This is a genomic window from Pelagibaculum spongiae, from assembly GCF_003097315.1.
GTDB classification, from domain to species: Bacteria; Pseudomonadota; Gammaproteobacteria; order Enterobacterales; family Pelagibaculaceae; genus Pelagibaculum; species Pelagibaculum spongiae.
The window spans coordinates 1-57,671 of the sequence record NZ_QDDL01000004.1 but is presented as its reverse complement, the minus strand read 5'-3'; the positions used below and the strand labels follow the sequence as shown (position 1 = coordinate 57,671).

Here is a 57,671-nt window from a genome sequence, read left to right as displayed (position 1 = left end):
CTCGGTTGCCTGTTGCTGACCGCTAGCTAATAGCACTGACACTTTTTTACCGCCAGAGAGGGTTAACAAACAAACGGCAACACCAGAATATTGTTTAGCTTGATCAAATGTCAGTGGTTGTTGATCGCAGGTTAAACCACCCTTTTCTAATGAATCGTTAACTCCAGCAACATCGATCCCTTTTTCTAAGGTGGCATCACTGCACAGTGAAGATAAAATAGCTTGTGGCGATAAGGGGCGCCCAAGAAGTCGAGTTGCTTCAGAAACAATCTCTACAAACTGTAAGGCAGCTGTATTGGCTGATTCGCTTGCTGAAGCTGGCGGTATACTGTTCTGCTCTTTAATACTGCTTGCCATCTAGTGGAATCCAAATACTGCAACAGGCGGCATATTCAAAATATGCCGCCTGTTATTTTTATTGTGGCGAATTTTCCTGCGCTCGGTTATTCAGCAGAAGCGTGACTTTCTAGCTCTGTCAGTAGCGTTGAACCACTGCTCAAGAACACTTGAAGAGAATCATTGACTACTGGTTGTAGCTGATCGCCACTCATAGTTTCAGCCTGATTCGCCATAGCTTGCAGATTACCAGTAGACTGGGTCATCAAAACAGACAGATTCGACTCAACTGCATTTGTAGCAGATAAAAGCTGATCTAAGCTTTCAGATTGTGGCTGAAGCATGTCGACTAGCAGTGGGGTATTTGCATCCAAAGCATTCGATGCACTATCAATTACTAAATTATCAATTACCAAACTGTCCAACTGATCCAATAGCAAGAAAGCAGATACACTATCAACAACATTGACATTTTCAGCGGTTGATGGTTCTACAACGTCAGTTTCGTTGGTTGGCAATTGATTAGCTTGCGCGTCTCTCGATTGCTCTTGATTAGTCTGGCCATCATCCGCTTGAACATTATTTAACAGCTCTGGAAATTCAGATTCTGCAATTGAAGTTGTCGCATCTACTGGCTGGTCATCAATCACCACATTATTTAATGAGACAACAATATCACCCTGGCCATTCGCAGTTATTGGAATTAAATAAACAATACCACTATCGCTAATTTCAGATAATTCTGGCTCACCGGCAACACCATTTTCTACTCTAATATTATCAAGTGAAAAGTCATCTGGCATTTGATGGAAAGTAACGGCTAACTGATTATTACTATCTATTTCTTTTAACTCAAAAACAACTTCATTAACAAGCCCATCAGCGTCAGTTTCGAAAGCCTCATCGGGCCATTGCTTCTTTTGATAATCTACTGTAAATGTTGCTGAATTTCGCTCTAAAACCTCTGGCGGTTGATAACCCTCAGGAAGAGAATCAATGGTAGTTGAAATCGTCTGCTCTAGGTTGGTATTACCTGAAGTATCTTCAACTGCACCTTCCTTCAGGGTTACTGTGATATCACCTGTAGCCAGTGGATCGAAATGAATAATATAAACATTTTGGTTGTATGGGCTTTGCTGAAAGCTAGTAACTACCGCATTAGTGATTTGCAAGTCATCTAGCGTAAAATCCTTTACAGCTTCATTAAATACCACTGTTAATAAATCAACATAATCACTTGTTTCTGTTTGATTGAAATAAAAATCAGTGATTTCTGGATTACTACTATCGGCTATCACTTCTAACGTTTGATTTAACGCTTCATTCTCATTAGCAATCAAACCATCTGTGATATCAATAGTAACTGTACCGACCTGGGCTGGGGTAATCACTAATTGATAATAGTCATCCGATACCCTAACCAAATCAGTGACTGAGCCATTCGCTGTGCCATTAATGCTAAATTGGCTCGAAGTCAGATCAATCGCTTTATCGAAATACAAATCAACAGTAAACGGCATGATACCATTAGCCAAATCGGGATATTCAACTATCACTGAAGGCTGGGTGGGTTCAGACACAACAAAAGTTTCACTTGTGGCCTGATTGTTATTATTTTGCTCACCATGAATACGATTGCCATCTAAAGTAATTGTTATATTTTCAGTGGATATTGGTGTGATAGTCGCGGTCCAAACAATACCGTCATCAGACTGCAAGTTGCTTAACTCAGCATTAGAAATTCGCAAATCTCCAGCATCAAAATCAGTCACTTTCTGATCAAAAGTGAATGTAACGATCTTTGGCTGAAATCCTGAGAAACCATTATCAGAAATATCAATTGACTCAAGTTGCAGGGGGGCACCTACAATCGTTCTAGTAATTGGTTGGGCTAAGGTTTCGTTTCCATTACCAGCACTATCTACAACAGCATTGTCTTTAAAATTAATTTGCAGTGCACCAGAGCCATACTGATCTGGATAAAATTCAATGGAAAAGCCATATTGGCCATTCTGACTAACCTCTCCTATCCGGCCTTGGTTAATAATTATGCCATCTTTTGTTAGACCACTTACCTGCTCATTAAAGCCAACATAAATAATATGAGGTTCGTTATTTTCAGTCGGAACGCTAATTGAAAAATCGTCAAAGAATGGTTTTATTATTTCATTTCTTACTGAAATAACAAACGATTCCTCTTGATTACTTTGCTGCCCATTTCCGCTAACTGAACCTGCAGGTAATGAAAACTCAATTTCTCCAATATTTTGAGCGCTTATTGTAACTGAAAACTTTCCAGGGCCAATTTGCTGTAAATTACTCAAACTTACACCAGAAGCATTAGACAACTGAATATCATCAATCGTTAAACCGTCCACTGGTTGATCAAAAGTAATAATAACCGTACCTTCCTGCCCCACCTGAACTGGGTCAGCAGCAATAGATACTTCAATCGGTTCTTCAGGTACAACAGAAAAATCAATTTGTTTAGATACCGAAGTATTACCCGCTACATCAATTTGACGAACTTCGACATTATTTTGCCCTTCCACTGTAGTGAAGCTACTACTCCATTCACCGCCATTTAAACGATACTCAACAGTGGCACCAGTTTCTGCGGTCACTTCTAGGTCACCATTGACAAGCACGACTTCCGGTGCATCTGGCGCTGAAGTATCTAGCATGAAGGTGATTTCTTGTGCAATTGAAGCGTTATCAGCTGCATCGACCTGACGGACAAAAATAGTATGCTGGCCATCGTCTAAGTTCTGCGGTTGGCTTGCCGTCCAATCTGTTCCATTTAAACTGAATTGGATTTCAGCACCGGCTTCTTCGCCGGAAACATTTAGCTGACTATTGTTAGTAATTAAATCGCTATTGGAACGGCCACTATCATCAGCTAGCTGAATATTTAAAGGTGTTTCTGGTGCAATGGTATCTCGAACGAAACTGACTCCGACTGAATTAGAAACATTTCCCGCAGTATCAATATAACGAACCTGAAGATTATTTTGCCCTTCAACTTCGATATAATTGCTTTGCCAGCTAGCACCATTATCTGTGCTATATAAAACCGTTGCATTTTCCTGTGTACTTACAACCAGTTCACCGTTAATTACTGACCAGCTTGGCGCGGCAGGAGCAGTTGTGTCCACTGTAATGTCAATTGACTGCGGCTCTGAAATATTGCCTGCGATATCGACCTGACGGACAAAAATAGTATGTTGGCCATCGGCTAAATCTGGCTGTGTAGTTGTCCAATCTGTTCCATTTAAACTGAATTGGATTTCAGCACCAGCTTCTTCGCCGGAAACATTTAGCTGACTATTGTTAGTAATTAAATCGCTATTGAAACGGCCGCTATCATCAGCTAGCTGAATATTTAAAGGTGTTTCTGGTGCAATGGTATCTCGAACGAAACTGACTCCGACTGAATTAGAAACATTTCCCGCAGTATCAATATAACGAACCTGAAGATTATTTTGCCCTTCAACTTCGATATAATTGCTTTGCCAGCTAGCACCATTATCTGTGCTATATAAAACCGTTGCATTTTCCTGTGTACTTACAACCAGCTCACCGTTAATTACTGACCAGCTTGGCGCGGCAGGAGCAGTTGTGTCCACTGTAATGTCAATTGACTGCGGCTCTGAAATATTGCCTGCGACATCGACCTGGCGAACATAAATAGTCTGACTGCCGTCGGCTAAGTTTTGCGGTTGTTCAACTGACCAATTAAGACCATCAGCGCTATATTCAACCGTCGCGCCTGCTTCTACACCGGTAACGGTTAATTCAGTCTGGCTGGTGATTAAATCACTGCTTGAGCTACCGGTATCTTCAGTTAGCTGAATATTTAAGTCATTGGCTGCGGTTGTATCTTTAGTGAAACTAATTTGTTGCGGATCAGATGGATTGCCTGCTTGGTCCATCTGTCGAACAAAAATAGTATGCTCGCCGCTAGCCAATTCTGGCTGTGTAGTTGTCCAATCTGTTCCATTTAAACTGAATTGGATTATTGCATCAGTTTCGGCACCGGTGATATTTAACAAGCCATTTTGACTAATTAAATCACCATTTATTCCGGTATCTTCAGCTAACTGAATATTTAAATTATCGGCCGGTGGTGTGGTGTCTCTTACAAATGATTGTGTCGTGACTTCAGAGATATTACCGGCAGCATCGGTTTGGCGAATCTCAACATTATTCTGCCCTTCCACTGCGGTGAAGCTATCAATCCACTCGCCACCATTTAAACGATATTCAACGGTGGCACCGATTTCAGCCGTCACTTGCAAATCATTACTGACAAGCACAACTTCCGGTGCAGTGGGTGCAGCGGTATCTTTAGTAAAAGTAATTGACTGAGGATCTGATGGATTACCCGACACATCGACCTGACGGACAAAAATAGTATGTTGGCCATCGGCTAAATCTAGCTGTGTAGTTGTCCAATCTGTTCCATTTAAACTGAATTGGATTTCAGCACTGGCTTCTGCACCCGTAACAGTTAATTCAGTCTGGCTGGTGATTAAATCACTGCTTGAGCTACCGGTATCTTCAGTTAGCTGAATATTTAAATCATTGGCTGCGGTTGTATCTTTAATAAAACTAATTGACTGGGGTTGTGAGGCATTGCCCGCTTGGTCGACCTGACGCACATAAACAGTATGACTGCCATCAGCTAAGTTTTGCGGCTGATCAGTGCTCCAATCTATACCATCGATACTATATTCAATTGTTGCACCTGCTTCAGCACCGATTACATTTAATTGGCTATTGTTAGTAATTAAATCTGCCGTACCCATGCCACTGCCTTCAACCAATTGAATATTTAAATTACTGGTTGGCAGCGTCGTATCTTTTACAAATGATTGTGTCGTGACTTCAGAGATATTACCGGCAGCATCGGTTTGGCGAATTTCAACATTATTCTGCCCTTCCACTGCGGTGAAGCTATCAATCCACTCTCCACCATTTAAACGATATTCAACGGTGGCACCGGATTCTGCAGTCACTCGCAAGTCATTGCTGACTAGCACGACTTCCGGTGCAGTGGGTACGGCAGTATCTTTAGTAAAAGTAATTGACTGAGGATCTGATGGATTACCCGACACATCGACCTGACGGACAAAAATAGTATGTTGGCCATCGGCTAAATCTGGCTGTGTAGTAGTCCAATCCGTACCATTTAAACTGAATTGGATTTCAGCACCGGCTTCTGCACCCGTAACAGTTAATTCTGTTTGGCTGGTGATTAAATCACTGCTTGAGCTACCGGTATCTTCAGTTAGCTCAACATTCAGATTATTGGCCGGTGGTGTGGTGTCTCTTACAAATGATTGTGTCGTGACTTCAGAGATATTACCGGCAGCATCGGTTTGGCGAATTTCAACATTATTTTGCCCTTCCACTGCGGTGAAGCTATCAATCCACTCTCCACCATTTAAACGATATTCAACGGTGGCACCGGTTTCAGCCGTCACTTGCAAGTCATTACTGACAAGCACGACTTCCGGTGCAGTGGGTGCAGCGGTATCTTTAGTAAAACTAATCGACTGCGGCTCTGAAATATTGCCTGCGACATCGACCTGGCGAACATAAATAGTCTGACTGCCGTCGGCTAAGTTTTGCGGTTGTTCAACTGACCAATTAAGACCATCAGCGCTATATTCAACCGTCGCGCCTGCTTCTACACCGGTAACGGTTAATTCAGTCTGGCTGGTGATTAAATCACTGCTTGAGCTACCGGTATCTTCAGTTAGCTGAATATTTAAATTATTGGCTGCGGTTGTATCTTTAATAAAACTAATTGACTGGGGTTGTGAGGCATTGCCCGCTTGGTCGACCTGACGCACATAAACAGTATGACTGCCATCAGCTAAGTTTTGCGGCTGATCAGTGCTCCAATCTATACCATCGATACTATATTCAATCGTTGCACCTGTTTCAGCACCGATTACATTTAATTGGCTATTGTTAGTAATTAAATCTGCCGTACCCATGCCACTGCCTTCAACCAATTGAATATTTAAATTACTGGTTGGCAGCGTCGTATCTTTTACAAATGATTGTGTCGTGACTTCAGAGATATTACCGGCAGCATCGGTTTGGCGAATTTCAACATTATTCTGCCCTTCCACTGCGGTGAAGCTATCAATCCACTCTCCACCATTTAAACGATATTCAACGGTGGCACCGGTTTCAGCTGTCACTCGCAAGTCATTGCTGACTAGCACGACTTCCGGTGCAGTGGGTGCGGCAGTATCTTTAGTAAAAGTAATTGACTGAGGATCTGATGGATTACCCGACACATCGACCTGACGGACAAAAATAGTATGTTGGCCATCGGCTAAATCTGGCTGTGTAGTTGTCCAATCTGTTCCATTTAAACTGAATTGGATTTCAGCACCAGCTTCTTCGCCGGAAACATTTAGCTGACTATTGTTAGTAATTAAATCGCTATTGGAACGGCCGCTATCATCAGCTAGCTGAATACTTAAATTGATATTGGGTGCCGTAGTATCTCGAACAAAACTGACTACGATTGGATTTGAAGCGTTGCCTGCAACATCAATCGTACGAATTTGCAGAGTATTATCACCTTCAACTTCGCTGTAACTGGCTTGCCAATTTACTCCATTATCAGTGCTGTATTCAACAATCGACCCTGCAGCATTATTTACTATTAACTCACCGCCCGTTGCATCCCAGCTTGGCGCGGCAGGAGCAGTTGTGTCCACTGTAATGTCAATTGACTGCGGCTCTGAAATATTGCCTGCGATATCGATCTGGCGAACATAAATAGTCTGACTGCCGTCGGCTAAGTTTTGCGGTTGTTCAACTGACCAATTAAGACCATCAGCGCTATATTCAACCGTCGCGCCTGCTTCTACACCGGTAACGGTTAATTCAGTCTGGCTTGTGATTAAATCACTGCTTGAGCTACCGGTATCTTCAGTTAGCTGAATATTTAAATTATTGGCTGCGGTTGTATCTTTAATAAAACTAATTGACTGGGGTTGTGAGGCATTGCCCGCTTGGTCGACCTGACGCACATAAACAGTATGACTGCCATCAGCTAAGTTTTGCGGCTGATCAGTGCTCCAATCTATACCATCGATACTATATTCAATTGTTGCACCTGCTTCAGCACCGATTACATTTAATTGGCTATTGTTAGTAATTAAATCTGCCGTACCCATGCCACTGCCTTCAACCAATTGAATATTTAAATTACTGGTTGGCAGCGTCGTATCTTTTACAAATGATTGTGTCGTGACTTCAGAGATATTACCGGCAGCATCGGTTTGGCGAATTTCAACATTATTCTGCCCTTCCACTGCGGTGAAGCTATCAATCCACTCTCCACCATTTAAACGATATTCAATGGTGGCACCGGTTTCTGCAGTCACTCGCAAGTCATTGCTGACTAGCACAACTTCCGGTGCAGTGGGTGCAGCGGTATCTTTAGTAAAAGTAATCGACTGAAGATCTGATGGATTACCCGACACATCGACCTGACGGACAAAAATAGTATGTTGGCCATCGGCTAAATCTGGCTGTGTAGTTGTCCAATCCGTACCATTTAAACTGAATTGGATTTCAGCACCGGCTTCTGCACCCGTAACAGTTAATTGACCATTGTTAGTAATTAAATCGCTATTGAAACGGCCGCTATCATTGATTAATTCAATGTTTAAATTATTTTCAGCACGACTATCAAGCGTAAAAGTGACTGTTTGTGCAACAGAAGCATTACCAGCCAGGTCTACCTGACGCACATAAATAGTATGCTCGCCGTCATCTAAGTTTTGCGGCTGCTCTGTTGACCAAGTAGCTCCATCAATACTGAATTGAATTTCTGCATCAATTTCTGCACCAGAAATATTTAACTGGCCATTATTACTAATTCGATCTGAACTAGAGTTGCCAGAATCATTTTCTAGCTGGATATTTAAATTAGATTCAGGTGCAATAGTGTCTCGAACAAAAGTAATTGATTGAATCGCTGAAATATTTCCCGCGCCATCGATCTGTCGGACTTCAACCCTATTCTCACCTTCAACCGGGCTAAAACTGTTAACCCATTCTCCACCTGGTAAGCGATATTCAATAGTGGCTGCGTCTTCTGCTACTACATTTAAATTACCATTCGTGGCTGATAACTGTGGTGCTGCTGCATTAGTATCTTTAGTAATCTGAATAGATTGTGCAGTAGATGCATTGCCTGCGGGGTCAATTTGCCGAACATAAATAGTATGCTGACCATCGGCCAGCGCCCCATTAACATCAGGTTGCTGACTACTCCAGTCACCGACATTGCCAGTTAAACTAAATTGAATTTCAGCATTGCTTTCCTGGTTAGCTACCTGCAACAAAGCCGATTGAGTTAACTGGTCTGCTAAAGAAACACCACTGTCAGTGATTAATTCAATTTGTAAATTCGCAGGAGCAGCTGTTTGATCAAGATTAAAGGTAATCGAATTAATCGGTGAGATATTACCGCTAATATCAGTCTGCCTAACATAAACTTGATTTTCTCCAGCTTGAGGCTGATATTGCTCACTCCAGCTTTGGCCATCAAGGCTATATTCCACCAGAGCGCCTGGCTCTAATCCAGCTAATTGTAATTGGCCATCATTAGTCAATAAGTCGTTTGCACTGCTACCGCTATCATTGGCTAATACAACTCGTGGTGCTAAAGCTTCAGCATCAATTTGTACTGCTTGCTGGGCATATACAGATTGGCCATTAATATTGGCAACAACCTGAATTTGAGTTTGATGCTCAAGCGCCGTATCAAACTGAATTTGCCATTGACCTGTAGCATCTACGGTTGCCTCGGCATATGCTGTGTTAGCACCTACCAAGAAAACCGATATAATTGCGCCAGCCTCAGCCTGCCCTGATATTACTTGTCCGTTGCTGGACAAAATAACTAATGGATCTGGAATGCTGGTTACTGGATAAATATCAGGAACTGGTGTTGGCAACGACGCATCTGAAATTGTGGCAGTCGATGATGTTCTTCTAGAGTCTGTCGATTGGCTCGCAATTAAATCTGCCGGGTTATTAATTTCAGGCATTACTGCAGAAACCGAAAACCGGCTAGCACCGATTACCGATTGAAACTTCTCACTTGATTCAGAATTTGATTGTGCATCAATATCCGCTTCAGCTGTTTCAACTATTGGTTTTTCATCTGACGGATCATGCTCAGTCGTTTCATCAAGACTGGTGGTCTCATCTGCTTCTGTGTCTAGCACACTGACAGCAGTCTCGAGATTGTCCTCTGACCCTGCCGCCCTGACAATTAACTGTTGAGCGTCGCCTTTACCACTAATAATTAGCTGTTCACTACCTAGCATAATCTGGAAATCATTAGTTGCTAGTAGCGGCACAGCAGAACGGAAAATAATAACTTCGCCAGAATCCAGCGTTAAAATCAAGTCATCACCCTGAACTTTAATGTTCAGATTTTCCTGATTCTCAGGTAAATGAATTTGATCTCCCAGCTGGACAATCACTTCACTACCGATAGTAATTTTTTGCCCGTTTCGGCTAAACTCAACAGTCATTTTTTTACCTTTTTAATTCTTGATTTTCATATCAAGAAAACCTCAAGTTTTAGTTTTATAAACAGTTATCATTCTTAAAGCTAACTAACTATTATGTTGAGGCAAGTCCAACGCTTCATTTAGCAAGCCCGTCGCGTGCAACAATCGATATGCTAACAACTGACTTTCAAAGTACGCTTTTAAATAACCATCTTGTGCTGACTGGTATTGCTTTAGCACTTTAACCGCAGCAGAAACTCCGCTATTACTTCCAGTCGACATTTCCAAACGCTTTCGAGAAGCTTTTAATAACTGCTGAATGCGCTTTAAATCTTCTCCATAAAGATCCAAGCTGGCCAATGCCGATTTTCTGCTATAGCTGATGACCTGAATTTGCCGAGTAATTTCTTTTTGTCGATACTGCAACTCAGCTTTAGCTGATCGATATTGGGCTTGTGCTTTGTTGACTTGTGAGGAAGTAGATTGGCCAGTCAATTGCCAGTTCATACGCAACAAAACAGAACTATCTTGTCGATCTCCAGCTAATTCTTCAGCACCATCATCCCATCGGTGAGATGCTTCTACCGCTAAAGTTGGTTTGCTGGCACTGGCAGCAACATCTACTTGATTGTTCAATGCTTGAGCATTAAATGCTAATTGCTGAAGCATTGGATTATTTTCTAATGCGAGTGTTTTCCATTTTTCAGCATCCTGCTGCTGAAAAATTTGATTGTTGGGGCGAATTGGTTCTTCAAGTGAGTTCGGAGGAATACTCGCCTCTACAAAAAACGCCGCTTCTGCTTCAATTAACGCTTGCTGTAAAGACTGAGCTCGAAAATCAATTTCGCTTCTGGCCAATCGCGCTTCACTCAGCTCATATTCTGGAGCGAGACCCTTTTTAACTCGTTTTTCAACATGCGCCACCAAATCATCATAAGCTTTCGCTACATCAGAGCTGAATGCCAGCTGTTCGCGATTCAGATAAACGTCGTAATAGGCCTGAATTACTCGCATTGCAACATCTTGCTGCACCGCAGCTAACGAAGACCGGGCAGCCAGATAGCGCTTTTCTGAAGCAGATAAATCTCCGGCATAACGACCGCCGTCATAAAAATCCCAACGGCCGTTAACCCCGATTCCAGCACGACCTTTAACGTTATCAGTGCTATTCGCTTCTGTAGTTTCATCTTTACGTTGTGACCAGCCGGCATCAGCAGATAAATTAATTTGCGGCAACCTGCGAGATTTTGTCAGGTTTATTTCTTGCTGATTAACTTCGACTAGTTGTTGTTGTTGATAAATATATGGATTTTCTTGTAATGCTGTTTTAATTGTTTGATTTAGATCTAATGCATGAGCTGTAGATGACAACCCAAAAATACAACCGAAAAAAAAATGCTTGCCTAAACCCAAAATCTACTCCCCAAATAACAATCAGCTTTGCATATGGCCCCAAATAGCAAGGTCCAAAAATATTACCCATAGTAAAGGGCGCGACAGATTATAAATGTGCGATAGCTAGCATTATTTACAAAGAAAAAAACGATGAGTGTTCATTTTTAAGCAACGGAATAATAATTAGGAATAGAAGCTATCGCATCAAAGATTTTTAATTTAGTTTCACTAAATATAAAGCGAAAAGCACTTAAGTATAAGGAAAAGTAATGGGTGGGCGACTTCGCTTAAATTTAGCAAAAAAAAACACCCGCCGAAGCGAGTGCTTTTCTCAAACAAGAAATATGACTTAGGCTGATTTTTTCTCAGCTTTAGCCACTTTCACCTTTGCTTTTTTTTGACAGTTATCTGCAATTTTATTCTTGTTGTTACGCGCTAATTCACAGTGATCGAACTCGTCAACACGAACCACTTCACGGCGAATCTTCTCGTAATCAAGCAAAATATCTGCTTCCAACTGGCTAAACACTTCTACTTCAACTGCCTGTTGAATTTGATCTTCTACCGACAGTGCAGGGTTAACCTTGCCTTTCTTTTGAGCCTTACGCAGCTTAATTTCAAGCGGCTCAGCTTTTTGCAGCTTCTGGAAAGCGATTTCTACTTGGCCAGCACCATCAGTTTCACTTGGGCTGATGTGCGCACCGCTGGAAATGCGATCACGCAGCGCACAAGGTTGCAACATCGGTTTAACCATCTTGTGTGCCAATGCGTCAGACGCTGGGCGATAGCTACGGCCATATGGGAAGATCGCTCGCTTCAATACTAATGAAACAGCAGGATTACCGAAGTTATCGAAGAAATCATCGAAAGCGACCTGAGTCTTGTACAACAAATCATCCAGGCTATAACGAGCAGTATCTAGCTCATCTTTTTGACGACCATTATCTTCGTAATACTTCAGAACGGTTGAGCCGATATACAAATAAGACAGTACATCTGCCAAACGTGCAGATAACCGCTCTTTACGCTTTAGCTCACCACCCAACATGCCCATTGCTACGTCAGCAGTTAATGCCAATGCAGAAGACATCCGAGTAAATTGGCGATAGTAATGGGCCATTGGACCAGAAACAGGGCTCTTGATGAACAAGCGACCGCCGGTTAAACCAAAGGTCAAAGCACGAAAGAAATTATTGGCACCAAAACCTACATGCGCCCATAACAGCTTATCGAAACGACTTAATGCTTTCTCAGGATCGGTTTCGCGCGCCGCTTCCATTTCAGGGAATACATAAGGATGACAACGAATAGCGCCCTGACCAAAAATCATCAAGTTACGGGTTAAAATATTCGCGCCTTCAACGGTAATTGAAACCGGAACACCTTCATAAGCTCGGCCTAAATAGTTCTTTGGTCCTAACTGAATACCCTTACCGCCATGAACGTCCATTGCCGCATTGGCAACTTCACGACCCATTTCAGTCATATGGTATTTAGCAATGGCCGAAGGCACTGAAGGACGAACACCTAAATCAACTGCATTGGCGGTCATTCGACGACAAGCATCTAATTTGTAAGCGTTGGTGGCAATCATCGCTAACTGCTCTTCAACACCTTCAAAATAACCAATCGAAGTACCAAATTGCTTACGCACTCGTGAATAAGCACCGGTAGTGCGATATGCCAGTTTACCGTTAGCTGTTGCCAAAGCAGGCAGTGAAATTGAACGGCCAATCGACAAGCACTCAACTAGCATCCGCCAACCTTGACCTGCCATTTCTGGCCCACCAATGATCCAATCTAACGGGATAAAAACATCTTTACCGTAGGTAGTACCATTCATGAACGCTTGGTTGAGCGGGAAGTGACGTTTGCCACATTCGATACCAGGATGGTTGGTTGGGATCAGCGCACAAGTAATGCCGAGATCTTTTTTATCGCCTAATAATCCATCAGGATCATAAAGCTTGAATGCCAAACCTAAAACCGTCGCCACTGGGGCCAAAGTAATATAATGCTTATCCCAGTTCAGGCGCATACCCAGAACTTCTTTACCTTCAAACTGGCCTTTAGTAATGACGCCAGCATCAGGAATAGAGCCTGCATCAGAACCGGCTTCAGGGCTGGTTAATGCAAAGCAAGGGATTTCGTCGCCGCAAGCTAAGCCAGGCAACCAGCGCTGCTTTTGCTCATCAGTACCGTAGTGGTGTAATAATTCACCCGGGCCTAGCGAGTTAGGTACCATGGTATTAACCGCAGCACTTAATGAACGGGTTGCAATGCGCATGACTACTTCAGAGTGCGCAATTGCTGAGAAACCTAAACCGCCATATTTCTTGGAAATCACCATGCCGAAGAAACGTTCTTTCTTGAGGTAATCCCACACTTCTGGTGACAAATCGGCATCTTCATGGACAGTGGTCCAGTCATCAATCATTTCGCAAACTGTCGCGACCTGATTATCGACAAAAGCCTGTTCTTCTTCATTCAGCTTGGCCGCAGGCATTTTTAATAGCTTGTTCCAATCTGGCGAACCGGCGAACATTTCGCCTTCCCACCAAACATCACCCGCTTCCAATGCTTCACGCTCGGTCTCGCTCATCGGCGGCAATACTTTACGAAACGCTTCCAGAATTGGTTGAGTGACCAGATTCTGTCGGATTGATTCCATATTGAAAACAACCGCTATTGCAGCAAATGCAGCCCAGCAAAGGAATCCACCTAACGTGAAGAATTCGACAAACCAGACCAAAGCTACAGCTGCAGCAACAGTCCAAGCAATCAACGGCGCCCGTAAAAATCCGAGCGTCCAAAATGCCAACACAGCAATGATGACATCGAGGTAGTTACCCATCAGCGTCTCCTAGTTCTTTCTGATTATTATTTACGCTATTCCAGATCAGACAAAAGACCGAACAACATGATCGTACAACAACCTGTTAGAACGGTCTTTGTCTATTTAATTCCAACCAACACAATTAGTTGCGACAATTAACTTGCAGCACGTAATCCGTTAGCTAGATAGGGTACCAGTCGTCGAATCACAGATTCGATTCCGGCTGATTCGTTATAGTCACTTTCAGCAATTTGCTTTAATGCCTCATCACTTGCCAAAGTGAAAGCCACTGTGCCCAGCGTAAAGTGAGTGCGCCAGAATAATTCTACCGGTGATAATTGCGGCAAGCTCTGGCTAAGCAAACTGTAATAACCCAACAGCAAAGTGCCGTATCGCTCTTGCATAAAACGACGCAAATGGCCTTGGGTTTCAGAATAGGCACGGCCCAATAGCCGCATTAAAATCGTTGCTGAGCCGGGTGTTTGCTGGTCCATTTCAAGAATCGGCCGAAAAATAGTTTCCAGCACATATTCCAAACTAACCTCACGGCCAATTTTGGAAAGCTCAGTTAAATCAGCCTCCCAAGTAGGCATCAGCGCATCAATCCGACGGCCAATCACCGCCTGAATCAACGATTTTTTATCGCCAAAGTGATAATTGACTGAAGCAAGGTTCACTTCAGCTTTATTGGTGATTCCGCGTAACGAGGTTTCCGAAAAACCCTTCTCAGCAAACAGACTTTCGGCTGCATCGAGAATCCGGTCTTTAGTAGTGGCCTTGCCGCCACCATCTCGTTCGGAGTTTATAAGTGTTTCAAACATGCGTTTGAAAATACGTGTCGCGCCTTGGCCTGTCAATATATCTAAAGAGATTTTTTATAGAAAAAGACAAGCACTTTTTCATTAAGCAAACCAGCTCGGCGCCATGCCTTTGAGCCACTGAAAATATTGAAAAGATAAAACCAACAGGTGATTTGCCATTGTTGACATCAAACGACCATGATGCCGATGACTCAAATAAGTCATCAGCATCGGAATTAAAAATCTAACTGCAGCTCGCCAGATGCTTGCACTTTTTCCTCTAGCAAAAACATATATTCAGCATCAAATTCCATCTGCGTTTGAGAAGCTACATTATTTGAATATCGATAATTCGAGTTATCTGCACCTGAAACCCAAACACCAAAAGCGCCTTCATTAGCTATTAAAGTGATAAATCCATTGTCTGACGACGGACTGTTTTCAGCAACAAATGCTTCGGTGAAGCTAGCCGAACCTGAAGAGCCTGTTGATGAATCCCAGGCAACCAATAACGATTTTGCATGATCGATGTTGTCGATTCCTTTCTTAACCAATTGTGCAAAAGGATTTTCTGATGCTTCCCCGACGACTAACACAGGTCCTTTTTCTTCATTTAGGCAGGCAATTTGTATTTGTTTGTTTAGATAGGGAACAACAGCAATAGAAGCCGACTCTGTAGAAAGATGACTAGCAAACGCATCTATTTGACCAAGATTTGCCGATGTCGCATCAGAAATTTTATAGGCGAAATATTCTCCATCAACTGTCCTAGTTGCCGTTTCACCGTCAGCAAAAATTGAAGTATGGTTAACTTTCATAGTACGGGTAATTGCTTCAGTTTCATCCCCTTGCTGATCTATATAAATAAAGCTGTACTGAGTAGAACTGTCGGTATCTACATCTGCAAAACTCAAATCACCTGCATCACCTAATGGCCGCCACCCATTAAACGCACCATCACACAATCTTATTTGTTGCTCACCATCAATTGATCTAACTGAAAAAACCATTCGCCGCTCGAAGTCACCTTCTTCAAATTCATCGTTATCTTCTAACGTTTGATGATCATCACCCAGCATCACCCAAAGCCCATCGCGTGAAGTCGTATCAACATCTCGATTAGGCGCTAGATAGCTATCGGCTTGCCAACGATCACCTGTCAAAGGCATCAAGCTAATATTGTTTTCATCATCACCGTCTTCAGCACTTCTCGCTGCACTACTACCACCGCCACCACAGCTAAGCATTAATGCTGAACTCGCCAGCAAAATCGCGCCTTGCACCATTTTCTTTTTAGAGTTTTTCAAAATCGTCATCCTTAACGCTGATACAACATCCATCAGTCAACATGGTGATATTTGCTAAGTAAAATCCCTTGCTCAAACTACAGCAAAAAACGCACTCAACTGCTGATAGCAAATTTGATACTACTTAAGCTACTACAGAGTGCCTGACAAAATAGTCCAACAGATGACAGAAAAATGAAACTGTCGAACATATCGGTTAAGGATATGCCCAAACTATTTATAAAAAGTTACAACAGGAAATCGCTTACACTGATTAGGTCACAAACACTATGCCTTAAGCGCAACGAGCTGAATCTACGGCAGCAAACGTACCAATGAGGAAGGGCTTAAAGTGAAGTGATGCTGAGACGTTTGAGAACAAACTATACCCAAGCCGCTTCAAGGTGTGCATTCAAGACCTCTGAGTAAATCATGATCAAGGCGCATCTTTTTATTCCCAAGGATGGAATTTATGCCGCAGTAAGCATGGATGCTGGTGCCGATATTCATAGTTATTCCCTTAAAAAGAGAAGCTACGACACGCAGTTTTTTTCAGAGATCCTCAGAGGGCTGGTTTAGAAACGTTTTATGCTTCCGCCTTGAGTTAAATAGAGAATATTTTGAAAAGGGAATAACCATTAGCTGTAATACGGCATTATCCGTCGGCGTAATAATGGCATCCGCGTTAGGTAAAAATCGGTGGCTATTTCTTGGATTGCGGCCACGGCCTCTGACAAACTTTTTCTGACCTCAGTATTGGTTTGGCCCAAACTCTTTGCTGCGGAGTGGGCGCGACTGACGAATGATCCTGTTTAGTGGACTTATCCGGGGTCTTCGGGCTGTCTGTTTCGCAAGATGCTGAGGAAATTTGGGGCATCATTAGTAGTCTGGTTATAAGTTTCTTCAAAAATACCTTCAGCATTTACGGTTCCAATTTGGTATGTTTCACAATCATAACCATTTACTGTAATACCGCTAAAGGTTTGGTTATAGATATAAAAGTGAAAGCATAAACGCCCAACTAATGCTCATTTTCGAGTATTAGTTGGGCTAAAAACGATTAATTGATTCTTGATTTACAAAAAGTGCCTGTTACCACATCTGCTGTTGCAGGATCAGGAAGGATTTTCGCTAAAATCGTATATTGAGTTTTACTATCAACATTTAAACGTTGCATATCAACATTACAATTATCATTCACATGGACAGTACAAGCAGGCGACTGTTTAGCGATCAGCGCTGGATCGTAAACTACTGCATTGTAATGATAATCATAGTTGTACTCTATATAGGTACCTGGGTTAAATGCAGATACTGTATAAAGCCCATTACTGTCTACTTCAAAATACTCACCAGACCCTGCGCCTAATTCTCTTAAGAAATTCGAACAATGCAATTTCCCATCTGGATTGCCATTACCATCGGAATAATTAGCCCAAATAACGGATGCAACTCTGAAATCATTAAATGGGTGTTTGTTTAATCCATCTCTGCTTTCTGGAGTATTATAGATAAGTTCTTCTGTAAAGTAATGCGCCCAATTTTCATATTCATCACGATAAACATTCTTATAAAAATTAGCACTCAGATACCAATTGTTTATTATTACATTATTAGGTTCAATTACTTTGACGCACATATTGTAATTTATTACTGAACCTTCAAGCATGTAAACTGGCGGCATTAACCCATTATTGTAACTATAAGGAGAAGATATCGCACTTCTTCTCACCCTTGGAGATGAAATAATTGTTGTTGTTAATTCATCTGTTGGCACTAGATAAATATCAGCACCCGGGCTGTAGTCATTGGAATTAATATTTCTAGAAACCTGAAGCCTGTCCGATGAACCAAACACAGTACCCAAGTTTATCAAATCACTATAATTTGCGCTGTCACTATTGCCTCTTGCACTACCTTGGTGATTACCCCCGGTACAAACCTCTGACGCAAGGGCATTTGTCGTAAATAACATACCCAAAATAAATGCAAAATTCTTGCCTATTTTTTTTCGCGAAACGCTCTGACAACAATTTAATTTACTTGTACTTAAATCGGCCTTCATTTTTCACCAACCTTAGCTTTCAGCTATCGAGACTCAATTCTGCTATCTACTCAATAATTATGTTCTTGAGCATATGATGAGTATTACTAAGGGTAGAGGGGTTTGATCATGCCAATCGAGACTTTAGATGTACGGAGGCGTCATTCATCTATTAACAATTTTTATAATATGTAAAAAACAGACTAGCAAGCTATTTTGCATGCCTTTTATTTTTAAATCTATCAATATCTCTTTCAACGAAAACACAACATCAAGTAGTTACAATACATCTACGTTGAGCAATGAATTCACTAGGCTCGACTAAATCACATTCAATGCAACTCAGGCGAGTCCAGCGCAAAAGTTTAGCTACCTGTTATTCGGCATCTACTAAAAATCAACGATACAAATTAGCCGGCAAACGAAACTTTCGAAATACGCTGCTGGTAAACGGATTTAAATCGGCTTCAGCGTGCAATCGATAGCTAGCGCTGCCATTGGCTAACTGGAATCGATAATCGACGCTAGTCGCACTACTACCGATTAAATTCGCTTGGTCAAGTAAGCGGAAAAATGCCCACGGCCCTTGATGCGATAAGCTTTTTGGTGAATAGCCTACTTGCCCAGAGACTAGTGTTAATTTACTGGTAGCAGTATTACGCAAGGTATTAGGCCAAATCAGTTCAACATCACGTCGCGGACCATGATTATATTCAACTAGCTGACCATCGATATTAATAATGCTGCGGCGTTTGTTAGCACTCAACTGCAGCGGCTCCAGCGTAAATGGCACATCTAGTACTCCTTTTCGATTAAAAAATGCTGCTCGAATTTTTTCAGCAGCTCGAATTCTATTCATCACATGATGACTAATTAGTGACTGCTTTTTATTCTTACCCTGTTGCAGCAAACCACTATCTACGAACAATTTCAGATTATTGTTGTAGAAACGATCCAAAATACCATTAGGTGCAAAGAAGGCGGTAAAATCTGCTAAGGCAACATCTTTATTAGCCATTGGGTTAAACGGATAGCGAGAAGCTAGCTTCTGCTTAAAAGGTTGATAAACTTCTCGGTACCAGCGTACTTCCAATTGGTTAATCGCTTTCTTCTGAATCACTTGCCAGCTTTGTTCAGCTAACTTGGCAAAATGTCGATTCAATGGTGTAGGCAGCTGCAACGCCACTCGCTCTAAAGCATAAATCGGGTCAGCATCGGTTAGTTGAATCCGTGCTTTTGCCGCTGTTAAGGCAGCATTGCCCACATCCGATGCACCGGCAATATTATTAAGATATTGTTGTAAATTGACGACAAATACCATCAACTGATCCAGCTGAGAAGCTTGTTCTATGGACGATTTCAACAACTGATTTAACTGAGAAAATGGCTGATTAATTGCGCTTTCCAATTGAACAGTGTTTGGCAAACTACTGCTTAATGATGGGAGTTTTTCGGCCAGCAAACTATCAGAATTAGCTAATCGCATTTTTTTATTAGCCAGCTTACTTTTGCTGCTTTTGTCAGCAGATGCAACTGGGATAAGACTAGCTTGAGATACAGGCGCTACTGGAGCGGTATTTTGCTGCAATGCCGCGAGCAACCGATGATATGGGCGCGTATCACCAGCAATGCTTTTTAATATCAGTACACCATGCCCAATATCTTTAAATGATTTCAATTCAAGCTGATCTAGCGCCTGCAACCATTGCTTCTGATAATCAGCAATATATAAGCGGTTAACTTGGCGTTGCAAAGCCAGCTGATCTTGCTGACTAAACTCTATTTGGTCAACCAATCCTAGCGCCCAATTATCTTTCAAAGCCAACTTAACCAATTGATTAGAATGACCAACAAAAAACTTCTGCATACCACGACGAGTCCATAACCATGGAATCACCGGGGCATTAGCTATTACTACATCATTAGGAACATCGATTGAATGAATAGCATCAGCTGATTCCGATTGAAAAATTAACTGAAAATCCGGGCCAACCAAACCAGCCAGTGAAATATCAGAAGACAGCTGCCCAACCGCCCGTGCTCGCAACCGATGATAAACACGTTGTTCAATCGGTATTGCCGCTATTTGTTGTTGGATATAATTAATTTTATTTTTTTGATCTGTATTTTCAATGACCAAGTAGCCATTATCAGCCGTTGCCAACTCAGTCTGACCAGCGATTGCAACATGTTTCACTGCATATTGTAAATGACCTAACAACTGATGCTGTAAAGCTCCATTTAATGGAAAATCAGCTTGCCAAGCTTTAGAAAAGTAACTTATTAACGATTGATGATCTCGAGTAGGCAGCTCACTTAACATCCGGTACAGAGCAAGTAATTTGATTTGCAACTGTTGTAATTTAGCCTTGCCAACCGGTTGTCGGCCATCCGCTAAAGATCGGTCTGACTCTGTTTGCAGCAGCTGTTGCAACAAACGCTGAGCCAATATGGGAAAAAATTGTGATACCAATAACTTCTGATAATAAGCCTGTAATTGAGGTTGTATTTTATCGCCTTGAAACAAACCTAAATCTGAGAAAACACCTGAATCAGACGATGGTGAATTACCGTCAGATGTCATGGTTTTTTGATGCAGCATTAAAGCCTGCCGAATCAAATTAAGCCGGGGTAACAATTGTTGCTCCTGAGTTATCAAGCCATAAGATGGATGTAATTCTTTTGAATTTTTATCCGCCAAAACATCTTGCTGTTGGTAGAAACCGGCAATCGACTGCTGCAGTACCATGCCAGCATCGAGGTTCTTTTGATAATAATGTTGCCAGCCGCCTACTAAACAAGCCGATAACACAGCAGCAGAAGCAATGCTCCAGCCAAACTGGCGTATTCGCTGGCTTTTATACTGCTGACTAGGACTGGTAATGCCAGCTTCAGGATAGATCACTGATTGAAACAGCTGCTGCGAGAAATAGCATTTTGAGTTTTTGGCATGCTGCGCTATCGCTACACCATTGGCGACGGAGAACTTATTTGCAGCAGCTTGTAAAAATAAATTATCAGGAACACCTTGCTGATAAACCGATGTAAAATACATCCCTCTTACTTGAAGCTCCGGCGTTGCAGAGGTTAACGCTTGGCCTGTCATTGCAGGAAACTCTAGCAACATATCGGTTAAATACTGACTGAGTGGTTTATGTAGGCCTGAAATTTGCCGAACAAAGCTAAATATTGCTTTTCGCCCTTCCGGCTGGCTGGTGCGCATTAATGCACTAGGCAGTAAATCATGCAGCCGTTTAACTAGTAGTTGATATTGATAATCAAAGTGTTCTAACCACAAATCTGCAGAATCTCGCTCGCTGATATCAAAGCTAAAGCCAAGTACTTGGGCCCTTTGGCTATCGGACAGCCCTCGGAAAAAACCATCAAACCCTTGTAATAAATCAATCTTGCTCAGCACCAGATAAACTTTAATCGATGCATTTAATTGCTGCTGTAGTTCAATTAATCTGGCACGCATAATATGCGCTAAAACGGTGGCTTGCTGTGCATTTGCTGTGGCGATTTTCTGCATGTCTAATGTAACAACAACACCACTCAAGCTCTGCTGCTGTCGTTTTTCTGCTAACCAGCCAATTAATTGCTGGTAAAGGTTTTTTTCGATAGTGCCTTTCCCCGCATTACCTGGATCATGCTGATAGCTCACACCAGATTCTGATGTGGCGAACTGAAGATTATCTATTTGCCCCTGACTTACCAATTGCCCATCAATATCAATTAGTAATGCCTGGTCGGTTAGCCACCAATCTAATTTAAACGCTGAATTCTGATTTAAATTTCCCGTTGAAAAACTTTGATTATCTAATGCTAAACGGCGACTTTTACTCGCGACAATTAGCTGTTTCCCAGCACTTGCTAGAATTTTTTGACCTGATCGATGAATCAAACTGGTTTTGCCGCTACTTGGCATACCTAGCATTAAATACCATGGCTTTTGGTAATCATGTTTATTAGAAAAAGTTGAATGTAACTGTTGTTGCATCAGTCGCAATTGACTCAACTGCTCTTTTAAATGTGCTTCCAGTGGATCTTTCGACGAATGATTCGCTGCTTGTTGTTCAGTAGTGGTGCTTTGATTTGACGCTGATTTAGATTGATTTTTTAATGCATTACGCCACTGAACCAATCCAAAAATTGCAATAAATAACAAGCTAAACAAGCTCGATGCAATCGTCCTACCCCAAACACTTTGTAGTGGATATTGTTGATCAATTTGCAACTGTGGGCCTAACCACCAGATCAACAGATTAATGACAATAAAAAACAGCAAAAAAAACAAAGGACCAATCGAAGAAAAAGAACTGAAACCTGGCCAGAAATATTGATAGCCTCGCTTTAGATAACCGATAGCAGCGTACATAAAAATCCTTTTTTATAAACTTTTTAATTGGTGTAATCGTTGAACCAATTCTGGTTCCCAATCGCCCAGCTGGTGCTTTTCAGCTTGTTGCTGCAACCCTTGCAAATAAGGCAATGCTAAATCTGAAAGCTGCTGTGATTGTAAAAATTCAGCAATCAACAATCGCCAGAAAAACTGCTGCCTCGGTTGCGATTGATTAAATAGAGAAAGCTTTTCATTCAATCTTTGAAAAACCTTCCGCAGCCCTTCTTTTTCCGCTTGATCAATTACTTGTGCTAGCTGTTCTTGCCAATTGATATCACCAGCAGCAATTTGATTATTTCGAGGAATCAGCCATCTATTAGTTTGATCACAAACGAATGGCTGACCGTCTTTGAAGGTAAATTGTTTAAGCAAAGGCAAGCGCTGAATAAAATCAGCTGCTAGCTGCCGAATCGTTTCTGCTTGATCAACTAAACCGAGTGATATGGCTATTTGACTGCTTAAGTGATGCCCATCAATCCAGAAGGGAGCCACAATTAAACTTTGTTCAACTTGTTGCCACAGCGAGAAGTCTGCTCCTTGGATAATTTGCTGCCGGTATTGCTGCACTCGGTCTTCACTCACCGCCATCAGCTGTGTTCTATACTGCTCATCTGCCTGCGGTAAACTTTCAATTGAAAACCAAATCGCTTGGCGACGAGTAACTAACGCAAGATTCAACCAACTATTATCTGAATCGAAAACAACCTGCTTATTGTCAGATAGTTGCATCTCAAAATCATTCGTGATTTGTTGAGTTGCCGTCTCAAAATACCATTGTGAAATTTTTAGTAGGCTCTGTTTAATCGCACGCTCATTCTGGTTATCAATTTGTAACAACCCTAAATCACTTTCATTAGGAAGCAGTTGACTCGGTGATAGCTTGTTTTCTGCTGAAGCGGTAACTTGTTGTAGGCTGGAAGTTGAAACACTTTTAACTTTAGGAGCAGCAGTTGATTCAAAATTAATCCGCTTTAATTTTTGCCCAAGAGATTCAACGAGCTGATCTAATAACTTTCGATTAAATTCGCTCTGGCTTGAATGCTTTGTAACCGTCAACAATAGCCGATCAGATCGCAGCTGAAGCTGTTTTTTTTCAGCGGGTGAAATCGCAGTAAAAACTAACTGATCTAACGCTTGAATGGTTCTTTGAATGATTTGAACAAAAAGTTTTTGACGAACTCTGGCACCTTTTTTTCCTGGCAGAGGAAAACATGACAACCAATATTGAGCAATAAATTCAGACAATAACAATAATGAATCAGAAAACCCATTAACTGACTTATTATGCTGCAATACCTGCATCAGCCAATTAACCAGTCGTAAGTCTTTAGTCTGCTGGCCCAATAACTCAATAGTCAACTGCTTAACTTGCTGCCACTGCACTTGCTGGTGTGCCAACGAGCCTACCTTCATCATTTGTGATTCTATTTGCTCCCAACGTGGATCATCGGTGGCATTATATCCACACGGCTGCAACGCATTACAAGGGGCTAGCGCTTGCTCAATCTGCTTACTCATCAAAAAACCTGTTGTTATTTATGATTATTTTTATTTTGTTTTTATTTTTTGTTGGCTTACCAACTACAGGTATCTCGCAACGGCTTTATCGCTTTAGTCAGTTGTTGCGTTTCAAATAGCAGACCATCAATTAATTGATTATCTGATCTCAAAGAAAAACGATCACTTTTTAGCATAAACTTCATAGCAGAAACTGCTGGCAATCCTCGTCCTGATCGCACTACATAGCCTGTTTCATCAGACATCCACTGCTGCGGAAAATGTCCTTTTTCATTGGTCAGATTGACTGAAAACCTTGGCTGATCAACAGCTTCAGGCAACAATAATTCCACTCGAGAAATATTATCAATACAGCTTAATAGCAGCATCGGCCGTCCAGTATCTTTTAAACGACTCACTTGCCCTAATGCCGTTGCAAAAAGCCAATAGTTATTATTTTCAGAGGTTATTAGTGGTTCGGAAAAACCCGCACTCGTCAGAGTGAATTCAGACAAGTGAGGATTTGTTTGTTTTTTTTGCCATGCCATCAATTGCAGCCAGCGCTTAGGGTAATCTACTGCCCAAGCTAACTGCCGTTTAGTTAATTGCTTAGCCACTTCCAAAGCGAGATTCAGTGTTGGCTGATTGGCTGGAAACAATTGATCGAAACAAGTTAACCGTGGTAATTTTGATGTCATCTCAGCACATTTCTGAGCGTTAACTATTGATTTATTCCACTCCCAATCAATGGCCGAATCAATTACCGAGTTTTGCTGCTCGGCATGAACTGTGTTTGTAAGCGCGCTAACAATAAATAGCCACGTCATCATAACCACAGCAAGGCAGTGAGTGCCCATCAGCTAATTTCCAACTTAAGGCATTTATGCGCCAAGGTTCTTTTTGGCATTCCTAAACTAGCGGCAGCCTTGGCACGGCTACCATTGAAATGTCTTAACTTTGCTCGAATAATCGCCGTTTCATATTGTTGCACCGCTAATTTCAAATTATCGACTTCATCAAAAGATTCAGTAAAATCATCATGCTGTTGCTGATTTTTTAGGTACGGTTGGCTCATGATTTTTCGAGCCACCGACTGGGCGAAATTAAAGTCACCCATCGACATTCTTTGATAAATAGTGTCGCAATTAATTTCACAGTTATCACTGGTTTCAGTACAAGCAAAAGCGATCAAATTTCTTAATTCTCGTACATTACCGGGAAAATCATACTGTTGGAGATAATCGATTGCTTGAAAACTGATTCCTCTAATCTTTCGATTATGCTCTTGGTTATATTTTTCAATAAATGCTTGAGCTAAAATCGGAATGTCGCCAGTCCTTTGGCTCAAATCTGGCAAATACAGCGGATATTGATTAATTCGATAAAATAAATCTGCTCGGAATCCTTTAGTTTCAACCTGAGCTCGTAATTGAACATGGGTTGCAGCAATCAACCTAAAATCTGTTGCTTGCTCTTGTTTACCCCCAAGAGGACGGAAACTCTTACTTTCTAATACCCGCAATAACTTGGCTTGCAGGCTTAATGGCATGTCGCCGATTTCATCTAGCAATAAGCTGCCACCATTAGCTTCTGCAAGCAGACCTCTCTTAGCAAAATCAGCACCAGAAAAGGCGCCCTTTTCATAACCAAACAATTCACTTTCCAATAAATTTTCTGGAATAGCCGCGCAGTTGATCGCTAAAAACGGGCCATTAGAACGAGTTGAACTATGGTGTATTGCCCGAGCAGCCAGCTCTTTACCAGTGCCAGTTGCGCCTTGAAGTAAAATGGATAACTCAGTTTGTGCTGCTTTAACCAATGAGCTTTTCATTTGTAACATTGGCTGGCTTTGACCAATTAACCACTGATCGACCGTTTTTTGCAGTTGTTGGCTATGCTTCTGTTGCTGTAAATCTTCAATTGAACATGCAAGTACTTTTTTCTGTGTATTTTGCTGCTGCAATTGCACTAATACTTGCCATTGTTGGCTAAAAATTTGACAAAACTTATTAAAATCTTGCTGTTGATTCAGTTCAGTCAAATTGTGATCCGCGGCGATTAAAACCAGAATCCCTTGTAATTTTTTTTTGCTTTTCGCTTTAACACTACTCATCTCTTTATGAATTGGTTGTATGAGCACTTGCTGCAATAAACGGGTTTCGCCGAGCAGTGCTGCAAATGAATTGTTGCTGCGCCAATAAGGAACAGAGGCACGCTCAAGCAACATCGCTTTATCATTTCTTAATACATGGGAAAACGGATGTTCGAAATCATCAACCTTCCAATCTAAACATTGTGGGTGATTCAATGTCTCGACTAATCGCCCATTGGCAGATGGAACAATAAAATGTGCCGCCATCAACTGATAATGGCTCGCGAGTGTTTGACAAAAGTTTTTCGCCAATACACTGTGTTCATTAGCTGTGGTGATTGATAGCAACTGACCTAACAAGCTCATAATGTGCGCCTCTCTAAACGGGAGTTCTTATTAAAATCACATCGGAAAAAATCACTAAAAAGCAAACAAATAGAGAGAATCCCTGCGTATTTATATTTTTTGTTAGCTGGGTCAGATAGCCCACCAACTGGCTTAGTTCAGTTCGAATCACAGTGTCTTCCATCCTTGGTTAGACAAATTTATTTTCAGTGGCTGACAACAAAACAGCTTCAATTTAACTGTTAAGAATTAAACATTTGTTCTAATTGAGACAACAAAATACTGGTTTGCTGTTCTAGTGCTTCTACATAGCTGAGATATACCGCTGCCAGAATGGCAACAAATAAGCAATAGACACTCCACAAAGGGATTTTACTTGCTGGACGATATTTTTTCTTAATTACAGATGATTTAGCATCAGTTAATTGACTTTGATCTTCCGATTGAGCGTCAGCTAATGACTGATATAGCGTTTCAAGAAATTGTTGATGCAAAACCGCACCATTTTCAATCACCTTAAATTGCCCTTGTAATCCAAGCGACAGACAGATAAAGGCGAAATAAAGTAGCTGCTGAAACTGTTCTGGCTCAGTTTGAAGCCTTGAAATAATGGAAAAAACCTTTTCACCACCCCAAGTTTCACCATGAAAACGAGTTAGCAGCGAGTGCTCAGCCCAAACACTATCGGCACCCCACGCAGTACCCATCACCAATTCATCAACAAAACAGCATAAAATATATCGCCAAGCAAAAATATTGGCCGAATCTAAGGCCGATTGATTAAGGTGAAGTTCAATCGCAATAATATCTTCAACCACTTGCTGATAAATTAAATCGATATTATTGCAACTGGTCAGTTGGCGTAATCTAAGCGCAAGTCCAATCACTCCACTTGAAAGGTCTAACAGCAGATTAATTTCACTGTTATGGCTCACTAATTGAAAACCATTCATTTGATCTGCTAAATCAGTATCTATGTACTGTGGATTCCATGAATTAACTGACTGCGGATCGAATAAAGACCGTTCTGTTGGCTTATTAAGTTCAGCAACCGATAGCTTGGGTTGCTCAATAACTAAATCATTCATCACACATCCTTGTGCTGATACCGGTCGTACTTGAAGGGTGCCAGGCTGTTAGTTACGGCGAATTGCCCAAAGTTGTAAATCCAACTCCGGAAAATCACCCGCGACATGAAATGCAAAACCGCTTGAGCCATCAAGCATTTGCCAACTGGTACTTTGCTGGTCCAGCTGGAAATAGATATAACCGGCATGATATGGCAGCTGTCTCGGTGGTGTTGGCAATAACTGCAACGGAATACCTGGCAGTTGCAATGAAATCAGCTCACGAATTTTTTCAATCGATGCCGCTTTCGATTGCTGTAGAAATTTCTGCCCAAGTTGCTGTGGTTGCATTTGCGACTTTACCGCTAAAATAAAATCAGCCTGTTGCAGCAACGTCGAGTCATGAATTGGGGCAACCAACAAGCCATAACGACGCTTTTGTAGTTGTAAAGACATCGCCTTTGGTTGCAAAACAATGCTCAGCGATTGGCGCAGCCACTTAATCAGTGGAATAAAAGCAGTCGCTGGCTGCATATGCTGGTATGCCGGGAAATCTGGCGCTAGGTGCTCAGCATCGGTATAAGTGAACAACTCGCCGCACATTATAATCAGTTCGCTATACACCCGCTCCGGATGGGCTGATTCCAGATTTGCTAGGTGCGCTAGTTGAGGGGAAATTCTATTTAACAGCTGTAGCAACATAAAATCAGACAAATCCGCAACAGCAGATTGACTGGTTGCTTGCTGTGGCCCGCCAGACATTCGCATTGCAATATTTTTTGCCCGTTCGCGCACCATTACCGATAATTCTGCGATCCACTGTCTAATTTTGGGTGCCGCAGAAATACTTAAATGGCAGGGAATAAAATCTTGATCTAATAATAAACTCCCATCGGCACGCCGTTCAAGAATTCTGGCAAATGGTAAACAGCAATAGCCTTGGCGTTGTTCCTCCTCTAGCATAATTTTTATTTGTAGCTGACCTAACTCCAGCACGCTGGGCTCTGCAGTTTCTGAATGAATATCGATCACTTCCTTGCACACCAGCTGATAACGTCGTCCCTGCTGATCACATTCACGATCAACTTCTAACAATCCATTGTTTTTTAATGGAATCGCTAAATAAACAATCTGACCTGCGACTTGGTTGGTTTCAATTTGCAATGGCTCCGGGGCTGCGTCATTACTAGGAATTGAAAACGATGTGCCGTCTGGAAAAATACCGCTGGCCGAATTAATGCCAATACGACCAAAAGACGGATATTCTTGGTTCAACTCTATCGTTTGTAAACCATATAAATATTGGCTAATTGCAGTGCGATAACTCTGTAAAAGACTGTCGATATTTCTCTGTTGCTGCTGAAAGTGCTGCGGCTTAATAAATAGCCCTTCACTCCAGACGACATTATTTCCATAAGACATAATTCACCTGCATCCCTTACAATGACAATTGTCCTTAAAATACGATCCCATAAGTGACTACAAGCTATTCAACCTTAGTTAAAGTCACATCTTGTGCTGCGAACATCATCAGCAAATGATATTCACGGCCAATCGGCTTTACCTTGATCACTTTCTTCCAAAGCGACCGCTCAGGATCAGAAAATTTGGCAACAATACCAATATAATTTGCATCATCTTCCACATTAAACGGGCCAATAAATTTAAACTGGCCAGGTAATAATGCGTATTCGCTATGATCGAGGTAATTAGTACCGAGAGATTTTTCATATTGCGTATTTAACTGATCATAATCAGCTGCCAAGAACATTGCGTCATCTTCCAACTGAAAAACATTAAATTCAATCGGTGAAGAATCACCACTTGGGTTGGGGTTCAACCAATTTTGTGCGACCAGGCTGTAAGTGATTTTTGTCGGTAAATTCTGTGGTTCCCCCACCGGTATATCCGGTTGCCAAATCACCTTGGCAGTTTTGCTGGATGCCTGCCATATCGCGCCACAGCCACTGATAGCGCCACTCAAAAAAATGATTGAAAGGCTAAACAAAGCCAACAGCAATCGACTTGATCTTGATCCAATCGACGCATATTTCATACCGATTGCTCCTGCTGTAACTGGCGTAATTTGGCGTCATAATGCTGGTCAAACACTTCTTGGAACAATTTTTCAAAACCTTGTTGGCGGGTCGAATTGAGTTCTGAAAAATAACTTTGATACATTTCCCAGGCCCAACCTGACGGGTTATTTTCAGCTAATTCTTTTGCTGACTGATATTGTGAAAATCGCTGCAATAGGTTTTCTGGCGCTAATGCTTGTAAAATACTTTGTAGCGCTTGCGATGTTGCAAACTTAACTGATTGGTTATGCAACAGAATAGTTTGCAAGCTTTCTTTAATCGCTGCTTCAGCCGATAAATAAATTGGGTTTTTATTCTGAGAAAACAGCGTTTCCAAGGTTACTTGGCTGCTTTGGCCCAGTCGTAACGGATTGTCTTCAATTGGTTGGCAATTCCGATTGATCGCATGATATGAAGTATTTTCAACCTGCTGATGTAGCTGCAACAACCCATCCACTGCTGTTTTTAATGACCGAGCGATATTTTCGGTTAACTGTTGGACCTCTACTGTTCGGTGATAACCGGGCAAATTAACCTCCAACCCTTTAAATAAAGGCAAGCAAGCAATATGTGCCGTTTCATGGTCAGCATTATTTTGCGTATCATCCAATTGCGAAATGTCTTGCTGCAGCTGATCTGCAAAATTTTGATCTACAGAGTTTTGGTTTACTGCGCTTTTTTTTACTGGCACTTGATCTAAAGAGCTTTTATTTAAAGAGACCTGATTTAAATCCGCAGCAACTTGAGACTCCAGCTGTTCCAATAGTTGTTCATTCATAATAAGAGGATTTTCCAAAGATAAATTAGCTTTAGTTTGCAGCACGGGTTTAATTTCTGGAGCAGCAGGTGGTAGTACCGGCAATAGTGCAGGAGATCGTTGAGACATGAGTAACTGCTCGATATCTTCCGAAGCTAGATCAGTCCCTTCACTGCTGATGCTATTTGATGAAGAATTAATATCCACCCGTAACCGATAGCGACCTATTTGAACAATATCATTATGTTGCAACTGAACTTGACGATGCCAACCAATAGCTGAACTCGCATCATTAATATAAGTCTGATTCACTAGATCGGTCAGAATAAAAGTTTGATTCGAATAATCAATTCGACAATGGTTAGCATGCACTGTTTTTCCGATATCATATAACTGCCAATCAGCATTTTTTGCGGCGCCCACCACTCCACTACATCGATAAAAATCATAGTAAGTACTATGAGATTTTCCGGCTGACCATTTCAAGTCATCCGCATTTATCAGCGATAATTTTAATCGATCAGCAGCAATTGATAATTGCTGATGATCCAATACTATTGGTTGATTAGACATTGTTATTCTTCCCCTCCCCTGCTTAACAAAGTGTTATTGAAATAGCAGAATCACTTAAGCTACGTTTTTTATTTAATTGGGCGACTGGCAAACAACTACTCCAGCCCAACTGTAACGAATGATCCTTTGCCAATTGCATTAGCGGCGGCACTTGCTTTAAATACAGCTTCAACTCTACTGCAAACGGCTCTCGCATAATAAATTGCAGCAACCTTTGTAACGGATTGAAGTATTGGCCATCGGGAAAAAAATCTTTAGCTTGATCAAAAGATAACTGCCCAAGACATAAAGCAAACTTACCTCTTCGATCTGCTATTTTTGAGCCAATTACAAATTGTTTACCTAACACTGCATTTCGTTGACCCAAGGTTACCCGCTGATTTTCATCAATATTGATGCGCCTCAGCTGCCACATCGTAATAGTGACTTTGGGTAATTCAAAATAGCTTGCAATAATTTTTTGTAATACCTGCGGCGATCGATTGCGATGGGATAACAAGCCACAAAATGGCAACAGTCGATTCCAGTCTAACTGCAAGTGCTTTCTTAATTGGGGGTTCGCCAACCCACACAACGCAAAGACTTGGCTAGATAGCGCATCTTCGGCATCAGAACGAAATCTTAAATAATAACGGTGCTTACGCCAAATTTTATATAAAAAACCAATTAATCGATGATTAAAATAATCCAAAAAAGCTTTTCGACTGCCTGATTCATCATCATTAGCTAATTTATCTAGATAGAACCCGGGTAACGGTGACTGTGCACCACTTAAGCCCAAAAATGATGTTTCCAACTGGCCATTGTTATTGGCGCCAAACTGCAAGCTTTTAATGTCACTCGCTGCAAAACCCAGGCTTGGGTTGGCTGAGAAAATTAATTGACCATCTACTAACCAATCGACTGCTTCGGGATCAATGTTTTGCTGCTGCAGCATCAATTCAACCAATTGAAAAAACTGATATTGATGACACTGATCAACCATCACCTGAGAAGCAGCTAGATCAATGGTTGCACGCCAGTTTTCGGTAGCCATTGGTAGCTTTCCTGGTTATCTAGATTGATCACTTCCAGCTGATGGAAAGAATTAATACTGGCGTAAAGTGAAAAGAAATGTCGCAATATACTGGCAAAGCAATAAAGGTCGCCCTCACTAGCAAAATGGCTTTGCGATAATTGAATAGTGGAATGTAAACCTCTCACTGGCAATCCACTCATTAGTAAATCGGTCGATTTAGAATTAATCGCTGCGATGCCTTGTAATCTTTTACTAGCAATACGCTCACTTTGCCTGTCTGATAAGGCTTTAAAATCATAAATTTTTAACAAGCTGGTTAAAGCTTCTTTTGATAGTAATGACAGGTAATTTAGCGAGAAATTTGAAATCAATTGCCATAACAAACCACCCTCCAATGCTGGCCGGATCGGTGCTGTAGGTTTGCTTATATTGCGAAAACTAGCAAAGTTAGGAGACTGATCTGTCGGTTGATTAATTTGCCCCTCTGCTAGCTCTAATGGCAGCTGTCTATTACTGCACAATAACTGCAGAGACACTGTCTCATTGTGTGAAATTTGCGATATTTCATCTTCTCTAACAAAGGCCACTGAATGGTCAAACCCAGTATTCTGGTTGCTTTGGCGGACTCTCATTCGATAATAAAGAGACGTTTGCTGCTGGCTTCGATCAATTTCATGGTGAAAGCTTTCAAATGCATGATACATCCGGTGCTTGCCCCGTTGCCGACCTTGGCCGCCACCCACCCAACCTTGCGCTTGTATCACCGAAAACACTTCGTAATGTGCGGGCGAGCGCGAACTTGGTTGCAGTTTATATTCCGTCTGCTTACCCGATAAATTAATGGGATCAGCATCATGTTCGAATAAATTGACTGCCGGGGTGCAAAAAAGCTGCAAACTCTGATGATTAATTCGAACATCATCGGGTAATGATCGATCAAAGAAAAACATCAGTTCACATTCTGATATCGGTTGATCCAGCTTCTTAAATTCAGCAGCAGGTAATTGCAAATCAAAAAACAAAAATGCCTCAGGAAAAGCCAGATATTCTTGTAAAATACGATAACCATCAAAGGTGTTTTCATAGCCAGGCAACAAGCTATCTCGTTGCTCAAAACCAACCGGAGTCAACTTATCAGCAGCCACTGAAATAGCCCGCCCTGCTAAACACAGTTTGATCGATTTTAGATATTGATCCAACCACAAATACAAGGTTTGTGCGCTATAACTATCGGCAGATAGATATAGCCTGAGTTTTTTAGGCGCCACATCATTTAGCGAAGCATCATTGATCACCTGTAATTTTACTTGAAGACGATTACGCAATGCTGGCTGATCAATCAATATATTCGAAATTTCAATCGGATAAAGATCAACATCTCGACAACTAGTGAATCGACAGCGAGTACCCAACACTGGTTGGCTATCTAACTCGGTTCCGCTGGCAATCTTCTGCTGACCTTCACAACTTGCAGCATTCATTGCAAATTGCATAATGCACATACTGGGAATTGGCCTTAAATAATTCGGCCACAAAAGGCTAATTAACGAGTGGGTTAATTCTGGAAATTCATCGTCAACTTTCTCTCGCAACTTTCCGGTCAAAAAAGCAAAGCCTTCCAGCAATCGTTCAACATCTGGATCACTGTTTTTATTTTGCAAATATCGCGCTAATTGCGGATGAGCTTCACTGAAAACCTGTCCTTGCTGGCGCAGATAATTCAGTTCATCTCGAAAATATTTTGCTTGAGACACTATTTTTTGTTTTCCAGAGTTTTTATAACGATTTTTACAACACCCGGTATTGGCGGGAGCTGTCCAGTAACAGATCTATTTGTAACTTGTTATGAAATGCTGTGGCGTTTAATACCGCTTGCAGCTTAAATCGCAGGTTTAGCGGGCAGTGATCATCAAACATCACCTCAACCTGCAACTGACTGATTCTTGGTTCATAACGGGTAACACACAGATAAATCGCATTTTTAATTCTTAGAGCTAGATCATGGCTACCCAGCGTTGCATCATTAAAATCAATCAATCCTAACTCGGGGCAAGATAAAGACGCACCAGCTCTGCTATTCAGCAAATGAGAAATGTTTTTTTTAATTGATGCCAAAACCGTATGAGGGTCCGGGCCAAGGGTTTTGGAATACCCGGGCGCATCGCTGTGCAAACGCTCAAATAAACCAACACCCCATGCTAGCGGATTTTCTTGATAACTCATGATCGATTAAGCCGCCCTATTCCTGGTCCAATCGTCCAACTAGCGACAATTCAAAATTTGCGCCCATATATTTAAAATGAGGCCGAACTGCTAATGACACCTGATACCAGCCAGGGTCACCTTCAACATCAGTCACTTCAATTTTGGCCGAGCGCAATGGACGACGACTGCGAACTTCTGCTGGTGGATTTTCCTGATCAGCAACAAACTGACGAATCCAGTTATTTAATTCTCGCTGTAAATCCTGTCGCTCTTTCCACGAACCGATCTGTTCGCGCTGTAACACTTTTATATAATGAGCCAACCGATTAATAATCATCATATAAGGCAATTGCGTACCCAACTTATAATTGGTTTCCGCCTGTTTACCTTCTTTGGTATTAGGGAATACTTTCGGCTTTTGTACTGAGTTTGCTGAAAAGAATGCAGCATTATCACTACCTTTTCGCATGGTTAATGCGACAAAACCTTCTTCAGCCAATTCAAATTCCTTACGGTCAGTAATTAATACTTCAGTTGGGATTTTTGCCTGCAAGCTACCCATAGCTTCAAAATGGTGCACAGGTAGATCATCTACCGCGCCGCCACTTTGTGGGCCAATAATATTTGGACACCAGCGATATTTTGCAAAACTATCAGATAGTTTGGCGGCTAATGTAAATGCGGTATTGCCCCATAGATATTGTTCATGGGATGCAGTAACACTTTCTTTATAATTAAAACTACGGATAGGGCTTTCTTCAGGATCATAGGGCGTTCGTAACAAAAATCTGGGTGCCGCCAGCCCAAGATAGCGAGCATCTTCGGATTCCCGCAATGAGCGCCACTTGCTGTACTTTGCACTCTCAAAAATAGATTTCAACTCTTTGATATTGGGTAATTCTTCATAAGAATCAACACCAAAAAACTCAGGAGAAACCGATGAAATAAAAGGTGCATGCGCCATTGCACCCACCGAGCTGACATATTTCAACAGCTTCATGTCTTGGGCTGAGGGCGTAAATGCATATTCACCGACAATCGCCGCGACTGGTTCACCGCCAAACTGGCCATAACCTGCAGAATAAATATGTTTGTAGAAACCAGTTTGTGTTACATCGGGGGCATATTCAAAATCTTCAAACAACTCTTGTTTCGTCGCATGAATCAATTCAATTTTTATGTTTTCTTTAAAATCAGTTCGATCTACCAGCAGCTTAAGCCCTCTCCAGGCGGCTTCCATCTGTTGAACTGGCTGACAATGTAATATCTCGTCCATTTGTCCGGAAATTTTCTGATCCAATTCATTAATCATGCAATCAACCAATGATTTATTAACTGGCTGATCTGCTTGATCACCTTTAATCAGCTCTTCAATAAATGCACTCACACCTTTTTTCGCTAAATCATAACCATCATCACTTGGCCGAATTCGGGTTTGCGCCATAATTTCGTCTAATAAGGCGGTACCGCAATATTCTTCACCTTGGCTAGTGTCTTGTTGAAGCGCTTTTTCTTGCACTGCCTTTTCCTTAACTTGCATAATATTATCCCTTAATTATTCGCTTTCAACGGCAGCTTCTGGATCAAGTAATTGCAATTCATTAAGCAGCTGTTCACGCGACTGATCACTGGCAAGTAACGTCTGTAGTCTTGAACGAAAAGCTGGCACATTACCTAATGGCCCTTTAAGCGACAGCAACGCTTCCCTGAGCTTAATCAGTTTTTTTAATTCAGGTACTTGGCGGCCAATTGCATCTGGCGAAAAATCTGAAAGAGATTGTATTGAAAGGGAGATATCAAGTTCTTGTGGGTTTTCTTCTTCAGATAATCGATTTTCAACTCGGGTTTCAATCTTCAGTCCACTGGCTTGTAGCACCGACTCAAAATTATTTTTATCGACCGACACTGCATCGCGATCTTCAATCGGTGTATCTTCTGAATGTCCTTTAAAATCACCAATGACTACGGTTTTTAAAGGCAATTCAACTTCTGACTGTTGCTCACCCGCAGTGGCGATATATTTGATATTCACGCGCTCTTTTGGCGCGACACTTCCATCTTGTGACATGACTATTTCCTGTCTTTTTCCGTTACAAGCAATGAAAAGTAACCTTGATTGCCCACGAGGCTATAGACCCAGAAAATTATCTATGTATAAAAAGCGTCAAATATTTTCTGATTAACAGCAACCTACGCATCCTGCGACAGAAACTTCAGGTCAGAACCGTACTAACGATTATAAGAAGGGTTTTAATAACGGCAAATTGTTGCCGGGGCAGACAACAATTTGTGATGGGTTAAAATGAATGGAATTTATTTAGAAACGCCCTAGTAAAATACACTTTAAATTAATAGCTTACAAATACGACGCAACCAACCACGCACAATATCTTACAGGAAAAATAGCTTTAAGCTCTACTTGAAAGTGGAATAACTCCTACAAACTTCAACGGCAAACACTCACAAACACAATAGCCAATCTCTCAAAAAACAATTGCACAGCGTTTTTTTATTTTTATCTATTATGAACAATGAAGAGTAACCTTACAAAAACATTGGTTTTTAACGCTACATTATCGAGCAATTTATTACCTAATAACATTAATGATAAAATAATTATTCTCCGGCTACAGCAAACAAGATAAACCTCAATGTATTTATTTAGCTAAAGCAACTAAAAACTTTTGACTAAAAAGTCAGCACTTTGTCGGCTTCAACGGTCCAGCTAGACAATTCGATCAAAGTCGAAACCTTACAACCTTCAATCAATGGCAGGTCAGAAATACCTCGGCCATCGGTGCAGGTTTTGCAAAGTTTCACTTGTGAGCCTTGAGCAATCAAAATTTCCAGCATTTGTTGAATGTCATAGCCTTCTGTAGGGTTTTGCTTTGGCAATGCTGCGGTAACTGCATCTGACATGAGAAACAGATTGGTCTGAACTGTTTTGCTATGTTGCTCATTAAGGTTCATTGCCAGCCGAAGTGCGTTAAACAGCTTCTCTGAGCCATAGGGCGCATCATTGAGTACAAACAAGATATTTTGCATATCGGTCACTTTCCTAAAGTTGAAGCGCTGAAAATAACGCACTGACATTTAAACCTACTGAAGTTGTAGGATTATTTTCTCACTAGTATAAGAGCCAGCATGAGGTTGAGCTTGATCTGAGTAAATGCGGAGAGTTATAAAAAATAGATTTCGGTCAGTAACAAAACAGATTGCTTTAGCTTATTTCAACCAAGCTGATGCACGGTTTTAACATGGCGTTTATGGGTGGTGCGATTAAGCTATTTCAAAGCAATAAAAACAGGCACTACCTAATGATGGCGTCAAGGACGATCCAGCGATCAAACCATTCTCTTAGCCTTCTTACTAAGCTCATTTCGATCATTACATTATCTGTTTTGATCAGTGCTTGTGCTGGCAGCGATGGTAATACTACTAGCCAGCAGCAAATTGAAACTAAACAAAATTGTGACAATACCCAACAAAGCCAAGTCGCATTAGATGCCGGACAAAAAGGTCCTTGGCCAGTCGGCCGCTTTGAAACAGTGATTGACCGGGGCAGCCTTTCGAAAAAACTGCAAACTCAAGTGTGGTACCCAGCGACCATTGGCAGTCAGCAAAACCAACAACCAATTCGCTATGATATTCGCCGATTTCTAAAACCTGCCGATGCGGTTAACGTACCTGATTCTGAAGACCCTTACTTATATTGTGATTGCTATGACCAACTTCCATTGGATACTAACCAAGGGAAATTCCCGGTGATTGTTTATATCCACGGCACCGGCGGATTTTCAGAAGTAGCAATTAGCCAAATGACTCACTGGGCCAGCCGAGGATTCATCGTTATTGCAGCCAATCACCCACAAATTCAACTGAGCGATATTTTAAACAATGGCATTTTTAGTGTGCTGTTTGCTAATCAGGCACTAGACCTTAAATATCTGATTGAAGAAGTACATAACCCGGATAAGCTACAACAATTTTCACAAGTAATGGATAGCCAGAGAATTGGTGTGATCGGCCATAGCGCGGGTGCGATTGCACTAGAAAATGCCGCCAGCTCAGAGGGTGTGCAAGTGATTATCCCGCAAGCCGGTAATACTGAAATTAAATCGGGGGATGATTTACAATCAATTATGGTAATGGGCGCCTACCAAGATAGCGTAATTGATTACAGCGGGCAGGTGGCCAGTTTCGAGCAAAGTAGCGCTGCCAAAAAACGTTTAGTGGGTGTTGCCAATGCCGGGCATATGCTGTTTTCTGAAATTTGCGCCGTTAAACAACCCGAAGGCGGTATTTTTGCGGTGGCAGAAATATATAATGTCAAAGTGCCGTCAATTATCAAACGCTTTGCCAGCGACGGTTGTAGCCTTGATCAAATCCCACCAAACACCGGCATCGACCTAGTGACTTTTGTGACGACCGCAGCCTTTGAAGAAACATTGAAATGCTCCACTAGCGCCAGCCAGCAATTGAACATTGCCCAGAGCTTGTTTGAAAACATTGCAACATTTAAGCAAGAATTTACGGATGCCAAACCCATGCTTGACAGTTTTTAACATTTAGAAAAATTTTAAAAAATATCTATCTGCGCCTCGTCAAAGCTAAATTTTGCGAGGCGCTTTGAATAATAACATTTAGCTTTCCATCTCTCTCAAAAAAAACTAATACTATACCAATTAAATTTGACTTTATATTTCATAAGGTTTGTCTTGTACTTTTGCCCAAGATCCACTGGTACTTTTATATGCATGCAATACTGGATGGTAATGAGATCGAAGATGAGCACCAGATTTTGCATATGGATCAACCGCACAATCGTCTTTTATTACCATCGTATTCTCTGTCATATCTAGCGTAGCAATCAATGCGTACGAACCACTATAGAGACTTCCAAACACTGTATTTCGTATAGACTCATAATGCTCATAACGACTGTCACTGCGTTCAATCATATTGATTTTTATATGTGACAGCATTCCGCAATTTAGCATTGCGTAGAATAACGGATAAATATCGAGTAGATGATGGAAATCATATGAAAATGCATCTGATGCATGCAACAAACCATCGAAACCTATAAATTTATTCGTGATACCTGTGCGTAAAAAATCCAAAATAAATTTAAGAGCATGATCAATAAAAACAGAGTTTCTTCTATCAGTACAAAGCAAAGTATTTTCAATCATACTGGTTAAAAAACTGTCACTTGAAGACTTGGGTATTGAGACACCCCCTCCAGTTGAAAGCATATCCATAGGAAAATAATCGCTTTTTTTAATTCCAGTTGCTCGAGTCGCATTTTTAGGTATATGAAATTTTTGTTGAGTAATATCTCTTGCTGGATGCAAATATACGCGCCCGTTACTATATAGTAACGCAGGAGATATAAACTCGAAATCAAGATACAGCCCTCCATATTTTTTAAGTGCCAACAACCTTAAGATATCAGTTGCAAAAGCAAGCTGATTTTTATATATTAAACTGTCGCAATAAAAATAAATTTTCGAAAGATCACCAATCTCTGAAGCCTCATTAATAAATAGTTCTCTATAATTCTTAACGATAACACCTGGCGTTTTCAGCCCACCATTTAATAGCGTTAAATTATTGGTCCAAAGGATAGATACTGTAGCTGATACACCTACCCATCTATTAGAAATTTCAATATTTGATGCGCAAATCGAGCGAATAATTTCTTCAGACGGTGTTTTTCCTAACCATATTCTATGGATATATTTTATGCCTGATTCAGCATTGGCGCTTACGCTTCTATTCTCAGCAGCACCATGGAAAAGTAAGTTCCTTAACACTGATGATTCTCGAACGAACTGCCCTCTAATGCTTTGTTTTTTATCCTCAGAAACATCTAACACATCAAAGAAATCAATTATTTTTTTCTTAATTATTTCTGGTGCATTGAATCTTTGATAGCCGCGCTTAAAATAAAAATCCGGCTTTGATTGTTTCCAATTTAGCGTTATATCAAATAAAAAAACGGCAAACACATAATCGATCCAACGATAATTAAAAGATTGCTGATTAAAAAAAGATGCGAACGGCTCTTTCTCGAGCACTCCCAGATTACTGAGAACGCCTTTCATTAAACCTAGCCTAACGTCAACATTTTCTTTAAGTGATGATAAGGGCATACCTTGCCTCGAATATTTCTCATGACAGAACTGCCATGCAAAAGATGCTTAAAGTGAAACTCACGAATAGCTTAGCAGGAAACCCGATAAGAAATGATCGCGCCTCTCTTGCAATGATTGCTTTCGCCCGTAACATTCATTCCACTACCGCTATCGGTGAGCATGCACAGATAAGGCGCCATTCGAGATCATCACAAAAGCCCTTCAGCTTTTGCTAAAAACGAAGGCATATCATCGCTAAAATAATAATCCACCCATAAAAAAGGCCGATCTATACAAGATCAGCCCTTCTTAGCAAACTTAGAATTTAATAATTAACTACATTAGATTGTAAGGCTTTAGTAGGTTGTGTTGAGCGTCAGCGAACCACAACGTTTCTCATCAATACCTGTGAACTGCAATATATACTTTTTCTTCAAAACAAATTTGTTGTGGCTCGTCGTAGCCTCGACACAACCTACAGTTAGCGCTCAGAACAATTAATAGATTTTACAACGCTTAGAATTGATAACCCGTTAACCAACCACATCATTGATCAACCTAAAAATTCTAATTTTTATGTTTAACCTAATGCGTTCAACGATTTTCAGGCCGTTTGCTTTTAGGCACATAATTCAAAATAGATACCGGCACAGTTTTTCGTACGGTAAAGCCTTCAATTTCTTTACGCTGAATAACATGGTCTAGGCGACTTTCAATCGCACATAGGTTTTTGAAATCCCCCATCGCGACAAATGAAATTGCCTCACCTGTAGCACCCGCTCGGCCGGTACGACCAATACGGTGAATATATTCTTCTGGCTTAAACGGCAAATCGTAATTGACCACTCGCTCTAGCGCGCCAATATCAATCCCTCGGGCAGCAACGCCGGTCGAGACTAAATACTGCAATGCACCTGATTTAAAATCAGCCAAGGTTTTTTCACGCATCACCTGGCTTCTATCACCATGAATGCAATCAGCTTTAATTCCGCGTTTTTCTAACTGGCTAACCAGCTTTGCAGCACCATGCTTGGTCTCGATGAAAATCAGCGCCTGATTCCATTTTCGCTCCAGAATCAGATGGCTCAGCAAGGTAGATTTAGTATCTTTATCAATGGTGATTAGCCACTGATTAATACTTTCTGCTGCGGTCGATTTAGGTGAGATGGTGATCTCTTCTAGATCATCATATAACGACTTGCTATCGAAACCATCACCGGAAAAACCATCGGCTAGTTTACGCACTTCATCGTTTAAGGTCGCCGAAAACAATAGGTTCTGGCGCTTAACAGGAAGCCGTTCGATGATATTTTTAATGTCATCAATAAAGCCCATATCGAGCATTCTATCGGCTTCATCTAACACCAGCACTTCAAGCTCATCAAAATACAGCGCTCGTTGATGTGCCATATCCAATAGTCGGCCTGGCGTGGCAACTAAAATTTCAACACCTTCGATCAAGCGTTGTTTTTGCTGCTCTGAATCAACACCGCCGTACATCGCCATTGAACTCAGTTTGAGATACTTGCTGTATTGAGCAACGCTGGCCTCAACCTGCACCGCTAATTCACGGGTTGGCGTAACAATCAGCGCACGTATCCGCTTCCCTCTTAACTTTCTGTCTTGATTTAATTTTTCCAACAGCGGCAATACAAAACTGGCCGTTTTACCGGTGCCGGTCTGCGAAGCCGCAAGGACATTTTTACCTAATAAGATCGCAGGGATCGCTTGTTTCTGAACCGCCGTAGGCTCGGTATAGCCCAAGTTAGTCACGGCCTTAATAATAGGGTCGCACAATCCAAGCTTTGAAAATGACATAGATAACATCTCGATATATTCCCAAAATACTGTGGGATGCAGTCATGCGGCGAACCTACCAAACCCGTGTGCTTACAGCAGTAAGCGATTGGGATGAGCGTGTGAGCCAAGGCCTCTGCACCGCCGAGTACAACGGGTATTAGGTAATCAGGGGGAAACAACGCCGGCAGTATAACAGCAACTATTAAGAGAACCCATTGCGTAGCTAGCTAGGGTTTCCTGTGATTATTTTCGATGATTCGACTGCTATCTGTTTTGAGATCAATCTGCCTCACCACTCGTCACAACTTACCGATTTAAATTGAGGACCGGCTTTACTAAGCGCCCAGAGAGCCCGATTGCCAGCCCCTCTGTCAACAGCGCTAAACAAGAATGAATTAGTCGAATTATGACTTGGCGGTAAATTTAAGCTGCAGCGCAATCTGCTCCGTCAACTGATGGAGTAATTCATTGACACATTCAAAGCCGTACTTCGAGTAAAAATTACGAAAGATTGCATTGGCCTTTATCACTTCAACGGTCAGATCACAGTGAAGCGATTGCGCTTTATCCATCAGCGCTTTGCCTGCACATCGGCACTAGTAATAATCAGATGGGACGATGGATCGGGATTTAGCTTGGAGGAATCATTACTAAGGCACAGGCTTTAGCTTTAGCTTTAGCTGGAAACTTCTTTAAGCAACGTGCTGATTGAAGCTAAAAGCTATTTATTTTTCAAAGCCTCCCCTTATTAAATAAAAAAAACGTATCTATACAACTTAAAATGATTACCTTTTACTGACAGCAAATAATTTCACCCGCTTTAATGTATGCTTTTGACAGTTCAACACGTGATCTAGAATTACACCAAGCAATGACATTATATTGTGTATCAATTATTTCATTTACTGACAACCACTCCAATTCAAATTAATTCGCCCAACAGCAAATATTCAGTGTGTGCCTTACCTGCGTGTTATTTTCATTTTATGATTTACTGTAACTTTTTCATCAAACGCTATGGCTAGTAATTTTTTTTCTAATTTATATTTGAACCAAGCCAATGACTCACTAAGCAAGCTGTTGTGTGCGTATTCTTTAAAATGCTCGGTAGAGCACATCATAAATAATAAAACCATCATTTATACCAACAAACTAAAAAATCTGTTCCTACTTTATTTTTAATATATTTTTCAGCATGTTACTGGCAGGTCGTTTCTTTAAAATACGACAAACACTCATCAACTAGCTTTTATTTAGTGAGTAAGTGATTTTATTTTTTAACGTAATCATTCGATATTTGAAAAACATTTGAGAGCATTAGTCAGCAATATTTCTAAACACTAAAATTGAAAAAAGCCTATTCTTTAATGTTTATTGTACGTTCACCCTAATATTTTTGCGGTTCATCTGAGCAGCAACTCCAATAGCACGACGACACTGACTTGGATCAGTACACTGAAACTGTTGATTTCACATCTCAATTGAAACGCCACTGAATATAATTAGTGATCTCGCTGCCTACAATGCGTATCGAAATAAAAATTAAATCGATACAATTTTTCAGACCTTTGCGAGTCTAAAAGATAATCACCGACTGTTGATATCGAAGTCTATTATCTTTTTCAGGATCACAGGCTTCTAATTCACTCTATATAAATACAAGGAATCGCATAATGAAAACTCTTTTAGCATCCTTAACGTTGATCGCATCTTCAACTGTTGCGATAGCTTCACCTCCACCTGTTCCATCAGATGAATTGAGATCATTTGCAAGTAATATGGAAACAATTCATTTAGAAATTCAAGAACTACAGGAATGGGCCGCAGCTAATGCTTCAGCTATTGGCTGCGAAAGCTTTGGGGATCTCGCGCATCTTTGTTTGAACACTTCTGGAATTGGAGATGGTACTGATTACACATCGGTATTCAACCCATTAACCATCACTAATTTGTCCACTGCAGTCTCAGCAACAACATTGCTCGATGGTGTAGAACCAATAATAGCAATAGACTACTTAGCTATTTATAATGAAGCCTTGGCTACTTTAGCGCTTGCTGATAATGATGTACGAGCTAAAGTTAATTCAGCTCGAATCGGATGGTCAGCAGGCCCAGGCTTACGAGCAGTAGAATGGGTTAAATACGCTACAGGCGAAACAAGGAGCACTGTAGAAACAGCAGAAACAGCTGGCTACATAAATCGCAATCAACTCAACCACTTTTACCCTAACCTCGACACCACAGCCTCTCTCGTAAAGGACCTTAAAACGATTTATGGCTGGACTAATTCATTCGTAGAGGCTCAACAAGCTAGGAACGTTGAAGGTCAAAACCAATACCGCGCACTCATTAAAGATTACTATGGTGTTGGTTTTAACGATCCACTACCATTGGGTATTAGCATCCGAGGATTGAATTTACGCCTCCAAGATCTCATCGTAGGCCGCGAATTAAGATTTGTTTCATCTTTTGATCGCTTCATGGGTAGGCATTTAAATGTAGAAGCAGTTATCTCAAATACAGAAGAATATCTTGTACTATCAAATGCGCTCAATCAATCAATCGCAGTAGCCGCTGAAGCTCGTGCGGCCGTTGCAATAGCAGCAGCTAACGCGGGTATCACCTCGCAAAATTAAACAAAAACTAAACAAAACCCCTAAGAATCTTTTTAGAATCTTAGGGGTTTTTTTATTATTTTCCCGGCATCGCAAAGGGCGTTATAAGCGCCCTAAGAAGCATTTCGGAATATATAAGATGCAGCACGCCATCCATGATTTTAATTATCTCTCAATCAAAAACTCTCATGACTGGGATAACCACAAAATACTGGCAATCGCTTCGAATGAAATTCCATTGAATTAATGCTACGACGAAAACTAGATTAATATCGGTTATTAAAATTGCTTCTGATTTAAACCTACTCAATAAAAAAAGCATCAAGAGGACGGTTGTTTTCCTGCCTCTTGTGTTCGCTGTCGTCAAGCCTCAGTTTGTCGATTGACTCGATCACAACTGCCTGAGGTTCAGCGCATTACCTATTACATAGGCAAGCTGCTAAACACTGGCTATCACTTTGCTGCGACCGCTCGTGGCGCTAACCCACTAGCTTGCGTCGGCCTCAATTTTTAATCGCTAAAAAAAGGGAGAGATTTTCTTTTAGATTGTAAAGAATAACTCTGGGTGCTGGCATGATGTGGAAATGACATTTTTTTCAAGTGCCGTTCCTGAAAAAAAAACGGTTGCCAAAGATTAAATCAATGGCAACCGCATGAGGATTCAAATGTTTTTTGACAGGTATAAACAATATATTGGGTGGCGTTATTGTTTATCTAAAGTTAGTTGCATCTGTGAGCACTATGTAAAGCTGAATTCTTTCCTGCATCCCTATGGTTCCGGCACTATATAAGTCAATAACGCCAGCAGCACATCGACCTCCATGTAGGTTGTCCCAAACTATACCACCCCAAACACCATTCGAAACAACAGTGTCTCCACCTGCACTTGCACCCGTAACAGATAAAGTGACGGAATTATTATAATCACACCCTCTATTTACCTGGATGATGTCACCTGTTGAAGTGTCTTCAACATATAAAGAAGTTGCACCTGCTTCGATAGCAGTTAAAAAGTCTTCACTCGTTGTGATAGCACTTTCCACCGCAAAGCCTGGTCTAAAGTTAGTTGCATCTGTGCGTGCAACGAAAGCACTTATTCGGAATTGTAAGCCAGCAGTTCCTAGATATTCTAATTCGACCCGTCTAATATCACATCGATTTCCACCGGTCTGATTTATCTCTGCCCAGCGACCATCTTGAATAGTAGTATCACCATCATCTTCTGCACCAGTAACATACATAACAAACGTACCATTACTACAAGGAAATCTATTAAACTGCAGTATGTTGCCTGTTGTTGTATCTTCAACATACCAAGAGTTTGCACTAGGTAAATCTATTGCAATTAAGAAATCTTCATTCGTTGTGATAGCGCTTTCAACCGTAAAGCCTGGTCTAAAGTTAGTTGCATCTGTGCTTGCAACGAAAGCACTTATTCGGAACTGTAAGCCAGCAGTTCCTGGATATTCTAATTCGACCCGTCTAATATCACATCGACTTTCACCGGTCCGATTTATCTCTACCCAGCGACCATCTTGAATAGTAGTATCACCATCATCTTCTGCACCAGTAACATACATAACGAACGTACCATTACTACAGGGAAATCTATTAAACTGCAGTATGTTGCCTGTTGTTGTATCTTCAACATACCAAGAGTTTGCATCAGGTAAATCTATTGCAATTAAGAAATCTTCATTCGTTGTGATAGCGTTTTCAATAGTAGACCCGTCTCTAGACAAGGTAGGCGCAACGGGTTCTGGTGCAACGGGTTCTGGTGCAACTGTTAATCTAAAGTTAGTTGCATTCAAGTTTTGGATATAGGTTTGGATTCTAGATTGTAAGCCTTCAGTTCCTTCAGCTTCGAATATTACATAGCCATCAACACATCGAACGCCACCGTCCCAGTGAATGTATCCCAAACGACCATTCTTAATACCAGTATCGGTAAAACCATTCTGTTCTGTACCTGCAACAGAAAAAACAAAGTCTTCATTGTCTTCACAGATTTTATTTATTTGGATAATGTCATCTGTTGAAGTGTCTTCAACATATAAAGAAGTTACATCATCTGAGCTAATGGCACTTAAGAAATCTTCACTAGTTGTGATCGCGCTTTCAGGAGTAAATCCTAATTTGTAATTAACTGCATCTGAGTACTGTATGTAAGCTTGGATTCTAGACTGCAAGCCTGCCGTTCCATCACCATCAGATACGAAATATCCACCAGCACATCGAACTGTATCGTCCCAAAATATCTGCCCCCAAGCACCATTTTGAAAACCAAGGTCAGCCACACCACTCTGTGGTGCACCAGTAACAGACATAACAAAGAAGTCACTATCTTCACAAATTAGTTTATTTATCTGGATTATATTACCTGCCGCATCTTCAACATACCAAGAGTCTGCAGATGGATTAACAATAATAGAAGTTATAAACTGATCACTAGTTCTGATAGCGCTTTCAGGATCAACCCCGCGTCTAAGCACATTTAATTCTTCTTGTACTTCTACTTCTTGCTCGGCGAGAAGTGCTTCTAGAACTTGTACATCTCCAGAAACAAACTCTCCACCTGAATTATAACCTTTGAAGTATACGGCTTGAACTAAGTGAGAACCGTTAACAACAATCACGTTTTGAGAGTCGTATCCTGTTCCAACCCATACCGTTTCATCTACAAGAACAGCCGTAATAGTCATGTCTATTATATGCTGTGAAAATATAAGGCTATAGTCTCCGTTAGAAAATTTAGGTCCTAACGTAACAAGTCCCGGGACGGGCATAGGCTCTGCTGCACTTGAAAATTGAGAAGCACTCGCTTTAATGTCAATTTGCGTTAACTCGGCCATCCAATTGGTATTTTCAAAAGATTCTACGATGGTGGATCTGTCTATGACCTCCACGTCATCCGCGTAATTATCGCATCCTACGGATAGGATTCCGATTGTTAAAAACAACAGTAAGTTTTTCATCGTGTTTATTCCTCGACAAGAGTTAGGTTAAGGCGTCCCTGTTTCTAATTATTTATTCCTCGTCAGGAACGAATTCAAAGCCTCTCTCTATGTCAGCGTAATTTCTACGAAAGACACCAGAGGCAACAGCCTTGCAAGATATTTTTTCTCACCGGCTAATTCTTTAATTGTTAAATATTCATTGCTTTCGCTATCGTAGCGCTTTAATACCCCATAACGCTCTATTTATTGCTTAAACTCGACATTGCAGCTTTTCTGTCTTGACATTGTGAAGATAAATCAAAAAAGGCCAAGCTACGGCTCGGCTAGTAGCGCCAAGATTTTGACCTTATCTTTTTCGTTAAATTATTTACGCGTTAACTCATCACTTTAATGCCGACCCAATATTTATTGATGAATAAAATAATTCACTAAAAGAAATCAACCTCCTTACATTAATTGCTAGCATGACTGCCATTAAGACGCTTTACTCTAGGATGCCGATTCTATCCTTTTTCGTCAAATTTTTTACACGTTAATTCGTCACCTTAACGTTGCCACAATGCTTTTTAACAAATTAAACAATGGACTAAAAAACCAACCCTCCAGCAGAACTCACTCATTGCCAAAAAAAACCAATTCACCTGCATCATCTGTTGACATCATTATCACTGAAACACCTATTGGATTGCGATTTAGCGCAGAACCTTTGATTTATTTAAATTAACTGGATTGCATTGAAATGCACTGAGTTGCGCCGAGTTTTCTACAAGAAAAAAATATCATGGCAGCTAATATTGCAAGCTATTCTAATAAATATTGTAATACGCCAAGATACTAAACTGAGCATCTTTGATGCTGAATGACATTTGTAAAAACAAATACTGCATACCACTTATGACTTTAAATACTCCTCCAACCAATAACTCCAACAACTCCAACAACTCCAATAACTCCAATAACTCCAATAACTCCAATAACTCCAATAATTCTAACAACTTAAATAACCACAAAAAAAACTGGCATTCACTGCAATTAAAATTGCATCCCTTGCATTTTAAATGCAACCATACTGAATTAAGGGACTCGGAAATTTAAAATTACTCGGAACCTTGTAGGTTTGATGAGTACTAGCGAAATCAGACATCTAGCGATGGGGGCAAAACTGTCTGATTGCGCCGAAGGCTTATCAAACCTACGCGGATAACATAAGATTCAGTGTGATGCGACCATCCCTGGGAAACAGGGTATTTATTAGTTTCTAGGACCCTAATATCAAAGCAAAAATCAAATCAGTCTGTTTGTTTAAATTGCATTTAATTTTAAAAACCTCTAATTTAAAACCATTCAATAAAAATGAGTACCAAGAGAGAGATTGCTTTTCAGGCGCCTGTGTTTGCCGTTGCCAAGCGCAGCTTGTTGCTTGGCTCGATCACTAAACTGCTGAGGTTCAGCGCATTATCCATGGCATAGGCAAACTGATAGGCACTGGATATTACTTTGCTGCGACCGCTCATGGCGCTAACCTACTAGCCTGAATCTAATTTTTTAATTTAAATAGCAGTGATTGAACTGTATCTCTGATATTAACTATGGACTTAATTTAATCATCAACAAAAGATTTTAGCCGAGAAATATTGACCCACTTTTAGAAAATTATTTTCATGATAAATGGCCCGCCCCAAGATATGGATTTTAGCTAGAACTGGAAACCTCCTTAGGCAAAGTGTCAACCAAAGCTAAAAGTCATTTATTTTTTTAAAGCCTCAGCTGTTAAATAAAAGGATACCCATACAATTTAAAGCAACAACTTTTTGCCGACAGCAAATAAATATTACCTGCTTCAATATATGCTTTTGACAATTCAACACGTAACCTAAGACCATGCAAAGCAATGATATTATCTTACGTATCGATTGCCTCATTTACTGACAACCATTCCGATACAAATTGATTCGCTCAACATTCATCACTCCCACCACTCATGTATCATTTTTATTTTCGTGGCCTTCTGTAACTTTCATTGAACATTACAGTTAGTATTTTTCTGATTCTTTTGTTTTCTAATGTATATTTGAACCTAATTAATGACTCGCTAAGGGTCGTGAAATACAATACACGCCCTGCTCCCGATGCATCTAACCTTCTGTTACATGCAGGCTTGATGAGCCTTCTGTGCAATCAGACACTTTTGAAACGTATCGCCAGATAGCTGATTTCGCTACGTGACCCACACAAAAGCGAGGGATACCGAAAAATGTATGGAATATTTTGGCCTCATCAAACCTTGTATCTACAATGTCCGGAGCAATTTTAAATTTCTAAGCCCTTGAGCAAACTGATGTGAGCACATTACAATTAATAAAACCATCATTTACACTAACAAACCGAATGATTCACCTCTTTTTTTATTTTCAAGTTACTTTTCAATAAGTTGATAGCAAAAAACCTTGTAAAAACACTACAACTTCCAATCAATTAGTTTTTATTTAGTGAATACATTATTTTGTTTTTTGGCGCAAACATTCGACATTTGAGAGCATTAGCCAACAATACCTCTAAGCACTAAAATTGAAAAAATCCTATATTTTAATACTTATTGCACGTTTACTCTAATATTTTTGCAGTTCATCTGAGCATCAACTTCGATGGCACGACGATACTGACTTGAATCAGTACACTGAAGCTGCTGACTTCACATTTTAAGTGAAACACCATCGAATATAAGTGATCTCACTTCTCACAATTCGCATCGAAATGAAAACTAAATCGATACAATTTTTCAACTCTTTGCGAATACCGCAGAATCTAGAAGATGATCACGGGCTGTTGATATCGAAGTCTACTATCTCTTTCAAGATCGCACCGACCTCTAATCAACCCTATTTAAATAAAGGAATGGTATAATGAAAACTTTCTTAGCATCCTTAGCGTTGATCGCATCTTCAACTGCTGCGATAGCTTCACCCCCGCCTATTCCATCAGATGAATTAAAATCATTTGCAAGCAATATGGAAACAATTCATTTAGAAATTCAAGAACTACAGAAATGGGCTGCAGCTAATGCTTCAGACGCTGGCTGCGCAAGCTTTGGGGATCTCGCACAACTTTGTTTAAACACTTCTAAAATTGGAGATAAAACGGATTACACATTAGTATTCAACCCATCAACCATCGCTAATTTGTCCATTGCAGTCTCAGCAACAACATTGCTCGATGGTATAGACCCAATAACACCAATAGACTACTTAGCTATTTATAATGAAGCTGTGATTGCCTCTGCGCTTGCTGATGATGATATAAGCGCGAAGATTCAACCGGTTCGAAAAGTATGGTCAGCAGGCCCAAGCTTTCGAGTAGTAGAGTGGATAGAATACGTTACAGGCGAAACTACAGGCACTATAGAAACAGCAGAGACAGCAGGATACCTGATTCGTAATGTGCTCGATCATTTTTACCCGAACCTCGAAACCATAGGTGCTCTCGTAGAAGACCTTGAAATGATCTATGGCTGGACTAATTCATTCATAGAAGCTCAACAAGCTGGGAACGTTGAAGACCAAAACCAATACCGCACAATTATTAAAGATTACTACGGCGTCGGTGTTAATGATCCACTACCGTGGGGGATTGGCTTTCAAGAGCTGAATTCACGTCTTTATGATTTCCTCATAGGTGATGAATCGAAAGTTATCTCACCTTTAGATCACTTGGTGGGTAAGGATTTGAACGTAGAAGAAGTTATCTCAAATACAGAAGAATATCTTGTACCATTAAATGAACTCCATCAAGCAATCATAGTAGCCAACAAGGCTCGTGCGGCCGTTGCAATAGCAGCAGTTAACGCAGGCATCACCTTACAAGACTAAACAAAACCCCTAAGATTTTTTTTAGGTCTTAGGGGTTTTTTTATTATTTTTCTGATATCGCAAAGGGTTTTAAAGGTATTCCAAGAAATGCTTCGGAATATATAAGATACAGCACGCCACCGATGATTTTAAGTATATCTTAATTAAAAACGCTAATGACTGGCATAACTATACAAACTTAGCGCTCAGCACGATTGCAGTAACTACTTTCTTCACTTCGAATACAATGATACTGAATTGACACTACGACAAGAAAAATAATCTCGATCACTTAAATTGCATTTAATTCTAAAAACTCCTGATTTAAACTCATTAAATATAAACAAACATCAAGATGGCAATTGTTTTTCAGACTCCTGTGTTTTTGATTAGCTAGAACACAAAACCACTTAAAATTCAGCGCACTACCCATTTCACAGGCAAGCTGTCTCGCACTAGCCATCGCAGAGCTGCGACCGCTCATGGTATTGACATCAATCAGCTTTAGATAATCTGTTAATTAAATGGCAATAAATGAACTGTATCGCTTATATTAATACTAGGTTTGGATTTGGATTTATTCTTACTATCAATATAAGATTTCAATCGAGCATATTTATAATCATATCGGCGTTATTTGTTTCTTTTTCAACTTTTTTCCTGCGATGATTTCTGGTGGGTTAGATCTTCTCTTTAGAGTCTGCTTGGATTTTTTAACTACTATTTTCAATAAATTTATAGCGCCATAAACTTTCAGATTTAACTTCCATGCCAATGCCTTCTGCTATCCTTGACGAGAATGAAGATGACGCTAACTTGAGATTCACAGTTAAAAAATTACTCTGTCATTACAAGCAGAAAGCACATGGATATACAGATTAGTGCAATGCAGGCAGTAAATGTTCTAGACATTTGCTTTGCATTTCTTCCACCAATGGATAATCATGCCAAAGCCGAGAAATCAGCAACCATATGCCAAAGATGGAAAAGTGAGAGAGATTATACGAGCTCTTTAAAAGAGAATGCGGACGGGATTTGCTTTCGGCTCATATGAAATAACTCTGAACGCCATCATGACAACCGAATGAGAAATCAAATGGTTTTTGACTGGCATAAACAACACTTTGCTCGGTATTGTTTTTCCTTCGTGCCGACACTCTATCTTTAACTTATTATTCAAAACTTTAACAAAGTGTTAAAAAGCCTGAGGCAGTTTTGCCCCAAGCTTAATTAGCTTAATTTAACCTGTAGTTAGTTGCGCCTTTCTTTTCGAGGTAATTTGCCAAAGCGTACGTTCCATCATCACCATTAGAACACGCTCCCGTGGCAGATAATATTATATTGCTTTGGTTGATGCATGCTCTAGTTACCTGGATAATGTCACCTGCTCTCGTATCTTCAATGTATCTAGATTCTCCAACTTCAGGCGTATTACTTAAAAAACCTTCGTGAGCCCTTATAGCTAGGTCAGGAGTAGATCCATCTCTAACAGGTGGAACATACTAGTCCCTAAAATTAGTGGCGGTTGTGTATTGTATGTAAGCATTTATTACACTTTGAAAACCTGCATTTTCACGACCAGTCTGATGAGCTTTAAAAGAATCACTACATCTACCTCGAAGCCACGAGGCAGCTCCCCAAAAGCCGGTTCGAATGTTAACATAATTATCAGCAGATCCATCTTGTGCTGCGCCAGTAACATTAATCAGTGTTGATCCTGTAAAACCACCACAGAATGCATTCATCTGTATGATGTCACCCGTTGTTGTGTTTTCAACATATCTAGATTGTCCGACTGCAAGTAAATTCGCTACAAATTCCCTGTGCGTTCTAATAGCTAACGCAGGAGTAGAGCCGTCTCTTGTTATTCCAAAGTTAGTTGCATCTGTGTATAAGAAATACTCCGATATTCTGGCTTGTAAGCCCGCAATACCAGCACCAGCTACGAAATCAGTTCGGGTGTTAATACAGCGATCACCATGCCAGAATACAGCTTTCCAAGTATTGCTACTAAAATAAGTATCTGCTTCATCCAGCGCTCCAGTGATAGATAAAACAAGGCCTTCTGCACTTTCACATACGCGATTAAACTGTAGAATATTGCCTGTTAGCGTGTTTTCAACATACCAAGAGCTCAAACTTCCATTAATAGCATTACTGAATTCTTCTTGAGTTCTAATCGCTAGCGCAACAGTAGATCCGTTTCTAACAGGAACATACCCGTCTCTAAAATTAGTGGCGGTTGTGTTTTGTATGTAAGCATTTATTACATTTTGAAAACCTGTATTTTCGCGACCAGCATGACCAACAATATCAAAAGCATCACTACATCTACCTTGATGCCACGAGGCAGTTCCCCATTCACCGGTTAGAGTGGCAACATAATAATCAGCAGATCCATCTTGTGCTGCGCCAGTAACATTAATCGGTGTTAATCCTGTAAAACCACCACAGAATGCATTCATCTGTATGATGTCACCCGTTGTTGTGTTTTCAACATATCTAGATTGTCCGACTGCAGGTACATTCGCTACAAGTTCCCTGTGCGTTCTGATAGCTAACGCAGGAGTAGAGCCGTCTCTTGTTATTCCAAAGTTAGTTGCATCTGTGTATAAGAAATATTCCGATATTCTGGCTTGTAAGCCCGCAATACCAGCACCAGTTACGAAATCAGTTCGGGTGTTAATACAGCGATCACCATGCCAGAATACAGCTTTCCAAGTATTGTCACTAAAATAAGTATCAGCTTCATCCAGCGCTCCAGTGATAGATAAAACAAGGCCTTCTGCACTTTCACATACGCGATTAAACTGTAGAATATTGCCTGTTAGCGTGTTTTCAACATACCAAGAGCTCAAACTTCCATTAATAGCATTACTGAATTCTTCTTGAGTTCTAATCGCTAGCGCAACAATAGATCCGTCCCTTACTGGATCAACTGGATCAACTGGATCAACTTGATCAACTTGATCAACTTGATTAACTTGATCAACCGGATCAACTGATCCACCAAAGTTAGTTGCACCTACTTTTATTAATTCAGATATTTTGCCTTGAAAATCTTCAGACCCTCCAATGATGTCACGGAACTGCGGATCATAACCACAACGCTCTTCCCAAGTTATACTTCCAAGGATAGCACCACCATAAATACCTAAATCTTGCGATCCATCTTGCACTGTTCCAGCAATAGAAAAATAAGGATCATCCTCTGAACAGAGCCTGTTCACCTGAATAATTCCACCAGTCACTTCGTTTTTAATATACCAAGAAGACGCGCCGCTGTTTGCGTTAACAGCTTCAATGAATAACTCGGGGGAAGTGATTGCGTGTTCAAGCGTTGTACCGGGCAAATAACCCGTTATCGGTTCTTCGTATTCAAATCCTTCTACTGTTACGCCGACTCTAATGACATCTCCATTAGAGTTGGTACCTTGGAATGCTACGAAGCGAACGTTTGCAGATCCCATAAGAACCGTAACGTCATCGGAGTTAAGCCCGTACCTATCTAAACGCGTACCATCTAGACGACGAATGTTGACAATCATGTTTGTTAGATCTTGTGCGTAGATAAGGCTAAAGTCTCCATTCTCGTCTGGAGCTCCCAGCCTCACTAGCCCTCGAACAGTTGCCGGCCCTTCTATTCTTTCATGTGTGCTCCCTGCACTTTCGTGCGCCACTTCATCCGCGTACGCGTAATTAGCGCATCCTATAGTTAGGAATCCAATTGTTAAAAACAATAGTAGGTTTTTCATCGTGCTTATTCCTCTGCAAGAGTTAAATTAAGGCGTCCCCTGTTTTTAATTATTTATTCCTCGTCAGGATTGAATTCGAAGCCCCCCTTAATTCAGCCGTAGCTCCTACGATAAACACGAGGGCAACAATCTTGTGAGATATTGTTTCTTATTGGCTAATCCTTTAATTTTTAAGCATTCATTTCTTTCGCCATCGTGCTGTTTTAATTCAAACTCGACACTGCGGCCTTTCTTCCTTAATATTGAGAATAAAAAAACTCCCAATAACATCATCACAATAGTAAAATCATTTACACGCTAATCCATCACGTTCATGCTGCCACTACACTTCTCGATTGATTAAAAAACCCACTAAAAAAAATCAATTCCTTATCAGAACTGACTCACTGTCAAAAAATTAACTTATCTGAATTAATTGCCGACATCGTTGCTATCGAACCACGCCTGAGTGAAAAAGTTTTCTGCTTATCTAAATTTACCAGATTGAGCTGGACTTTCAATAAAAAAGAAGAAACATAGTAACAGGTAACATTGCACGCCAGCCTAATTAATTTTTCGATACATTACGACATTAATTTGAGTTTCTTAATTGTTAATTGTATTAATAAAAAACATCACAAACCCTTCGCATTCCTTGCACTTATAAAGTCAAAGACAAAGCAAGAGGTCGTCATATTAATAGCCAGTAATTGGTTTTATTAGCGCTGATGACCAATATCATCATTGTGTCAGTTGGATTTCGATTTTATGCACCCGCTCCCAATATTGCCCGCATGGAGAAAACAGAAAAAAATCTTAAATAACAAAGAAACAGCACGCCAAACAGCACGCCACCCATAATTGCCACGCAAACAGCACGCCACCCATCACGCAAACAGCACGCCACCCATCACGCAAACAGCACGCCACCCATAATTGCAATTATACCTCAATCCAAAAATCTAATAACCGGAACAACCCTGAAACACTAACATTAAATGTGATTATGGCAGTCGATTGCTTCGTTTCAAATGCAACTATATTAAATTGATGCCACGGCGAAAACCGGATCAGCTCCGGTTATTTAAATTACATCTGATTTTAAATATTCTAGATTTAAACTTACTCAATAAAAATGAGCATCAAGAGGGTGGTTGTTTTCCAGGCGATGGTATTTGCTGTCGCCAAGTTTCAGTTTGTTGTTTAACTCGATCACGAAATTGCTTGAGATTCAGCGCATTACCCATTGCGTGGGCAAACTGTCGCGCATTCGCCATCACAGTGCTGCGACCGCTCATGGCAGAAGCCCACCAGCGTGCATCAGTCTCAATTTGTAATCGTTCAAAAATTGGCGGCAAACTGCTGTCCATGTGTCTCTTATCAGTGCGCGCCATGCGAGCACTGGCATCAACCAATTCCAAATAATCTTTTAATTTAAATGGCAGCAGATGAATTTTATCTTTGATATTAATGCTAGATTTGGCTTTGCTATCAACAAAAGGTTTTAATCGGGCGAAATTATAATCGTAGCGCCGCTGATTATTTGTTTTTCGGCTTTTCTTTCTACGATGATTACTGGCAGGTAATTCAGTTTCAATTCGGGCTTGAACCGAAGTGTAATTCGAACTTTCTGGCGTTTGTGCAATACCGGCACGAAGCGGGTTAAGATCGACATAGGCCATGCAGGTGAGCAACGCCTGTTCATCCAGCAATGCTTGGGCTTTAAACCGCCCTTCCCAAAATCGGCCTTTGCATAAATCTTCCGCATTGGCGATTCGTGCCAACGGTTCGTTAATTGAGCGCATAAACCAGCTAATGGAATATAATCGCTTGCGATAAATAGTATCAGCAGTTTCTTCAACCCATTGAATTTGCATTTGAGTCAGCGTGTGAAATTTGTCAGGATCGAGATAACTCTTAACCCATGGATGCGCCTCGAACACCTTGCAATATTGCAACAACACCTGCTTGATATTCCAGTTTTTCGCGCGCTCCACATCCACAAAAACCACCAGGTGGTAGTGGTTGCTCATGACGGCGTAAGCTGCGATATCAACCGCAAACGCTTTGCTCAGCCGATCAATTCTATCGACAATCCACTGGCGGCGATGGTCGTAATTTTTACGGTGCTTTTTGAGTAGTGTTGGATCTTCACCACACAACCACCCTCGCCTAACACAACGCGAAATTACATGGAGAAATGGATTTTCTTTCGGATCGTATAGAATAGCTCTGGGTGATGGCATGATGTGAAAATGACAACTTTTTCAAGTGCCGCTCCTGCAAAAA

The 57,671-nt window shown here is 40.9% G+C and carries 32 protein-coding genes (1 of these 32 running past the window's edge); 4 read left to right on the top strand and 28 right to left on the bottom strand.

What is annotated here, in order from left to right:
- The 6 genes from DC094_RS11045 to DC094_RS11020 form a co-directional block, all read right to left on the bottom strand.
- On the bottom strand, positions 1-357 hold the 5' portion of the coding sequence (locus tag DC094_RS11045; protein ID WP_116687177.1) for a type I secretion system permease/ATPase. The gene continues 1,902 nt to the left of window position 1, outside the view; only the first 357 of its 2,259 coding nucleotides appear in the window; it begins with the start codon at positions 355-357; its stop codon lies beyond the left edge, outside the window.
- An 86-nt stretch (positions 358-443) separates the two neighbouring features.
- On the bottom strand, positions 444-9,917 hold the full coding sequence (locus tag DC094_RS11040) for an Ig-like domain-containing protein (protein WP_116687176.1): 9,474 nt from the start codon (positions 9,915-9,917) through the stop codon (positions 444-446).
- A gap of 84 nt (positions 9,918-10,001) precedes the next feature.
- The gene (locus DC094_RS11035) at positions 10,002-11,267 is read right to left on the bottom strand and encodes a TolC family protein (RefSeq protein ID WP_145959851.1); all 1,266 of its coding nucleotides are present in this window, start codon (positions 11,265-11,267) and stop codon (positions 10,002-10,004) included.
- Positions 11,268-11,640: 373 nt separating this feature from the next.
- The gene (locus DC094_RS11030) at positions 11,641-14,145 is read right to left on the bottom strand and encodes an acyl-CoA dehydrogenase (RefSeq protein WP_116687174.1); all 2,505 of its coding nucleotides are present in this window, start codon (positions 14,143-14,145) and stop codon (positions 11,641-11,643) included.
- Positions 14,146-14,282: 137 nt separating this feature from the next.
- The gene (locus DC094_RS11025; protein ID WP_116687173.1) at positions 14,283-14,948 is read right to left on the bottom strand and encodes a TetR/AcrR family transcriptional regulator; all 666 of its coding nucleotides are present in this window, start codon (positions 14,946-14,948) and stop codon (positions 14,283-14,285) included.
- A 215-nt stretch (positions 14,949-15,163) separates the two neighbouring features.
- Positions 15,164-16,234: a hypothetical protein gene (locus tag DC094_RS11020; protein ID WP_133245524.1), complete on the bottom strand. Its 1,071-nt coding sequence runs from the start codon at positions 16,232-16,234 to the stop codon at positions 15,164-15,166.
- A gap of 411 nt (positions 16,235-16,645) precedes the next feature.
- On the opposite strand from DC094_RS11020, the gene DC094_RS22125 reads away from it, so the two are divergent.
- Positions 16,646-16,792: a hypothetical protein gene (locus DC094_RS22125; RefSeq protein ID WP_158527294.1), complete on the top strand. Its 147-nt coding sequence runs from the start codon at positions 16,646-16,648 to the stop codon at positions 16,790-16,792.
- Between the two features lie 481 nt (positions 16,793-17,273).
- Here DC094_RS22125 and DC094_RS11010 read toward each other — a convergent pair whose 3' ends face one another.
- The 15 genes from DC094_RS11010 to DC094_RS10940 form a co-directional block, all read right to left on the bottom strand.
- On the bottom strand, positions 17,274-18,278 hold the full coding sequence (locus tag DC094_RS11010) for a hypothetical protein (protein ID WP_116687170.1): 1,005 nt from the start codon (positions 18,276-18,278) through the stop codon (positions 17,274-17,276).
- A gap of 376 nt (positions 18,279-18,654) precedes the next feature.
- On the bottom strand, positions 18,655-22,635 hold the full coding sequence (gene tssM, locus DC094_RS11005) for a type VI secretion system membrane subunit TssM (RefSeq protein ID WP_116687169.1): 3,981 nt from the start codon (positions 22,633-22,635) through the stop codon (positions 18,655-18,657).
- A 12-nt stretch (positions 22,636-22,647) separates the two neighbouring features.
- The gene (gene tssA / locus DC094_RS11000) at positions 22,648-24,177 is read right to left on the bottom strand and encodes a type VI secretion system protein TssA (protein ID WP_116687168.1); all 1,530 of its coding nucleotides are present in this window, start codon (positions 24,175-24,177) and stop codon (positions 22,648-22,650) included.
- 56 nt (positions 24,178-24,233) lie between these two features.
- Complete coding sequence (gene vasI, locus DC094_RS10995) at positions 24,234-25,013, bottom strand: type VI secretion system-associated protein VasI (protein ID WP_116687167.1); 780 nt, start codon at positions 25,011-25,013, stop codon at positions 24,234-24,236.
- Entirely contained in the window at positions 25,013-26,614 is a 1,602-nt protein-coding gene (locus tag DC094_RS10990) for a sigma-54 interaction domain-containing protein (protein WP_116687166.1), read from the bottom strand. Before DC094_RS10990 ends, vasI begins: the two co-directional genes overlap by 1 nt.
- A gap of 221 nt (positions 26,615-26,835) precedes the next feature.
- Positions 26,836-27,681 (bottom strand): type IVB secretion system protein IcmH/DotU, encoded by an 846-nt coding sequence (gene icmH / locus DC094_RS10985; RefSeq protein WP_116687165.1) that lies wholly within the window; start codon positions 27,679-27,681, stop codon positions 26,836-26,838.
- 48 nt (positions 27,682-27,729) lie between these two features.
- Complete coding sequence (gene tssK / locus DC094_RS10980) at positions 27,730-29,082, bottom strand: type VI secretion system baseplate subunit TssK (protein ID WP_116687164.1); 1,353 nt, start codon at positions 29,080-29,082, stop codon at positions 27,730-27,732.
- A 64-nt stretch (positions 29,083-29,146) separates the two neighbouring features.
- Positions 29,147-29,716 (bottom strand): type VI secretion system lipoprotein TssJ, encoded by a 570-nt coding sequence (tssJ, locus tag DC094_RS10975; protein ID WP_116687163.1) that lies wholly within the window; start codon positions 29,714-29,716, stop codon positions 29,147-29,149.
- Entirely contained in the window at positions 29,713-31,068 is a 1,356-nt protein-coding gene (gene tagH, locus DC094_RS10970) for a type VI secretion system-associated FHA domain protein TagH (protein ID WP_116687162.1), read from the bottom strand. The genes tssJ and tagH overlap by 4 nt, the downstream gene beginning before the upstream one ends.
- A gap of 22 nt (positions 31,069-31,090) precedes the next feature.
- Positions 31,091-32,104 carry a type VI secretion system baseplate subunit TssG gene (tssG, locus tag DC094_RS10965; RefSeq protein ID WP_116687161.1) on the bottom strand — a complete coding sequence of 338 codons (1,014 nt, stop codon included), beginning with the start codon at positions 32,102-32,104 and terminating at the stop codon, positions 31,091-31,093.
- Entirely contained in the window at positions 32,068-33,840 is a 1,773-nt protein-coding gene (tssF, locus tag DC094_RS10960) for a type VI secretion system baseplate subunit TssF (RefSeq protein WP_116687160.1), read from the bottom strand. Before tssF ends, tssG begins: the two co-directional genes overlap by 37 nt.
- A gap of 34 nt (positions 33,841-33,874) precedes the next feature.
- Positions 33,875-34,309, bottom strand: a complete 435-nt coding sequence (gene tssE / locus DC094_RS10955; protein WP_116687159.1) for a type VI secretion system baseplate subunit TssE — start codon at positions 34,307-34,309, stop codon at positions 33,875-33,877.
- Between the two features lie 16 nt (positions 34,310-34,325).
- Positions 34,326-35,831, bottom strand: a complete 1,506-nt coding sequence (gene tssC, locus DC094_RS10950) for a type VI secretion system contractile sheath large subunit (protein WP_116687158.1) — start codon at positions 35,829-35,831, stop codon at positions 34,326-34,328.
- Between the two features lie 15 nt (positions 35,832-35,846).
- A complete protein-coding gene (gene tssB / locus DC094_RS10945; protein WP_116687157.1) occupies positions 35,847-36,359 on the bottom strand; it encodes a type VI secretion system contractile sheath small subunit in 513 nt (170 codons plus the stop codon).
- A gap of 620 nt (positions 36,360-36,979) precedes the next feature.
- Positions 36,980-37,336, bottom strand: coding sequence for a DsrE/DsrF/TusD sulfur relay family protein (locus tag DC094_RS10940; protein ID WP_116687424.1), 357 nt, complete (start codon positions 37,334-37,336; stop codon positions 36,980-36,982).
- A gap of 356 nt (positions 37,337-37,692) precedes the next feature.
- Between DC094_RS10940 and DC094_RS10935 the strand changes: the two genes are divergently transcribed.
- Positions 37,693-38,856, top strand: a complete 1,164-nt coding sequence (locus DC094_RS10935; protein WP_158527293.1) for an alpha/beta hydrolase family protein — start codon at positions 37,693-37,695, stop codon at positions 38,854-38,856.
- A 132-nt stretch (positions 38,857-38,988) separates the two neighbouring features.
- Here DC094_RS10935 and DC094_RS10930 read toward each other — a convergent pair whose 3' ends face one another.
- The 3 genes from DC094_RS10930 to DC094_RS22120 form a co-directional block, all read right to left on the bottom strand.
- On the bottom strand, positions 38,989-40,401 hold the full coding sequence (locus tag DC094_RS10930; protein WP_158527292.1) for a TcdA/TcdB catalytic glycosyltransferase domain-containing protein: 1,413 nt from the start codon (positions 40,399-40,401) through the stop codon (positions 38,989-38,991).
- 624 nt (positions 40,402-41,025) lie between these two features.
- Positions 41,026-42,249 (bottom strand): DEAD/DEAH box helicase, encoded by a 1,224-nt coding sequence (locus DC094_RS10925; RefSeq protein WP_116687423.1) that lies wholly within the window; start codon positions 42,247-42,249, stop codon positions 41,026-41,028.
- Between the two features lie 386 nt (positions 42,250-42,635).
- Positions 42,636-42,803: a hypothetical protein gene (locus tag DC094_RS22120; RefSeq protein ID WP_158527291.1), complete on the bottom strand. Its 168-nt coding sequence runs from the start codon at positions 42,801-42,803 to the stop codon at positions 42,636-42,638.
- A gap of 1,101 nt (positions 42,804-43,904) precedes the next feature.
- On the opposite strand from DC094_RS22120, the gene DC094_RS10920 reads away from it, so the two are divergent.
- Complete coding sequence (locus tag DC094_RS10920; protein WP_116687154.1) at positions 43,905-44,867, top strand: hypothetical protein; 963 nt, start codon at positions 43,905-43,907, stop codon at positions 44,865-44,867.
- A 689-nt stretch (positions 44,868-45,556) separates the two neighbouring features.
- On the opposite strand, the gene DC094_RS10915 is transcribed toward DC094_RS10920, so the two are convergent.
- Positions 45,557-47,821 carry a hypothetical protein gene (locus tag DC094_RS10915; RefSeq protein WP_116687153.1) on the bottom strand — a complete coding sequence of 755 codons (2,265 nt, stop codon included), beginning with the start codon at positions 47,819-47,821 and terminating at the stop codon, positions 45,557-45,559.
- 1,361 nt (positions 47,822-49,182) lie between these two features.
- Positions 49,183-49,317, bottom strand: a complete 135-nt coding sequence (locus DC094_RS22710) for a hypothetical protein (RefSeq protein WP_255420890.1) — start codon at positions 49,315-49,317, stop codon at positions 49,183-49,185.
- A gap of 1,389 nt (positions 49,318-50,706) precedes the next feature.
- Between DC094_RS22710 and DC094_RS10905 the strand changes: the two genes are divergently transcribed.
- The gene (locus DC094_RS10905; RefSeq protein ID WP_116687151.1) at positions 50,707-51,669 is read left to right on the top strand and encodes a hypothetical protein; all 963 of its coding nucleotides are present in this window, start codon (positions 50,707-50,709) and stop codon (positions 51,667-51,669) included.
- A 1,481-nt stretch (positions 51,670-53,150) separates the two neighbouring features.
- Here the strand turns inward: DC094_RS10905 and DC094_RS10890 are convergent.
- Positions 53,151-55,403: a hypothetical protein gene (locus tag DC094_RS10890; RefSeq protein WP_116687148.1), complete on the bottom strand. Its 2,253-nt coding sequence runs from the start codon at positions 55,401-55,403 to the stop codon at positions 53,151-53,153.
- Positions 55,404-56,524: 1,121 nt separating this feature from the next.
- On the bottom strand, positions 56,525-57,628 hold the full coding sequence (locus DC094_RS10885; RefSeq protein WP_133245523.1) for a transposase: 1,104 nt from the start codon (positions 57,626-57,628) through the stop codon (positions 56,525-56,527).
- Positions 57,629-57,671 lie beyond the last annotated feature (43 nt).

What these genes read in the sequence shown, in the direction of transcription:
- DC094_RS11040 (WP_116687176.1), bottom strand. Translation starts at nt 9,917, where the DNA reads ATGACTGTTGAGTTTAGCCGAAACGGGCAAAAAATTACTATCGGTAGT.
- DC094_RS11030 (WP_116687174.1), bottom strand. Translation starts at nt 14,145, where the DNA reads ATGGGTAACTACCTCGATGTCATCATTGCTGTGTTGGCATTTTGGACG.
- DC094_RS11025 (WP_116687173.1), bottom strand. Translation starts at nt 14,948, where the DNA reads ATGTTTGAAACACTTATAAACTCCGAACGAGATGGTGGCGGCAAGGCC.
- DC094_RS22125 (WP_158527294.1), top strand. Translation starts at nt 16,646, where the DNA reads ATGATCAAGGCGCATCTTTTTATTCCCAAGGATGGAATTTATGCCGCA.
- DC094_RS11010 (WP_116687170.1), bottom strand. Translation starts at nt 18,278, where the DNA reads ATGAAGGCCGATTTAAGTACAAGTAAATTAAATTGTTGTCAGAGCGTT.
- tssM (WP_116687169.1), bottom strand. Translation starts at nt 22,635, where the DNA reads ATGTACGCTGCTATCGGTTATCTAAAGCGAGGCTATCAATATTTCTGG.
- tssA (WP_116687168.1), bottom strand. Translation starts at nt 24,177, where the DNA reads ATGAGTAAGCAGATTGAGCAAGCGCTAGCCCCTTGTAATGCGTTGCAG.
- vasI (WP_116687167.1), bottom strand. Translation starts at nt 25,013, where the DNA reads ATGGGCACTCACTGCCTTGCTGTGGTTATGATGACGTGGCTATTTATT.
- DC094_RS10990 (WP_116687166.1), bottom strand. Translation starts at nt 26,614, where the DNA reads ATGAGCTTGTTAGGTCAGTTGCTATCAATCACCACAGCTAATGAACAC.
- icmH (WP_116687165.1), bottom strand. Translation starts at nt 27,681, where the DNA reads ATGAATGATTTAGTTATTGAGCAACCCAAGCTATCGGTTGCTGAACTT.
- tssK (WP_116687164.1), bottom strand. Translation starts at nt 29,082, where the DNA reads ATGTCTTATGGAAATAATGTCGTCTGGAGTGAAGGGCTATTTATTAAG.
- tssJ (WP_116687163.1), bottom strand. Translation starts at nt 29,716, where the DNA reads ATGAAATATGCGTCGATTGGATCAAGATCAAGTCGATTGCTGTTGGCT.
- tagH (WP_116687162.1), bottom strand. Translation starts at nt 31,068, where the DNA reads ATGTCTAATCAACCAATAGTATTGGATCATCAGCAATTATCAATTGCT.
- tssG (WP_116687161.1), bottom strand. Translation starts at nt 32,104, where the DNA reads ATGGCTACCGAAAACTGGCGTGCAACCATTGATCTAGCTGCTTCTCAG.
- tssE (WP_116687159.1), bottom strand. Translation starts at nt 34,309, where the DNA reads ATGAGTTATCAAGAAAATCCGCTAGCATGGGGTGTTGGTTTATTTGAG.
- tssC (WP_116687158.1), bottom strand. Translation starts at nt 35,831, where the DNA reads ATGCAAGTTAAGGAAAAGGCAGTGCAAGAAAAAGCGCTTCAACAAGAC.
- tssB (WP_116687157.1), bottom strand. Translation starts at nt 36,359, where the DNA reads ATGTCACAAGATGGAAGTGTCGCGCCAAAAGAGCGCGTGAATATCAAA.
- DC094_RS10940 (WP_116687424.1), bottom strand. Translation starts at nt 37,336, where the DNA reads ATGCAAAATATCTTGTTTGTACTCAATGATGCGCCCTATGGCTCAGAG.
- DC094_RS10930 (WP_158527292.1), bottom strand. Translation starts at nt 40,401, where the DNA reads ATGAAAGGCGTTCTCAGTAATCTGGGAGTGCTCGAGAAAGAGCCGTTC.
- DC094_RS10925 (WP_116687423.1), bottom strand. Translation starts at nt 42,249, where the DNA reads ATGTCATTTTCAAAGCTTGGATTGTGCGACCCTATTATTAAGGCCGTG.
- DC094_RS22120 (WP_158527291.1), bottom strand. Translation starts at nt 42,803, where the DNA reads ATGGATAAAGCGCAATCGCTTCACTGTGATCTGACCGTTGAAGTGATA.
- DC094_RS10920 (WP_116687154.1), top strand. Translation starts at nt 43,905, where the DNA reads ATGAAAACTCTTTTAGCATCCTTAACGTTGATCGCATCTTCAACTGTT.
- DC094_RS10915 (WP_116687153.1), bottom strand. Translation starts at nt 47,821, where the DNA reads ATGAAAAACTTACTGTTGTTTTTAACAATCGGAATCCTATCCGTAGGA.
- DC094_RS22710 (WP_255420890.1), bottom strand. Translation starts at nt 49,317, where the DNA reads ATGAGCGGTCGCAGCAAAGTAATATCCAGTGCCTATCAGTTTGCCTAT.
- DC094_RS10905 (WP_116687151.1), top strand. Translation starts at nt 50,707, where the DNA reads ATGAAAACTTTCTTAGCATCCTTAGCGTTGATCGCATCTTCAACTGCT.
- DC094_RS10890 (WP_116687148.1), bottom strand. Translation starts at nt 55,403, where the DNA reads ATGAAAAACCTACTATTGTTTTTAACAATTGGATTCCTAACTATAGGA.
- DC094_RS10885 (WP_133245523.1), bottom strand. Translation starts at nt 57,628, where the DNA reads ATGCCATCACCCAGAGCTATTCTATACGATCCGAAAGAAAATCCATTT.